The 57,671-nt window shown below is 66.6% G+C and carries 33 protein-coding genes (2 of these 33 cut by a window edge); 20 read left to right on the top strand and 13 right to left on the bottom strand.

Going from position 1 to position 57,671, the window contains the following annotated elements; translation table 11 throughout:
- From GJV26_RS23695 to GJV26_RS23705, 3 genes are all read right to left on the bottom strand, one after another.
- A protein-coding gene (locus tag GJV26_RS23695; RefSeq protein ID WP_155711132.1) for a hypothetical protein crosses the window boundary here: on the bottom strand, window positions 1-977 show its 5' portion. Its footprint begins 334 nt before the window's first position; 977 of the gene's 1,311 nt are visible here — the first part of the coding sequence; its start codon is at window positions 975-977; its stop codon lies beyond the left edge, outside the window.
- Between the two features lie 52 nt (window positions 978-1,029).
- On the bottom strand, window positions 1,030-1,461 hold the full coding sequence (locus GJV26_RS23700; RefSeq protein WP_173346258.1) for a nuclear transport factor 2 family protein: 432 nt from the start codon (window positions 1,459-1,461) through the stop codon (window positions 1,030-1,032).
- A gap of 214 nt (window positions 1,462-1,675) precedes the next feature.
- Window positions 1,676-4,546, bottom strand: a complete 2,871-nt coding sequence (locus GJV26_RS23705) for a TonB-dependent receptor plug domain-containing protein (RefSeq protein ID WP_155711134.1) — start codon at window positions 4,544-4,546, stop codon at window positions 1,676-1,678.
- A gap of 559 nt (window positions 4,547-5,105) precedes the next feature.
- Between GJV26_RS23705 and GJV26_RS23710 the strand changes: the two genes are divergently transcribed.
- From GJV26_RS23710 to GJV26_RS23725, 4 genes are all read left to right on the top strand, one after another.
- A complete protein-coding gene (locus GJV26_RS23710; protein WP_155711135.1) occupies window positions 5,106-8,045 on the top strand; it encodes a TonB-dependent receptor domain-containing protein in 2,940 nt (979 codons plus the stop codon).
- A gap of 97 nt (window positions 8,046-8,142) precedes the next feature.
- Window positions 8,143-10,362: a carboxylesterase family protein gene (locus GJV26_RS23715; protein ID WP_216643157.1), complete on the top strand. Its 2,220-nt coding sequence runs from the start codon at window positions 8,143-8,145 to the stop codon at window positions 10,360-10,362.
- Between the two features lie 497 nt (window positions 10,363-10,859).
- A complete protein-coding gene (locus GJV26_RS23720) occupies window positions 10,860-11,174 on the top strand; it encodes a hypothetical protein (RefSeq protein WP_155711136.1) in 315 nt (104 codons plus the stop codon).
- Window positions 11,175-11,307: 133 nt separating this feature from the next.
- The gene (locus tag GJV26_RS23725) at window positions 11,308-13,182 is read left to right on the top strand and encodes a hypothetical protein (RefSeq protein ID WP_155711137.1); all 1,875 of its coding nucleotides are present in this window, start codon (window positions 11,308-11,310) and stop codon (window positions 13,180-13,182) included.
- Between the two features lie 105 nt (window positions 13,183-13,287).
- Here the strand turns inward: GJV26_RS23725 and GJV26_RS23730 are convergent, their stop codons facing one another.
- The gene (locus GJV26_RS23730; RefSeq protein WP_155711138.1) at window positions 13,288-14,526 is read right to left on the bottom strand and encodes an MFS transporter; all 1,239 of its coding nucleotides are present in this window, start codon (window positions 14,524-14,526) and stop codon (window positions 13,288-13,290) included.
- 78 nt (window positions 14,527-14,604) lie between these two features.
- Complete coding sequence (locus GJV26_RS23735) at window positions 14,605-17,490, bottom strand: TonB-dependent receptor plug domain-containing protein (RefSeq protein ID WP_155711139.1); 2,886 nt, start codon at window positions 17,488-17,490, stop codon at window positions 14,605-14,607.
- Window positions 17,491-17,801: 311 nt separating this feature from the next.
- Here GJV26_RS23735 and GJV26_RS23740 point away from each other — a divergent pair, with 311 nt between their 5' ends.
- Genes GJV26_RS23740 through GJV26_RS23755 form a run of 4 tightly spaced genes read left to right on the top strand, consistent with a single transcriptional unit; the run spans window position 17,802 to window position 24,386 of the window.
- Complete coding sequence (locus GJV26_RS23740) at window positions 17,802-19,412, top strand: DUF1302 domain-containing protein (protein ID WP_155711140.1); 1,611 nt, start codon at window positions 17,802-17,804, stop codon at window positions 19,410-19,412.
- Window positions 19,413-19,435: 23 nt separating this feature from the next.
- Complete coding sequence (locus GJV26_RS23745; RefSeq protein WP_155711141.1) at window positions 19,436-20,800, top strand: DUF1329 domain-containing protein; 1,365 nt, start codon at window positions 19,436-19,438, stop codon at window positions 20,798-20,800.
- Window positions 20,800-21,975 (top strand): WD40/YVTN/BNR-like repeat-containing protein, encoded by a 1,176-nt coding sequence (locus GJV26_RS23750; protein WP_229419412.1) that lies wholly within the window; start codon window positions 20,800-20,802, stop codon window positions 21,973-21,975. Before GJV26_RS23745 ends, GJV26_RS23750 begins: the two co-directional genes overlap by 1 nt.
- A complete protein-coding gene (locus GJV26_RS23755) occupies window positions 21,972-24,386 on the top strand; it encodes an efflux RND transporter permease subunit (protein WP_155711142.1) in 2,415 nt (804 codons plus the stop codon). Before GJV26_RS23750 ends, GJV26_RS23755 begins: the two co-directional genes overlap by 4 nt.
- A 17-nt stretch (window positions 24,387-24,403) precedes the next feature.
- Here GJV26_RS23755 and GJV26_RS23760 read toward each other — a convergent pair whose 3' ends face one another.
- From GJV26_RS23760 to GJV26_RS23770, 3 genes are all read right to left on the bottom strand, one after another.
- A complete protein-coding gene (locus tag GJV26_RS23760) occupies window positions 24,404-25,219 on the bottom strand; it encodes an arylamine N-acetyltransferase family protein (RefSeq protein WP_173346259.1) in 816 nt (271 codons plus the stop codon).
- Between the two features lie 47 nt (window positions 25,220-25,266).
- Window positions 25,267-26,688 carry a glycoside hydrolase family 28 protein gene (locus GJV26_RS23765; RefSeq protein ID WP_155711144.1) on the bottom strand — a complete coding sequence of 474 codons (1,422 nt, stop codon included), beginning with the start codon at window positions 26,686-26,688 and terminating at the stop codon, window positions 25,267-25,269.
- Between the two features lie 148 nt (window positions 26,689-26,836).
- Complete coding sequence (locus GJV26_RS23770) at window positions 26,837-27,937, bottom strand: NADH:flavin oxidoreductase/NADH oxidase (RefSeq protein ID WP_155711145.1); 1,101 nt, start codon at window positions 27,935-27,937, stop codon at window positions 26,837-26,839.
- A gap of 128 nt (window positions 27,938-28,065) precedes the next feature.
- On the opposite strand from GJV26_RS23770, the gene GJV26_RS23775 reads away from it, so the two are divergent.
- The 11 genes from GJV26_RS23775 (at window position 28,066) to GJV26_RS23825 (ending at window position 48,942) form a co-directional block, all read left to right on the top strand.
- Window positions 28,066-28,950 carry a LysR family transcriptional regulator gene (locus tag GJV26_RS23775; protein ID WP_155711146.1) on the top strand — a complete coding sequence of 295 codons (885 nt, stop codon included), beginning with the start codon at window positions 28,066-28,068 and terminating at the stop codon, window positions 28,948-28,950.
- A complete protein-coding gene (gene hisN / locus GJV26_RS23780; protein ID WP_155711147.1) occupies window positions 28,947-29,720 on the top strand; it encodes a histidinol-phosphatase in 774 nt (257 codons plus the stop codon). The genes GJV26_RS23775 and hisN overlap by 4 nt, the downstream gene beginning before the upstream one ends.
- 349 nt (window positions 29,721-30,069) lie before the next feature.
- Window positions 30,070-31,266 carry a XylR family transcriptional regulator gene (locus GJV26_RS23785; protein ID WP_155711148.1) on the top strand — a complete coding sequence of 399 codons (1,197 nt, stop codon included), beginning with the start codon at window positions 30,070-30,072 and terminating at the stop codon, window positions 31,264-31,266.
- Window positions 31,263-32,315 (top strand): aldose epimerase family protein, encoded by a 1,053-nt coding sequence (locus GJV26_RS23790; RefSeq protein WP_155711149.1) that lies wholly within the window; start codon window positions 31,263-31,265, stop codon window positions 32,313-32,315. The genes GJV26_RS23785 and GJV26_RS23790 overlap by 4 nt, the downstream gene beginning before the upstream one ends.
- 91 nt (window positions 32,316-32,406) lie before the next feature.
- Window positions 32,407-35,787, top strand: coding sequence for a GDSL-type esterase/lipase family protein (locus GJV26_RS23795; protein ID WP_155711150.1), 3,381 nt, complete (start codon window positions 32,407-32,409; stop codon window positions 35,785-35,787).
- On the top strand, window positions 35,784-38,147 hold the full coding sequence (locus tag GJV26_RS23800) for a glycoside hydrolase family 95 protein (protein WP_155711151.1): 2,364 nt from the start codon (window positions 35,784-35,786) through the stop codon (window positions 38,145-38,147). Before GJV26_RS23795 ends, GJV26_RS23800 begins: the two co-directional genes overlap by 4 nt.
- Before the next feature lie 68 nt (window positions 38,148-38,215).
- Window positions 38,216-41,233, top strand: coding sequence for a TonB-dependent receptor (locus tag GJV26_RS23805; RefSeq protein ID WP_189441674.1), 3,018 nt, complete (start codon window positions 38,216-38,218; stop codon window positions 41,231-41,233).
- A gap of 10 nt (window positions 41,234-41,243) precedes the next feature.
- The gene (locus GJV26_RS23810) at window positions 41,244-42,920 is read left to right on the top strand and encodes a DUF5597 domain-containing protein (RefSeq protein WP_229419413.1); all 1,677 of its coding nucleotides are present in this window, start codon (window positions 41,244-41,246) and stop codon (window positions 42,918-42,920) included.
- 11 nt (window positions 42,921-42,931) lie between these two features.
- Window positions 42,932-45,796 carry a glycoside hydrolase family 31 protein gene (locus GJV26_RS23815; RefSeq protein WP_155711153.1) on the top strand — a complete coding sequence of 955 codons (2,865 nt, stop codon included), beginning with the start codon at window positions 42,932-42,934 and terminating at the stop codon, window positions 45,794-45,796.
- An 8-nt stretch (window positions 45,797-45,804) separates the two neighbouring features.
- Window positions 45,805-47,976: a beta-glucosidase family protein gene (locus tag GJV26_RS23820; RefSeq protein ID WP_155711154.1), complete on the top strand. Its 2,172-nt coding sequence runs from the start codon at window positions 45,805-45,807 to the stop codon at window positions 47,974-47,976.
- Between the two features lie 210 nt (window positions 47,977-48,186).
- Entirely contained in the window at window positions 48,187-48,942 is a 756-nt protein-coding gene (locus GJV26_RS23825; RefSeq protein ID WP_155711155.1) for a ThuA domain-containing protein, read from the top strand.
- 34 nt (window positions 48,943-48,976) lie between these two features.
- Here the strand turns inward: GJV26_RS23825 and GJV26_RS23830 are convergent, their stop codons facing one another.
- From GJV26_RS23830 to GJV26_RS23850, 5 genes are all read right to left on the bottom strand, one after another.
- The gene (locus tag GJV26_RS23830) at window positions 48,977-50,065 is read right to left on the bottom strand and encodes a DUF4214 domain-containing protein (RefSeq protein WP_155711156.1); all 1,089 of its coding nucleotides are present in this window, start codon (window positions 50,063-50,065) and stop codon (window positions 48,977-48,979) included.
- A 162-nt stretch (window positions 50,066-50,227) separates the two neighbouring features.
- Window positions 50,228-51,352: a reprolysin-like metallopeptidase gene (locus GJV26_RS30340; RefSeq protein WP_155711157.1), complete on the bottom strand. Its 1,125-nt coding sequence runs from the start codon at window positions 51,350-51,352 to the stop codon at window positions 50,228-50,230.
- Between the two features lie 130 nt (window positions 51,353-51,482).
- A complete protein-coding gene (locus tag GJV26_RS23840; RefSeq protein WP_155711158.1) occupies window positions 51,483-53,891 on the bottom strand; it encodes a beta-galactosidase in 2,409 nt (802 codons plus the stop codon).
- Window positions 53,888-55,231: an MFS transporter gene (locus GJV26_RS23845; RefSeq protein ID WP_155711159.1), complete on the bottom strand. Its 1,344-nt coding sequence runs from the start codon at window positions 55,229-55,231 to the stop codon at window positions 53,888-53,890. Before GJV26_RS23845 ends, GJV26_RS23840 begins: the two co-directional genes overlap by 4 nt.
- Entirely contained in the window at window positions 55,228-56,259 is a 1,032-nt protein-coding gene (locus GJV26_RS23850) for a LacI family DNA-binding transcriptional regulator (protein WP_155711160.1), read from the bottom strand. Before GJV26_RS23850 ends, GJV26_RS23845 begins: the two co-directional genes overlap by 4 nt.
- Before the next feature lie 236 nt (window positions 56,260-56,495).
- On the opposite strand from GJV26_RS23850, the gene GJV26_RS23855 reads away from it, so the two are divergent.
- A protein-coding gene (locus tag GJV26_RS23855) for a TonB-dependent receptor (RefSeq protein WP_155711161.1) crosses the window boundary here: on the top strand, window positions 56,496-57,671 show its 5' end (the start). It continues 1,761 nt past the right edge of the window; the window shows 1,176 of its 2,937 coding nt (coding positions 1-1,176); it begins with the start codon at window positions 56,496-56,498; the stop codon falls past the right edge of the window.

The raw sequence follows: 57,671 nt of genomic DNA on the forward strand, positions 1-57,671 counted from the left end.
GAGCATTCGCGCTTCAGGTTTTGCGGGGTCGTGATCTTGCCCGGGCATTGCAGCGTCCTCAGTCCCCCGCCGATGCGCATTTGCGTCACGGTGCGGCTGATATGACGCGCTGTCGCCAGTGCTTCCTCGCCCAGCACCGTGCCCATGGCCGCCATGATGCGGTGCGCCCGTGCCGCGTCGGCATCGGGGCCGGCCCATACGCGGTAGGCCGGGCTGCCAGCCGGGGCGATGGTAAACAGGGCGACAGCCTTGCCGCCGGCTGCCTCCTCGACATAGCGTGCTGCGCTACCCGGCACGTCGCCACTGATTTCGGTTCCCTGTGCTTCGTTGACCACCGGTTCGATGCCGTAATTCAGCACCAGTGCCACGAGGTCGCCGGACAAGCTCTCGACCTTGAAGACACCAAGCGACGGGTCGACGAACTGCGTGCCGGTTCGGTCGATGCCATCGATGTAGCGCCGTTCCGGCGCGGACCATTCGTTGCGGTTCGCCACCAGACTGCTTTGTCCCACGCCATAGCCGGCACGCACCGGCTGCAGGCCGGCGGCGGCCTGGCGCACGGCTTCCAGCGTCGCCGCGATCACGCGCCGGGTGAATGCGTCGGACCCGGCGATGATGCCGCCCGACTTGCTGGTATCGACGCGAATAGAATTGTGCGTGTGGCTGGAACCTAGCAGGATGTTCTCCGGCGGTATGCCGGCCTGCGCGGCGACTCGCCGGATGAGATCGGCATGAATGCCAGCCTGTATGGCGGGAACATCGGCGACGATCACGGCGGCACGGGTCGCGCCATTGTCGAGCAGGAGTGCCCGTACGTAGATGGGATCGTAGATCGACTTGTAGGGTTTGGGCAGTTCATCGATGGGCGGGGTAATGTCGACGCGCGCGGCGGCGGCTCTCAGCGCGCCCTCGGTACCCGCGGCACTCTGGGTTACTGCGATGGACAAGGCCAGTATCAGGCCGGTGCGAAGTTTCATGCTGTCTCCTTTGGATTTTGTCGGGCCGCCACGCGGCGTGCACGGATCTCCGTCAATCCGGCAAGCGGGTCGACTGGTATGCCGCCAGCCGCCACTCGCCATTCCGGCGAACGAAGACGTGGATCAGGCGTGACGGCAATGTCACGGTGTTGACCTTGATGATGGCGCGGGACGTGACAATTACCGTGTCACCGTAGCTTTGCACCTTGACGTCGCTCCGGTCGACCGAAATGTATTTCGCCTTGCCGGCCTTGATCGCATCGAGAAACTCCGTCTTGGTGTTGACCGTGCCGTTGGTGTGGGTGTAGACGATGTCGTCGGCGTAAAGCCGGTCGAGGAACGCTGTATCCGCCTTGACCAGCGCTTCCGACCATTGATCTTCGAGTTTCAGGATATTTTGCTCGACCGATTCCTGGGCGCTGGCCGCCAGTGTCAATGACGACGACAGCGACAGCAGAACGATATGCTTGAACAGTTTTTTCATGGCGTTGCTCCTTTGGGAAATGGACGTGGACTCCGTCCGGTTGGGATTCATCGCGACCGGGCCGGCAACTGCCGCACGCCGGCCATCAAGGGCGATCCCCCGCAACCCTGTCCTGCACGGTGCGGGGTGGTCTGGCAGCCATCGAGCGGGGGAGCGCCGGCGTTGACCCGTATCGGAACGGGCCGGCGCCGTCGGTCCGTCCACGATCGCCGGGTCAGAACTTCAAGCGCACACCGGCCGCGAAATAGCGCCCGACCGGATCGTCACCCATCGCGAAGCCGCCGAAATTGCCGACGTTTTGTTGGGTACCGCTGAAATTGGCGCCTGGCGGAATCTTGTCGAACAGGTTCTGCACATTCAAATACAGGCTGATGGTCCCCACGTCGCGCTTGATCCGGTAGTCGATGTTCAGGTTGGTCGTGTAGAACGATGCCACGCGCCCCGTGGTGACCTGCGTGGGATCGGCGCTCAGGCCCAGGGTGCTGCGCCACCGCGCCATCAAGTCCACGTCCAGGTCCTTGGCCGGGCTGTAACGGATGAATGCGGTTGCGCGCCAGGCCGGGCTGGCCTGCAGGCCGGTCGCACCGTAGGCGACACCCCCCATGTCCAGCGTCGGCAAGCCCGGCGTCATGTACTTGATGTGCGGCTGCCACGTGACGAGGCCGCGCAGGGTCAGAGCATGACCCTGGATAGCCGTCGCATAATTCGCCTCGATATCGGCCCCCCAGGTATGGACCTTGGCGAAGTTGATCGGGAAGCTGTACCACTGGGTCACGACGTTGCCTGGCGCACTGGTGTAGTTGCCCAAGGCGCGGACCTGCGTTGCACACAGTGGCGACGTACCGCCACTGGCATAGCAGGCGGCCTGGTAACTGAAGTTCGTTCCCTGGACCTGCGTGATGGCGTCGCTGACGTTGATGTCGAAGGCATCCAGGGCCAGGCTCAATCCGCGGATCCGGCGTGAACTGTAGACGATGCCGATGGTGGTCGTATCGCCTTTTTCCGCTTTCAGGTCGGGATTCGACGTCGTGGTGTTGGGCGCGATCGACTGGATGCCCAGCAGACTGTCGGTGGAATTCGAGCCAGAGATCGTCGTGGCGGGGGCAAACAGGTCATCGAGGGTAGGGGCGCGGATGTCGCGTGAACGCGTGGACCGGAGGCGGACCTCGTCGCTGATGTGCCAGTCGGCCCCGATCTTCCAGGTCACATACCTGCCGCTCGTGTCGTAATCCGTGTAGCGCACGGCGCCGTTCAGGTTGAGCGATTTCGCCAGGGGTGCGTCCTTCAGCAACGGGGCGTCGAATTCCAGCGCCCCTTCCTTCACCGTCTGGGCCACGCGCGAGCGGTTTTCATAGGGCTGCAGCCATTCCGTAGTGGAGGAAACGCAGTTGTAACGCAGCCCTAGCGCACCGCAGTTCGACGCATTCGCCGAGCTGGCATCGCTGTTCGCCCGGTATGCCTGCCGGCGCCAGTTGCCCGACGCGGCGACCGTGACCGGTCCCGCCCAGGTGCTGAACGGTGCGCCACTGATGCTGCCGGACACGTCATCCTGCACGGTGCGGGCGTTGAAATGCGTGTTACTCAGGATGTAGGAAATCGCTTCGGCGCTCTCCGAGGCGGGACCGAACACATTCATCGGAACGCATCCCGGGAAGCTTCCAGGATTCGTCAGCGTTGTCCTGCAGACGGTCGTGCCGTCCGGACCCGTAACCGCATCGAGGGCGGCCGCAAGGCGCAGCTGGTTGATGTTGTTATTGTTGGTGACCTTCATCGACGAGCTGCTGTGGACGTAGCCGACATCCCACTTGTAGCCGGTGCCGATCTCGCCTTCGATGCCGGCATTGAGAAAGACCTGGTGCTCGTCGATGACCGGATTCAGGCGCGCTGCGGTCTGGATGATTTTTCCCAGGGAAAAGGTGGCCTGGTTGGCGGCAGTGAGCTGGCCGCGGTAAGCCGAGGCCAGGAAGGCATTGTCCCGGCTCAGGGTGACGCCGTTCAGCACCGGCCAGTTGGCGTAAAACTCATTGCGCTTGAGATTGCCGGCTACCTCGATGTAACCACGGGTGGTGTCGGTAAAGTCATAGTCGAGCCGGCCGAACAGCTGGTGGCTGCGCAATGGTGACTTGAGCGAGGCGTCCTGGTAGGCGCCGTCGCCGCCGCTCTGTGTCGGCACTGTCGGGTTGAAACCGGTGCGCGATCCCGCGTCGAAGGTACCGAGCACGCCGTTGGCGGCAAACTGCTGCCCCGCCAGCACGCTGTTCCGGATATAGCCGCCGAAAGTCGTGGTGGCCAGCCGGGTGTCGCTTTCCACGAAGTACGGCAGCGCCGCCGTGCCGGCACCCTGGACGGTCGTGCGTGCCGTTGCCGGGCGCGACGAGCGGTAGAGGATGCCTTTGTCGTCGCGAAATTCATAGCTGCCCTCGATGTGGGCCTTATCGCCCAGGCGCGTGCCGTAAGCCACGCCGAATTGCGATTGGCGACCATCCCCCTTGTCCGAGATGCCGGTCTGGATGTTGGTCTTGATACCATTGAAGCCTTTGTCGGTGATGAAGTTGACCACGCCGGAGATGGCGTCGGACCCGTACACCGCGGAGGCGCCGCCGGTGACGACGTCGACCCGCTGCAGCAGCATTTGCGGAATCATGTCCACGTCGACCGTGCCGTTCGCCGTGGTGGGCGCAACGCGATGGCCATCGAAGAGGACAAGGGTCCGCACGGCGCCCAGGTTGCGCAGGTTCAGCTGATTGGCGGCCGGGTTGCCGCCGCCCGACACGCCACCGGCTCCGCCACTGGGATTCGAAGTCTGGTTGCGTGGGCTGGAAAAGACCGGGAGGGTGTTCAATGCGTCCGCGATCGTCGACGGCTGCAACGACAGCAGATCTTGCGCGCGCACGGCTGTAACGGGCGTCGGACTGTTGTCGCCATTGATGATCACCCGCGATCCCGTCACGACCACGGCTTCGATTTTCTGTCCCGATTCCGGCGCCTGTTCCGTGGCCGGCGCGGTCTGGGCATTGCTGGCCAGGGGGAATGCAACCGCGAGCGCGGCGGCAAGCAGATTGCGGGGGAAGTCATGCAAGGTCATGGTGTTTGTCTCCTCTTGGTTTTCGTATCGCCGTTCGTCCTGCCGGAACAACGTGATGTGCCGTCCTATTCACACCGAGGCGGCATGTAGTTTTCATACAGCTCTTTTGACGTGAGCATATCGGCCCGCCTTGCACGCGGCTTTGCACGAAATGCAGAATCGCTGGCACTTTTCGATACGACGAAGGTGTCGCAAGATGAAAACGATTTCTCTGTTTCGGAGGCGCGCCGCGCATCGTGCCGATCGCCGATGCAGCCGCGAAACGGCAGCGGTTGCCTCCAGCCGTGTAGTGCAACTACGGGCCTCGTTGCATGTTCATGACCCGGGCCCTGATGTCGTACCGGCGCCTTGCCGCCGGCACGCGCCTGGTGACCCGAAGGCCGGGCGCCTGCCCAAAAAGTGTCAGTGAAACTCACTTTCGTCTAAATACTCACCCGCGAGACGCGCCGTAGTATCGGTACGCCAACGCAGGAGCACGAAGCCACCGCCTGTGCTGGTCGTACAAGCAAAAAACAATAGCGGGTTCGCGCAGGCGATCCGTATCAAAGGAGATCTTGTCATGCAAAACGTTGAAAATCGCCGCGCCGCCGAGGGCATGCGGACAGGCCGCCCGGCCATCACACGCAATCGCATCGCGCTGGCCTTGTCGAGGACGGGCCCGTGCGACTGGCGCAGGTCGCTCGGCCTGGTGTCCACGCTGGCGGGCGTTGGCACGCTCGCCATCGGCACCGCGGCCCATGCGCAGTCCACGGAGCCGGCTGCGGCCCAGCCGATGAGTGAAGTCGTCGTAACCGGGTCGCGCGTCAGTGCCGGCAGCCAGAGCCCCACGCCGCTGACGTCAGTGGGCGTGGACGAGCTGCTGACAGCGAAGCCCGGCAGCATTTCGGATGCGATCAACGAGCTGCCGATTTTCGCCGGTTCTCGCGGCCAGAACCAGAATTCCGGCAACGGCACCACCAACAACTCCGGCAATGTGCAGAACCTGCGCGGCCTGGGATTTCCGCGCACGCTGGTCCTGTGGGACGGCCACCGGCTGCCCGCTACCACGCAGGACCAGCTGGTCGACACGGACATGGTCCCGCAGATGCTGCTGCGCCGCGTCGATATCGTCACCGGCGGTGCATCGGCGGTGTATGGCTCCGACGCAGTCTCCGGCGTCGTCAACTTCGTTACCGATACCCGTTTCACGGGCGTCAAGGCGCAAGTGAGCGGCGGCAGTTCGACCTACGGCGATGGCAAGACCAGGGATATCGGATTCGCCGGCGGCACCGACCTGTGGGGCGGCCGCGGGCATGTGATCGCCAGCTACCAGTTTCGCGACGACCCGGGCGTGCTGTACCGTACCGATCGCCCATGGGGCACGCACCAGTGGACCGCGCAGGGCGCCGGCACGGCGGCCAATCCCTATCACCTCGTCGACAATACGCGCATCGCCACGGCGACGTTCGGCGGCCTGGTGCGCAACGGGCCGCTCGCCGGCCTCGACTTCGCGCAGGACGGCGTATTGAGTCCGCTCGTGCACGGTGCGGCAACCGGCAACGCCGCTTATGAAAGCGGCGGCGGCGGCGCCTACTACAACGGCTCGATCCGCGGCGCGATGCGGTCGAACCAGGCGTTCGTGCGCACCGACTATGACTTCGCCGACACCATGCACGGCTATGTGGAAGGCAGCTACACGGACAACCGGACGGAAAACTTCGGCGCCTATAACGTACTGCTCAACGGCGCCACGATCGGCGCCAGCAATCCCTTCCTCGCGCAGACGTACCGCAACCAGCTGGCGGCGGCGAATGTCGCAAGCTTCAACGTCGCGCGGGTGTTCGCCGACGCGCCGCGGATCAATACCGCCGGCAAGAGCCGGCAGTACTTCCTCAACGGTGGTCTCGATGGCGAACTGGGCAACGGCTGGAAATGGGACTTGTCCGGCACCACGTCGAAGGCGAAGCTCACCACGCGTAACGACAACAACTGGAACAACCAGCGGCTGGCCGCGGCGCTCGACGCGGTCGTCAATCCCGCTACCGGCCAGGTCGTCTGCCGCGCCTCGCTCGCATCCAGCGCATATGCGAACTGCGTGCCGCTCAATATCCTCGGCCCGACCGCGGTGAGCCGGGAAGCGCTTGCCTACATCACGCAAGCCACGTCGTTCGCGGTGGAAAACACGCTCGATGACGTGGAGGCCACCGTATCGGGTTCGCCATTCTCGACCTGGGCAGGGCCGGTCGATGTCGCCGTGACGGGGCAGTGGCGCCGCCAGACCTATGCCGTGACCAGCACCGCCATGCCGACCGACAGGGCCGACTGTACGGGCATTACCTACAACTGCAACGCTGCTACGTTCCTGTATGCGGATGCGACGATCGCGCCGCGATCGAAAGTGTCGCAGACCGTGAAGGAAGCGGCCGGCGAAATGGATGTGCCCCTGCTGAAAAACGCGGCCTTCGCCAGGGACCTCCACCTGAATCTTGCGGGACGGTTCACCAACTACGACACCAGCGGCAGCGCCTGGACCTACAAGGCCGGCCTCGATTGGGACATCGGCGATGAAGTCAAGCTGCGCACCAGCTATTCGCGCGACATCCGCGCGCCGAACCTGAACGACCTGTTCCAGTCCGGCACCACCAGTGCGGGGTCGTACACGGACCTGCTGACGGGGCTCAGCCCAACCGTGCCGGTCACCATCGGCGGCAATCCCGACCTGAAGCCCGAGGTCGGCAAGACCTTCGCGTTCGGTTTCGTATTCAAGCCGAAGCTGATTCCCGGCGTCAGCGTCTCGATCGATTACTTCAATATCAAGGTGCTCGATGCGATCACCAACATCCAGGGTACCAATCCATCGATCCAGGCCGCGTGCTACGCCAGCGGCGGATCCTCGCCTTACTGCGCGCTGCAAACGCGCCCGCTCGGGTTTGCCAACACGAGTGCCGCCAACGCCGTCACGTCCTACACCAACACCGTCATCAACATCGGCAGCATGAAGACGAGGGGCTTCGATTTCGAGGCCGGCTACCGCACGAAGATGCTCGGCAACCCGCTCGGCCTGCGCCTGTTGACGACCTGGCAGCCGCACATCATCTATGAGACGCCGGGTGTGCAGACCATCGACATGGGCGGCGTGGCCTACGGCGCGAACGCACTCCAGGCCAGCGCGAAGCTGCGCGGCACGTTCTTCGTCAACTACAAGGTGCGCGACCTGTCGGTCGATCTCAGCGAGCGGTGGCGCAGCCGGTTGCGTTACTCGGGCGATCCGACGCAAGTCGTCTCGGCGCCGGATGCATCGTCGGTCGCTTACACCAACCTCAACCTGGGCTGGGATGTCCGTTTCGGTGCCGGGCACGCCGGCCAGGTCTACTTCAACGTGCAGAACCTGTTCAACCGCCAGCCGCCCACGGCGGCCTTCATCGCCGGCAATGGCGCGGTTGGCACGTTCGGCGGTTTCGCCCAGGGCGACGATCCGATCGGCCGCTACTTCACGGTCGGGCTTCGAATGAAGCTCTGATGGATGAAGTGTGGCAATCGGCGGTTCCGCGGTGGCTGGCGCCGGCGCGGAACCTTCTCCGGGCCAGGCCCGGATGATTCACTGCAAGGAAACAAAAATGGGCAGCAAAAGGCTGACATGCACGCCGGCGATCCTGCTGGCCGCGACCTTCGCGTTTACCGCCATGGCGCACGGTGCGCCCGACGTCGGGCATGTGCCCGAACTTGCCATCACGGTGGCCAAGGCCAGTGGGAAACCGGCTGTAACGCTCGCCGTGACGAGTCCCGCTTTCAAGGACGGCGACAGCATTCCGCTCGACCATACACAATATGGCGCCAACCGTTTCCCCGGCTTGCGCTGGTCGCCCGGGCCACGCGGGACGGTATCGTATGTAGTGATCGTGCAGGGCGATCCCCGTGCCGGCGGGCGCACCGCCGCCACGTCGATCCATTTCACCGCGATCAACCTGCCTGCCGATGCCACGTCTCTGCCCGCCGGGATCGGCGTTCTACCGGCCGGTGCGAGCTACGGGCCAAACGTGCACGGCCCGGGGCAAGGTTATGCCGGGCCGCATACGCACACCGCTGCGCCACAACCCTACCATTTCCAGGTCTTCGCGCTCGATACCAGGCTCGCTGCCAATCCTTCGACATTGGACGCGGCCGTCGCGCAAATGCAGGGCCATGTCCTCGCCAGTGGGGATCTCGTCGGCATCTCCAGCAAGCCGGCGGGGGAGACATACGCCAAGGCTGTACCGACGGAGACAGGCCTGGTGACCGGTATGCCTGGCCGCGACCCGGCGGTGATGGTTTATCGAGGCATTCCCTATGCGGCGCCGCCGGTGGGGGCGCTGCGGTGGCGACCGCCGGCACCGGCGGTCGCTTGGCAAGGCGTGCGCAAGGCCGACCGGTTCGGGCATGCCTGTCCACAGCCCGCCGATGCCGATGCCGGGGCCGCGGCGCAAGGGATGAACGAGGACTGCCTGACGCTCAATATCTGGAGCGCGGCCGAATCCGGGGGCGAGCCCCGGCCCGTGCTGGTGTGGATCTACCCGGGTGGTTTCCTTACCGGCAGCGGATCGAGCGCCCTGTTCGATGGCGAGGGCCTGGCGCGCAAGGGCGTCGTCGTGGTCACGTTCAACTATCGCCTGGGCGTCCTCGGCTTCCTTTCGACACCGGAACTGAGTGCCGAAGGCGGCCGCGAGTCGGGCCACCGCGCCTCGGGAAACTATGGCCTGCTCGACGACATCGCGGTGCTGCAATGGGTGCGGCGCAATATCGCCGCCTTTGGCGGCGACCCGCAGCGCGTCACGATCGCCGGGGAATCGGCGGGCGCGGGATCGGTCGGATTCCTGGCGGTGTCGCCGCTTGCTACGGGACTGTTCCGGCATGCCGTCGCGGAAAGCCATGCGCGCGATCCGCGCGACCCCGAGTTGCGCTATCTCTCGGTGTCGTACCGGCGATTGAAACAGGCCGAGGAAGCCGGCGCGCGCTTCGTCGAAGCCAGGGGAACCCGCGACCTGGCGGCGCTGCGCGCGATGCCCTGGCAGCAAGTGATCGACGGCAGCAACACGGTCGACCAGGGCGTCGACACGCTGAGCACCGCGAAACCGCCGCTGTTCAGGCCGGTGCTCGACGGCTGGGTGCTTCCCCGAACCTATGGCGAGACGCTCGCGGCGGGCACGCAGAACAAGGTGGTGTTCGTCGCCGGCAGCAATCGCGACGAAACCGGAGCCGTTCCAGATACCGCGTTCGCGGCCCTGCGCGCTCGAACCGGGCCGCCGCGTGCCGGGTCGCCTCAGGTGAACGTCACGCTCGAGGCTTTCCGGCAAGGCGCGCACGCGAAATTCGGCGCCCTCGCCAACGAGTTCCTGCGGCTCTATCCGGCGGGTAACGACGACGAGGCCGCGCTGGCGAGCAGCGAGGCGGCACGCGACAATTCCCGCATTTCGACGTGGTCGTGGGGGCGTGAATGGGCGAAAGGCTCCGGGCAACCGGTCTACACCTATTTCTGGAATCATGCGCCGCCAGGCCCGGACGCGCCGGCGCGGGGGGCTTACCACGGGTCGGAGATCAATTATGTGCTGGGCAACCTGTATGCGACCGATCGTCCCTGGACCGACGAGGACCGTCGTATCGCGGACACGATGTCGTCGTACTGGGCAAACATCGTCAAGACCGGGAACCCTAACGGGGCAGGCCTGCCACGGTGGCCCGCCCATGATGCCGGCACGCCGTCGGTGATGCGCCTGGGGGAAGGGTGGGGGATGATGCCGGTCGCCACGCCGGAGCGCACCGACTTCTGGCTGCGCTTCTTTGCGACCCAGGTGCCGTGGTGATTCCGGAAGGTTCCTGGAACCGGTCTTTCAACAGCCATAACGCTGCACTCAAGGCCAGGAAGACAGCTCCATGGTGACCCGGCGCGCCGCGGCGCTGCGTCCGGCCATACTCCTGGCACTGGATCGGGTAGATCCCGATCAGGGGTGGCTGTCGAGCTCTGCGCACGCCACGGTGCGCGCCTCGCGACACCCGCCGAAGCATGCTGCAGGCTGGGCTGCCGCCGGGTTGATGGCTGCCGAGCGGCGCGGCCGCCGCCGTGCTCAAAAGTGCCAGCGAAAATCGCTTTTATCCAGAAATAAATAGCTCGGCTTTCAATAAGCTCCGTACCCAGCCCTGCATGGCGCACAACCATGCATTTCCCGGGTATCGATGATGCCGCGACGCGGGGGCCTGCCGCCTGGCGGTCTGCGCCGCGCGGCACGCGGCTGCGCGCAACCTCCGTCGGCGTACTCACCCGCACGCATTTCGCGTGGACGATCAGGATACTGGAGACTGGATGAAGAAGCGGATCAATGTGCTGGCTTCGGTGGCGGGAGCATGCATGGCCGGTTCGGCCTGTGGCCACGATGGTTTCGCCATCGTGGCCGGGACCGAGCACCAGGTCGCCCACCTTGTAGTCCCGCACCGCCTGGCGGCGCTGCTCCGGGGTCAGCGTGGCGAGCAGGGCGAAGGCCTTGTCGTTTTCCTGTACCAGCACACCGCTGCGCGCGTCTGCACGACCGCGTCGGCCGGGATACTGGCGGCGGCAGCCCGCACTCTACAGTCGCCGGCCAACGCCTTGCTGACACGAATATTGCAAATCTGTCAATGAGCGAAAAAGTGCCAGCGAATCGATTTTCTGTCCATGGCCGGACTGGACGCATCGTCAGACCATACGGTGACGCCTCCGGATTGGCTGGCACGCCAGGACATGGAGGAGACTTATACCTAAACAAGGAGACACAATGCACAATGCATCGGACCTGAAGAAATCCACATCGAGCGTGGGCACCTGCGCGATCCTCGGACTGGGACTGGGACTGGGACTTGCCGGCTGCGGCGGGGGCGGCGGCAACATTGCTGCCGAGCCTGCCGCTACGTCCATCACGACCACGCCCGCCACCGCCGCCGTGACGGAATCCAAGACCGCCGACAATGTCGTGACTGGCATCTTCACGACCGGTATCGTGGAAGTGGACGGTGCACGGACACAGGCCGTCGCCGTCAAGTACAACATCGAGCTCAAGGGCGCCAATATCGATGCGAACACGTTCGAGCTGTGGGATTATGCATTGAACAAAGCTGTCGAGATCGGTTCGAATCCCGGGGCTTTCAAGGCGGCCTATATCGACGACGAGCCGTACGATACCGACGGCAAGACCGGCACGGGCAACTACGTCGTCATCACCGTCAATACCGATTACCAGCTCGCCGCCGTGCCGAAATACCAGGCGGCCATGGCGGCCGGCGTCAAGCAGCTTGCAGCGTTCAAGACCGCGGGCGGTACGCAAGTGACCGCAAGCCCGACCGAATTCACCAACTACACCGTGGTCACGACGGTCAATAACCAGGGGGTGACCACCTATACCAACACGGCCAGGGCCAACACGTTCAACATCACCAACATCAGGAATTTCAAGCGCTTCACGAACGACACGGCCGACGTGCTGGGCTATACGCCCGACGGCGCGGCGTTCCATGCCACCAACTGCTTCGATGAGATCGACGGCCTGCTGCATGACGTCGACCTGCCTTATGCGCTCTTCGTGCCCGCCGATTATGACGCGACAAAAAAATACATGCTCGTGGTGCACGTGGAAGACGCCGGCGCGCTCGGCAGCGACCCGACCATTACCCTGACCGAGGCCAAGGCCAATGTCAACTATGCGTCCGCCGAGGTCCAGCAGCTGGCAAGGGACCAGGGGTATGCCGGCTTGATCGTGGTCGCGCCGCAGATTCCCGCCGCGCTGCGCAGCACCCGCGACAACTATTCGACGAGCGCGGCCGTGCCGGCGACATGGCAGCTGCTGGACAAGATTACCGCCGCCTACAACATCGATGCCGACCGCATCTATGCTTCCGGCCAGTCCATGGGCGGCATGCAGGTGGTGGCGATGGCGGCCCAGCGGGACAATTACTTCGCCGCCGTCTGGCCGGTCGCCTCCCAGTGGGGCAGCAACAACAGCCTGGAAGTGCCGTATGGGGGCGTCAAATACTACCCGTCGAATGACGCGACGATCTGGAAACAGGACGCCCATGGTAACGCCGTCGACCACCGCAACTGGTACTACATGATTTCCGACGACAACATCCTCATCGACAACTGCATTGGCGACGGCTTCTCCTCGTCGATATGGGGTGAGGCTGCCGCCCTGTACAAGGACCTCACGGGCAATGCAATCGACATCAAGGGCAGCCGGTATGCCAAGTTCAATCCGGTGACCAGCCCGCTCGATGCCCAGAATGCGGCGGTGCGGGCCCTGGTCGCTTCCGCCGATTTCAGCAATCCCGACTTCGGCATGATCTGGGAGGCCTACGAAGGCGGCAGCCACAGTATCACCTGGGTCTACGCACACCGCATCGTTGCCAACTACCAGTGGCTCCTGAGCCAGAGCCGGCAGTCGGAGATGAATCGCAAGAAGCTGGACCTGAACAAGCCCTTTGTTGCCGCCACGGTGCAGAAAACCGATGCCGCCCACCTGATCTTCACCGACAAGGCCTACTACTACAAGACGCCCGCGGCAGGTTCCGGCACCGCCGGCTACAACACCATGTTCGAGGACCCGAACGGCAACGTCTTGCGCGCGCCCGGCTGGACCGCTGCGGAACTGGGGTATTGATCCGGACGATTGACCCACGGGGCGCGGCCGCCAGGCCGCGCTTCTTTCACACCTCGCAGCACGCATCGAGCCCGTAGCCGAATCGTCCAGCACGCCCCCGCAACTTCATGCGTCCGCCAGCATTTGCCGGTTCGCCAGCGATGGAAACAGCCGCATCCAGCACGCCACGATGGCGATGGTGCCGATGCCGCCGAGGAGCACCGAGGGTACCGCCCCAAGCCAGCCGGCGGTCAGGCCGGATTCGAATTCGCCCAGCTGGTTCGAGGCGCCGATGAAGATGGAATTGACGGCGCTGACCCGACCGCGCATCTCGTCCGGCGTTTCGAGCTGCACCAGCGACTGCCGGATCACGACGCTCACCATGTCGAAGGCGCCGCTGCAGGCCAGCGCCGCCATCGACAGCGCGAATGACGTGGACAGGGCGAACACGATCGTGGCGACGCCGTACAGCGCCACCGATGCGAACATCAGCCTGCCCACGTTGGCCCGGATCGGATGCCGTGCCAGGTACAGCGAGACGAGCAGCGCGCCCACGGCGGGGGCCGAGCGCAACAGCCCGAGGCCCCACGGGCCGGCATGCAGGATGTCGCGGGCGAAGATGGGCAGCAGGGCCGTCGCGCCGCCCAGCAGCACCGCAAACAGGTCGAGCGAGATGGCGCCGAGCACTTCCTTGCGCCGCCAGATGAAGCCGACGCCGGCAAACAGGGTTCCCAGCGTGACCGGCGCGCGGCCGCCCGGCACCCAGTCGACACGGACCAGGGAAATCATCGCGATGGCCAGCAAGAACAGCGCGCCGCACACCGCATGCACCGCCAGCGCACCGGCCACGTAGATGAAGCCGCCGATGGCCGGGCCGAGGATGATGGCGAACTGCGAACCGGCGGAATTGACGGCCAGCGCGCGCGGCAGCTCGATGGCCGGCACCAGCCGCGGCAGGATCGCCTGCTGGGCCGGCATCTGGAATGCCTTGGCGATGCCCAGGCCGACGGACGCGAGCAGGATGACTTCGCGGCCGATCCAGTGGTTCAGCGTGCCGATGGCCAGGAGCACGGCGATGGCGACCTGGCCGGCCAGGCAGTATTGCAGGATGCGCCGGCGATCGTAGCGGTCGACGATCTGGCCGGTCACCAGCGCGAACGCGAGCGCCGGGAAAAACTGCGCCAGCCCCACCAGCCCCAGGTCGTAGGCACTGTGCGTGAGGTCGTACATTTGCCAGGCAACGACGACCATCAGCATCTGGATCGCCATCGTCGAGGCCATGCGGCTGAAAAAGAAATGGCGGAACGCCGGGAAGGCGGACAGGGGATTGCCGGCGTTCCCGGCCGGATTGCTGGTGACGGACATGCATTACCTCGAACAATGAAAAAAACCGGCGGCGCCATTGCAGCGCCGCCGGGCAGGTGGAAACGAGCATCGCGACCGTCAGAACAGCGTCCTCACCCCCACCGTGAAGTAGCGCCCGCGCGGATCGTCGGCCAGCGCGAAGCCATCCCGCAGGCCGGCCCTGGTGCCGTTGCCCGAGAACGCGCCCACGGGCGGCTCCGCGTCGAACAGGTTTTCCATGTTGAAGTAGAGCTGCGCGTCGCCCCCGCCGATGTCGAACTTGTACGCCAGGTTCAGGCCGGTGGTGGCGAACGAGCGGATGTGGTTGTTTGCCCATACCTCGGCCGGGTCGCCGGAGAGCTTCATCTTGCTGCGCCAGCGCTGCGTGATGTCCACGGTCAGGTCGCTGACCGGCCGGAAGCGCAGGAAGCCCGACAGGCGCACGGCCGGCGTGGCCGCCATGCCGCCCGGGCCGAACGCCACGCCGCCCTGGTCGACGGTGGCCAGGCCCGGCTGGCGGTAATACACGTGCGGCTGCCACGCGGTCAGGAAGCGAAACGATGCAGGGCGGTCGAACACCCTGGCCGTGTAGTTGGCTTCGAAGTCGAGGCCGGTGGTCTCGACTTCGGCAATGTTGACGCTGCGGTTGATCCAGGCGGTGACGGCGTTTGCCGCCGAGGTGTCGGAAAACCCGTTGGGGCGCCGTTGCAGCGCGCAGTACGGCGACGTGCCGCCGCTGGCGTAGCAGGCGGCCTGGAACGCCGTCGTCGAACCGCTGACCGTGGTGATCGCGTCGGAAATCCTGATCCGGTAGGCATCGATGGCAAAGCTGAGCTTCGGCAGCGGCTTCCACACCAGGCCCACCGTCGTCGTGTTGCCGATTTCGGCGGTCAGGTCCGGGTTCGATTCGTCGATCTGGCCCACGGTCGGGCTGGTGCCCGTCAGCAGGTCGGTCGGCCGCACCTGCACCATCGACGTCGGCGCGAACAGGTCATACAGCGTGGGGGCGCGGATATCGCGCGAACGGGCGGCGCGCAGGCGCAGCGTGTCGGCGATGCTCCAGTCGATGCCGGCCTTCCATGTCACGTAGTTGCCGCTGGTGTTGTACGACGTGTAGCGCGCGGCGCCATTGAAGTTCAGGCTCTTCGCCCATGCGGCATCCTTGAGGAGCGGCACGTCCACTTCGCCGGCCACCTCCCAGACGCGCTGGCTCACGCCTTGCGGGCTTTCGCCGAACACGTATTCGGTCAGCGCCGCGCCGCGCGTGCAGTTCAGCGTCAGCCCGGTGCAGTCGACCAGGTCGGTCGGGCGCGAGCTGCTGTCCGACTTGAACGACACCTCGCGCCATTCGGCCGACAGCGCCGTGTTGACGGGGCCCGCCCAGCTGTCGAACGGCGTGCCGGTGACCGAGCCGGAGACATCGTTCATCTTCGTGGTGGAGCCGAAGCGCACGGTGTCGGTCACGTAGCCGATCGCCTCGGCCGAAGCCGCATCGGGCCCGAACACGTTCAGCGGCACGCAGCCGCTGGCCAGGCCCGGATTGGTGACCGTGATGTTGCAGACGGTTTGCCCGCCGTTGCTGACCGCGTCGAGCGCGGCGGACAGCTTCTGGCGATTGAGCACGTTGGACAGGTCGGTATCGAGCTTCGACGTGCCATGTGTGTAGTCGAGCTCCCAGCGAGCGCCGCCGAGCCTGCCTTCCAATCCCGTGGTGAAGACCCATTGCTTCGAATCGGAATCGGCCGTGATGCGCGGGATCTCGCCGAGGAACTTGGAGAACGTGAACGTGGGCTGCGCGGCGGGGATCAGCGCGGCGTACTGGGCCGGCAGGAAGGCATTGGTGCGGCGCAGCGAAACGCCGTTCAGCTGGTTCGTCTCGGCAAAGCTGGTATTGGTCTTGAGGTTGCCCGACACCTGCGCATAGGCCCGCACGCCGTCGGCCAGCTGGTAGTCCGCGCGGCCGAACAGCTGCGTGCCTTCCAGCCGTGCCAGCAGGCCGGAATCCCAGTAGCCGCCGTCGCCGCCCACCTCGATGGCCGAGGTGCCGGTGGCCGTGCCGGCCACGAAGGGGCCGAGCACGCCGTTCTGCTTGAAGACCTGGCCGGCCAGCGCGCCACTGGTGACCAGGCCGCCGAACGGAAAGCTCTTCTGCCGCAGGTTCGTTTGCAGCGTGTACGGGTTTGCGGCCGTGCCGGCGCCCGTCACGCCCACCTGGTTCAGCCAGTCGCGATCCGAGCGGCGGTCGATGCCGTCTTCCTTGCGATATTCCACGCCGGCTTCGAGGTGCAGGCCGCGCGCTGGCGTGCCGCCCCAGGCCAGGCCCATGTTGCGGCGGGCGGCGTCGCCCCGTTCCGACAGGCCGTAGCTGGCGTCGACCTTGAAGCCGTTGAACTTGCGATCGATGACGTAGTTCACCACGCCCGTCATGGCATCGGACCCGTACACCGCCGAGACGCCGCCGGTGACGATATCGACCCGCTCGACGAACATCTGCGGGATCAGGTCCACGTCCACCGCGCCGTTGTACAGCGTGGGCGGCACGCGCTTGCCGTCCATCAGCACGAGCGTGCGGGTGGCGCCGATATTGCGCAGATTGAGCTGGTTGGCCGAGCCGTTGCCGCCCGCCGCGCTGCCGGACGTGGTGGGATTGCTGCTGGCGCCGCGCGAGCCGGCGAACACCGGCAGGGTGTTCAGTGCTTCGGCCAGCGTGGCGCCAGGCTTCGAGGTCAGCAGGTCATCGGTGCTGACGACGGTGGTCGGCGAGGGGCTGCTGTCGCCGTTCCTGATCACGCGCGAGCCGGTCACGGTGACGGTCGTGAGCGCCGGTTCCGCCGGGGAACCGGCCACCGGCGCGCCGTCGGCAACCGGGGCCGCTGCCGGGGCCGGCGCCTGTGCAGAACCGGCGGCCGCGGACTGCGCGGCAGCCGTGCCGCAGATCGACAGCGCACTGACGCCGCAGACCACGAGGTCTTGAAGTTTGCTCATATGTCTCCTTGTTGGTTTTTTCTGGAGCGGAACGGTCGCCTGCTGAAAAAGCAGGCGGCGCCGGATGGAGCGTAACGAGATGTGGCGGGCAAGGCTTTACACAAAATTCAGGTTTGCTTGCACCTTTGCGGCGGCGATTTTCTGCCGAAGGGGCAGGGCGCGCCGTGGCGAAAAACACCGAACCTAAAGTGCCAGTGAATCTGAGTTTTGTGCAACGACGCGCATTCGCGCCTCCCATATTCTTGAAGCACTCAAATCAATTGGCGAGTAGCGGGACACCGCCACATCGCCAGGAAAAACCAGGAGACACGATGAAAAAGCACTCTGGCGCAACCGCGTTCCGACACAGGCGCAGGACAGTGGCCGGGCTTGCCGCGCTGGCCGGAACGCTGGCCGTCTGCGGCACCGGCCATGCCGCCGACCTGAACCCCGGGGGCGCGTGGCAGATCCGCTGGGACAACACCATCAAGTACAGCGCGGGTTATCGGCTCGATAATCCGGACAGCGCACTGGTGGCCGGCGCGGCCAAGGTCAACAACGATGACGGCGACCGCAACTTCGACAAGGGCCTGATCTCGAACCGCGCCGACCTGCTGACCGAGTTCGATATCCAGAAGGATGGCTTCGGCCTGCGGCTTTCCGCCGCGGCCTGGTACGACACGGTCTACAACAACCCGACGTCGAACACCTCGGCAGCTACAAGCAACAACGTCCGCGCGCCCTATGACCGGTTCGCGGACGAGACGCGCCGTATCGCCGGCCGGAACGCCGAGATGCTCGACTGGTTCGTGTTCGGCACCAACCGGATCGGCGATTCCACACTGTCATACCGGCTCGGGCAGCATTCACTGATCTGGGGCACGTCGCTGTTCTTCGGCATGAACGGCCTGGCCAAGGGCATGGCGCCGATCGACCTGTACAAGCTGTCGATCCCGGGCGCGCAGGCCAAGGAAACCACGATCCCCGTGCCGCAGCTGTCCGGCACCCTGCAACTGACCGACGATACCAGCGTCGAGGCCTACTACCAGTTCAAGTACCGGCCCACCCGCCTGCATCCGGCCGGCAGCTACCTGAGCGCGACGGACATGCTCGGCGCCGGCGCCGAATCGATTTTCGCCGGCCCGCTGAAGCTCGATTTCGCCGGCATGGTGAAGGGCGACCTGCCCAACAACTTCGGCGTGGCGCTCAACACCCGCAGCGGCACGCTCGATGCGGACCTGGGCCTGTATGCGATCCGCTACAACGATGCGTCGACCCAGGTGGTGACGCAGGCATCGACCCGCAGCTACTATCTGGCGGTGCCGAACAACGTGCGCGCCGTCGGCGCCAGTATCTCGCGCCTGGTCGGCATCGCCAACGTGGGGCTGGAGGCGTCGATGCGCTTCGGCCAGCCTCTGGTCGCACGCTCGGGCACCGTGGTGATCCCGGCCGGTTCCACCAGCAGCTGGCTCACCGACAACGTGCCGTTCCCCACCGGCCGCACGACGCACCTGAACCTGTCGAGCACGATGGTGACGGGCGCTTCGGGCCTGTGGGACGGCGCGAGCCTGGTCGGCGAGCTGTCGGCCAACCACCTCAACAGCGTGCAGCGCAATGGCGCCAAGGTCGACGCCACGCTGAACAAGACCAGCTTCGGTACCCGCGTGATCCTCACGCCGACCTGGTACCAGGTGGCGCCGGGCGTGGACCTGAGCCTGCCGCTGAACGTGGGCTGGTCGTTCAAGGGCCGCTCGGTGATCGATACCGCGTTTCCGTTCTCGGGCAGCCCGGACCACGGTGGCGAAATCATCGTCGGCGTGAGCGGCGTCTACCTGAACCGCTGGAACGCCAACCTGTCGTTCATCAACTACAAGGGCAAGGTGAGTTCCCAGCCATTGCTGGACCGCGACTACCTGCGCTTCAGCCTGCAGGCCAGCTTCTGATCCACAAGAACCAAGGAGACAACATGATCGCCCCCTACCTGAAATCCGCCGGCGCGCTGCTGGTTCTCGGCCTGGCAACGGGCATGGCCACCGACCTGGTGGTCGGTGCCGCCCTGGCGCAGGACCTGAAGTCCGGTACCCTGACACCCATCGGCGCCGAGCGCGCCGCCAACAAGGACGGCACGATTCCCGCCTGGGACGGCAAGCCGGTCAATACGCCGCCCGGCGCCGGCAACAAGCGGCCCGACCCGTTCGCCGCCGAAAAGCCGGTGCTGTCCATCACGGCCGCCAACATGGCGCAGCACGCGGAAAAGCTCACCGACGGCACGAAGGCGCTGCTGGCGAAATGGCCGGGCATGCGCGTCGATGTCTATCCGACGCACCGCAGCGCGGTCTTCGCCCAGGCGATCTACGACGCCGTGGCGCAGAACGCCACGCGCGCGAAGCTGACCAACAACGGCCTGACAGTGGAAGGTGCGTATGGCGGTATTCCCTTCCCGGTGCCGAAGAACGGCCACGAGGCACTGTGGAACCACATGCTGAGCTATCGTGGCCAGCTGACCACGTTCACGGCCGACAAGTATGTAATGACGTCGGGCGGCGACCGCGTTCTGACCAACCGCCAGCGTACCAGCCTCGCGTATCCGTACTATGACCCGAAAGGCAAGCCGGATGCCTTCAGCGGCGAATGGGCACGCGCCCGCCTGGATGTCACCGAGCCGCCCGCCAACGCCGGCCAGGCCATGATGACGATCGATTATGTCGACAACTACGCGCGGCCGAAGGATGGCTGGCAGTACGTGCCGGGGCAGCGCCGCGTGCGCAAGTCGCCGTCGCTGGTGTACGACACGCCGGATCCGTCCGCCGCCGGCGTGGCCAACTTCGACGACGTCAACCTGTTCATCGGCGCGCAGGACCGCTACAACGTGAAGCTGGTGGGCAAGCGCGAGATCTATGTCCCGTACAACAATAACGGCCTGTTCCGCAAGCCCGTCAATGACGTGATCGGCAGGGGCACGCTCAATCCCGACGCGGTGCGCTGGGAACTGCACCGCGTATGGGTGCTGGAAGCCACGCTGCGCGAGGGCAAGCGCAACGTGGCCGCGAAGCGCCGCCTGTACCTCGATGAAGACACCTGGCAGGCCGTGCTGGCCGACAGCTGGGATGCGCAGGGCAAGCTGTGGAAGACGGGCCAGGCCTTCACGCTGCTGGCCGGCGATGAGCCGTCCGCCAGCACCTTGAGTTACACATGGCACGACCTGCTGTCCGGCGGCTGGGTGTATGCCGGCGCGATCAACGAAACGGGCGGCGTGGCCTACCAGGACTTCGACAGCAAGCAATTGAACCGCTTCACGTCGAGCGCGCTGGCCAGCGGCGGCGTGCGCTGATGATGCAGCCGTTCATTCGCAGCGGCAAGCACGCTGCCGCGCTAGCCGCAACCCTGGTGCTGGTGGTGGACTCCGGCGTACTCGCAGCCGTCCCCGAAGCCGGAAGGCCGCCTGCGGCACTGCAACGGCCGGCGCTGGCGGTGGCCCGGCCGGCCGCCGCCAACCTGCAGGCGATCGCTCGCACGGGCAACCGGCTGGTAGCCGCCGGCGAACGCGGACTGATCATTTATTCCGACGATTCCGGCCGGCACTGGACGCAGGCACGCGTGCCGGTCAGCGTGACCGTGACCGCGCTGCGCTTCGCTGCCACGGCCGGTGGCAATGCGCGCGAAGGCTGGGCGGTGGGGAACATGGGCGTGGTGCTGCGCACCACGGACGGCGGCGCCAGCTGGATACGCGTGTTCGACGGTGCCGCCGCCGCGGGGCTGGCCGTACAGGCGGCGCGGCAGGCGTGGGACAGTGTAAAGCCCGATCCGTCGGAAACGGAACACCCGCTGAACCGGCTGCTCGACGATGCGCGGCGCCTGGCCGACGAAGGCGCCGACAAGCCTTTCCTGGACATCGCGCAGCGCGCCGATGGCTCGGTATGGGTGGTGGGCGCCTACGGCCTGGCGTTTTCCACCGCCGACGGGGGCCGCACCTGGCACGCGCGGATGAAGGACCTGCCCAATCCCGAGGGTGTCACCTGGTACGGGATTGCCTCGCGAGGACAGGAGCGTTACCTGTTCGGTGAACAGGGCGCGCTGCTGCGCGCCGCGGCGCAGGACGGCGCCTTCGCCGCGCAGGCTTCGCCCGCCGCGGGCAGCCTGTTCGGCTCGCTGGCGCTGGACGACGGCTCGCTGCTGCTGTTCGGCCTGCGCGGCAAGGTGTACCGGAGCGGGCAGCCGGGCGCGCCATGGAGCACCGTGCAGACCCCGGTCGACGCGTCGCTGGTCTCGGGCGTGCAACTGCCCGACGGGACGGCGTTGCTGCTGGGCTCGGCCGGCCAGATCGTGGCCAGCCGTGATGGCGGCCGCAGCTTCAACGTTCTTCCTCTTCAACCCCGGTTTCCATTCGCCGGCGCCGCCGTGGCACCGGATGGAACGCTGGTGATCGTCGGCGCGCGCGGCCTGCTGCGCATGGCGCCGCCCGGCCGCGCCGCCGGGATTTCGACCATGAGGGCAGCCAGACCATGAACACGCATCATCATGACGACGCGGGGCCCGCCGGAGCGGCATCCTTCGATCCCGCCTCCGGCAACCGCATCGAACGCTTCGTGTTCGGCCACCGCCGCTGGCTGCTCGGGCTATGCCTGCTGGCGACATTGCTGCTGGGCTGGCAGACCACCCGCATCGTGCCGAACGCCAGCTTCGACGGCATGCTGCCGATGACCCATCCGTACCTGCAGAACTACGTGGCCGAACGCAGGAACCTGGTATCGCAGGCGAACAGCCTGCGCATCGTCGTCGAGCACAAGGGGGGCGGAAGCGTGCTCGACGCGGCCTACCTGGACACGCTGCGCCACATCAACGACGACGTGTTCCTGCTGCCCGGCGTGGTGCGCGGACAGCTGAAATCGCTGTGGACGCCGTCGACGCGCTGGACCGCCGTCACCGAACGCGGGTTCGAAGGCGGCACCGTGATCCCTGATGACTTCGACGGCAGCCCCACCGCCTTGCAGCGCGTGCGCCTGAACATCGAGCGCTCCGGCGAAGTGGGGCAGCTGGTGGCGCGCGACTTCCAGTCCAGTGCGCTGATCGTGCCGCTGGCCGAGCGCGACGAGGCCGGCCGCGAACTGGACTACGCCGCCCTGTCGCGGCAGCTGGAAGGCCTGCGCGCGAAGTACGGCAACGAGCGCATCGCCCTGCACATCACCGGCTTCGCCAAGGTGGCTGGCGACCTGCTCGAAGGGTTGGTGCAGGTGCTGGCCTTCTTTGCAATCGCCGCACTGATCGTGACGGCCATCGTGTTCTGGTACACGCGCTGCCTGCGCAGCACGCTGCTGGTGGTGGCCTGTTCGCTGGTCGCCGTGGTGTGGCAGCTGGGCATGCTGCCGCTGCTGGGCTATGCGCTCGATCCGTATGCGGTGCTGGTGCCGTTCCTGGTGTTCGCCATCGGCATGAGCCACGGCGCGCAAAAAATGAACGGCATCATGCACGATATCGGGCGCGGCATGTCGCGCCTGGCCGCGGCGCGTTTCACGTTCCGCCGCCTGTTCCTGGCCGGGTTCACGGCGCTGGCCTGCGATGCGGTGGGCTTTGCCGTGCTGATGATGCTCGACATCGCCTCGATCCGCCGGCTGGCCATCACCGCCAGCCTGGGCGTGGCGATCCTCGTGTTCACCAACCTGATCGTGCTGCCGGTGCTGCTCAGCTACACCGGCGTGAACCCGGGCGCCGCCCGCCGTGCCGCGCATGCCGACGTGGACACCGGCCGCTCTTTGTGGACCTGGCTATGCCGGTTCACCGAGACCCGCTGGGCCGTGGGCGCCATCGTGACCGCGGTGGTGCTCGGCGGCGTCAGCCTGCATGCCAGCCGCCTACTGCAGGTCGGCGACCTGGATGCCGGCGCGCCCGAGTTGCGGCCGCAGTCGCGCTACAACCTCGATAACGCCTACCTGACCGGGCATTACAGCACCAGCAGCGATGTGCTGGTGGTGATGGTGCGCACGCCGGTGCAGGGCGCGATGAAGCATGCCGCGCTGGAAAAGGTCGACGAGCTGGAATGGCGGCTGCGCCAGGTGGCCGGCGTGGAAACCACGCAATCGGTAGCGTCGCTGGCGCGGCAGACGGCGGTGGCCATGAACGAGGGCAATCCGCGCTGGTACGAGCTGCAGCCGAACCAGGGCGCGCTCAACGCGGCCAGCGCGAAGGCGCCACGCAGCCTGGTCAACGCCGACTTCTCGCTGCTGCAGGTTCAGGTCTACCTGGCCGACCACAAGGCGCAGACGCTGCGCCGCGTGACGGCCGCGGTGGAAGCCTTCGCCAGGGACAACGACAGCGCCGACGCGAAGTTCCTGCTGGCGGCCGGCAATGCGGGCTTCGAGGCCGCCACCAATGCCGTGGTGGAGAAGGCCAATCATGAAATGCTGCTGCTGGTGTATGCGGCCGTGGTGCTGCTGGCCTGGGTCACGTTCCGCTCGTGGCGCGCGGTGGCCTGCGCCATCATCCCCCTGGCGCTGACGTCCGTGATGGCCGAGGCGCTGATGGTGTGGCTGGGCATCGGCCTGAAGGTGGCCACGCTGCCGGTGGTGGCGCTGGGCGTGGGCATCGGCGTCGACTACGCGCTGTATGTGCTGAGCATCATGCTCGCCCAGTTGCGCGAGGGCCGCACGCTGGCCCAGGCCTACCACCGCGCGCTGCTGTTCACCGGCAAGGTGGTGATGCTGACGGGCGTGACGCTGGCGCTGGCCGTGGCGACCTGGGCGTTCTCGCCCATCAAGTTCCAGGCCGACATGGGCATCCTGCTGGCGTTCATGTTCGTCGTCAACATGATCGGCGCGCTGGTATTGCTACCGTCGCTGGCGCGCTTCCTTCTGAAGCCAGCGACGACGGCAGCAGCGAGGACGGAGGAGGCGGCAGAACGTCCGGCCGGCTGTGCCGCCTGAGCCAGCGGCATCGCAAATCAGGCCGCTGCCTGCCGCCGCGCGATGGCATCGAGCTTCGCGGCCAGCCCCGGAACCCGCCCGGCGGCGAGGTCGAACGTGGTTTCCAGGACCTGCGCGATCTCGTCGCCCGAGGCCAGGTCGCGCCGGATGCCGGGCCTCCCCGGGCCCTGGAACGAATAGCGCGCGTTGTGCAGCACGTGCCGGCCGTCGTCTACGGTGCGCACGGCGATCAGGTCGCGGGTGAAGTGGGAGACCGGATTGGTCGACACGTACCAGTTCGACATGTCGAAATCGGCCGGATACGCCGGCCGCGGGTCGAACACGTACAGGTGCAGCCATTCGCCGCCGGCTTCCGCTTCGAGCCGCCATTCGTCGCCGAGCCGCACCAGGCGATACCGGCCATGCGGGGTGTCCTGCACCAGGTCCGGAACGAGGCGCAGCGGCGCCGTCGGCGTCATCTTGCCGAAGCCGGTGTCGGACATCATCCGCTCGCCTTCCACGTCGACCAGCAGCAGCATGTGCGTGCGGGGCGTGACCGCGTCCGGCGCGGCTGTCATGCGCACGCGCGCCAGGAGCGCCGTCGTTTCGAAACCCAGCAAGGCGAGGGCATGGCGGTACAGGGTGTTGTGCTCGAAGCAGTAGCCGCCGCGGCGCGCGGCGAATTTCTCCAGCAGTGCCGGGATTTCCAGCGAAACGTTCAGGCCGGCGAGCGGGTTCAGGTTTTCGAACGGGATCGCCTGGATGTGGGCCCGCTGCAGGCGGGCGAGGGCATCGAGCGACGGCGCCGCGCCGGGGCGCACGCCGAGCAGGTCGAGATAGGCATCGATGGACACTGCATTCTCCGCAAACGTTAACGGAAACAGTGTAAATCAACCCGGCATCATGCCCGGATAAACCCTTCGACGTTCTCAGTCGTCACCACCGTGCCGGTCACTCTCGCCACGCGCACGCCGCGCATCGACACGTTGCGCACCGGCGCCTCCCGCTCGGCCTTGATCAGGCAAAGGAACTTCGCTTCGCCCACGATGATGTTGCTGACATGGAGACCCTCGATAGGCGTGAGCCGCCGTTCGTACGTGGGCAGCAGGGTCTTCCACTGGTACAGCACGTCCGTTTCGACGGCCAGCACGCCGCCCTTGATGCTGGTGGCCGTCACGTTCGACACGTGGATGTTCTTCACGAAACCGCCGCGCCGCTCGTTGGTCTTCACGTACAGGATGTTGTTGATCGTGCTGGCCGCGCCCGAACCGGTATTGTCGAAGTGGCAGTTGTCCACGAAGACATTCTCGACGCCGCCGGAAAGCTCGCTGCCGATCGCGCACAGCTGGTGGCCGTTCCTGATGCGGCAGTTGCGCATCACGATGTTGCGCGCCGGCGTGGCCAGGCGCCAGGCGTCCCGGTCGCGGCCCGATTTCACCGAGATGGCGTCGTCGCCCTGGTCGAACACGCAATCCTCGATCAGCACGTTCTGGCTCATTTCCGGGTCCACGCCGTCGTTGTTGTGGCCTTGGGCCGTGATCTTCACGCGGCGGATCACCACGTCGTTCGTCAGGTAGGGGTGCAGCATCCAGAACGGGCTGTCCTGGATCGTGATGTCTTCCACCAGCACGTGGCGGCAGCGGTTGAACTGCACGAACTGCGGGCGCAGGTTCGCTTCGCCCTTCGTCATCACGCGCTGTTCCACCGGCACCGGGGTACCGCCTTGGGCCGACACCTTCGCCGACATGTCGTACAGCGCCACCAGCGCATCCATGTGCGGCTTCGGCCGCTTGTACCAGATGCTCCACACGTCCAGCTTCGCGCGCAGCGTGCCTTCGCCGGTCAGCGCCACGTTCTCGCATTCATATGCGTAGACGAGCGGCGAGTAGTTGTAGCACTCCAGCCCCTCCCACGTGGTGTGCACGGCGGGCAGGTAGTCGGCCGGGTTTTCCGAGAACAGCAGCGTGGCGCCTTTCGCCACGTGCAGGTTGACGTTGCTCCTCAGGTGGATCTTCGCGGTCGGCCACACGCCTTGCGGCACCACCACGATGCCGCCGCCGGCCGCGTGGGCGGCGTCGATCGCGCGGGCGAGGGCATCGGAAGTCCTGCGCTGGTCGGCCTGGTCGGCGCCGAAGTCGGTGATGGGGAAGCGCGGCGCGCCGGTGAAATCCGGGATGCGGATGGCCGGCATGTCGAACGGCGCCGTCACGTTCACTTGCTGGCGTGCCATGCCCCCCGGCTGCAAGACCGAGCAGCCGGCCAGCAGGGGCGCGGCGAAACCGGCCAACATCACCTTGCGGCGCCCGCGGTCAATGGGCGACATGCCGATGACCGGCGTACCGGTGAATATTTTGCTGGTGGACGGCACGATGCGATTCTCCCTGGCTGCAGATGACGCATGGTACGTCGCGCAGGCGCCCCGCGGGAGCGGGGCCGGAGAATCGATCAGGATGTTGACTTGAGGAAGGTAATCAGGACGCCATCGCGTACCGTTCCAGCCAGTGCGCATACGGCGCCGGCAGCACCCACGACGGGCGCGCCAGCCCCAGCTCCTTGGCGGCGCGGTACGGGTAGTGCGGGTCGGCCAGCAGTGCGCGGCCCACCATCACCAGGTCCATCTGCCCATCCGCGATCACGCGATCGGCATTGGCCGGCGAGTCGATGCCCCACGAGGCGGCGACCGGCAGGCCGGCTTCGCGGCGCACGCGCTGCGCGATCGGCGCCAGGAACGCCGGACCCCATGGAATCGCGGTCTTGGGGATCGAGAAGCCCACCGATACGTTCAGAAGGTCCAGCCCGCCCTCGCGCATCTTCGCCGCCAGGGCGATGGATTCGTCCAGCGTTTCCTCGTCGCGGCCGTCGTATTCGATCACGCCGAAACGGGCCGTCAGCGGCAGGTTCTCCGGCCACACCTCGCGCACCGCGGCCAGCGTTTCGAGCAGGAAGCGGGTGCGGTTCTCGAAGCTGCCGCCGTAGATGTCGTCGCGCTGGTTGGCGTGCACCGAGAAGAAGGTCTGCGCCAGGTAGCCGTGCGCGAAGTGGAGCTCGAGGTACTTGAAGCCGGCATCGCGGGCACGGCGCGCGGCCTGCACGAAATCGGCCTTGACGCGTTCGATGTCGGCGATCGTCATCGCCTGCGGCACTTTCGGCAGGTTGGCGCCGAACGCGATCGCGGACGGGGCGATGGTCTGCCAGCCGCGCGGGTCGGTGTCGGGGATGTGGTCGTCGCCTTCCCACGGCCGGTTGGCGCTGGCCTTGCGGCCCGCGTGGGCGATCTGGATGCCGGGTACCGCGCCGCCGGCCTCGATCGCCGCGGCGATGCGCGCCATGCCCTCGGCCTGGGCGTCGTTCCACAAGCCGGTGCAACCCGGGGTGATGCGGCCTTCCGGCGACACGGCGGTCGCTTCGACGATCACCAGGCCGGCGCCGCCGCGCGCGATGCTCGTGTAGTGGGCCAGGTGCCACTCCTTGGTGAAGCCGTCGACGGCGCTGTACTGGCACATCGGCGGTACCGCGATGCGGTTGCGCAGCGTGACATCCTTGAGTTTGAATTCGGTGAAGAGTGCGGTCATGGTTTGGCTTTGGTTGCGTGGCTGTCATGGCGCCGGCTGGTCTGGCCAGCTGGCAGGACCGTGAACTGTATGCGAACGCCGGGATCATGTAAACTAATGGGAGCTTATCCCCACCATTAGAATTACTTATGCATCCTCCGCAATGGCTGCAATCGTTCACCGCCCTGGCCCATACCGGCAGCTTCACGCGCGCCGCGGAGAGCCTGGGGCTCACCCAAGCCGCCGTCAGCCAGCACGTGCGGCAGCTGGAAGACCGCCTGGGGCCGTTGCTGATCCGCCGCCCGCGCGCGATCGAGCTGACGCCGGCCGGGGCGGCGCTGCTGCGTTACTGCGGCGAAATCGAGGAAGCGGACCGCCGCCTGGCCGCCCGGCTGGCCGACGAGGATGCCTGCTGCGGCGACGTGGGGCTGATCACGCCGGGCAGCCTGGGCCTGTTCATCTATCCGCTGCTGCTGGAATTCCAGCTTGCGCATCCCGGCCTGGCGATCCGCCACAAGTTCGCGCCCGACCGGGAAACGCTGGAGCAGGTGCTGGACAAGCGGTATGACCTGGGTATCGTCGCGCTGAAGCCGGACGATCCGCGCCTCGCCGCTTCCCGGTTCGCGGAAGAGGCGCTGGAGCTGGTGGTGCCCGCCGGCGCTCCCGTGAACAGCTGGGCCGACCTGCAGGTGCTCGGATTCATCGACCACCCGGAAGGGCACGCGATGGCCACCCGGCTGCTGAGCCGCGTGTTCCCCGGCAACCCGGGCATCGCCAGCGTGCCATCGCGCGGCTTTTCGAACCAGGTCGGCCTGTTCCTCGAGCCGGTCGCGCGCGGGCTCGGCTTCACCGTCATTCCCACCCATGCGCGGCGCGCCTTCGCCCGGCCGGACGCCATCCGGGTCATCGACACCGCCACGCCGGTGGTCGATACGCTGTGGCTGATCCACCGCGCCGAATGGCCGCTGCCGGCGCGCGCCCGGCGCGTGGCCGATCACCTGCGCGAACACATATCCGAGAGGACCATCCGATGATCGACGAATATCTGGACTTCGCCCGCCAACTGGCCGACGCGGCCGCCGCCGCCGCGCTGCCGTACTTCCGCACGCGGCTCGATGTCGCCAACAAGGAACCGGGCGCCTACGACCCCGTCACCGTGGCCGACAAGGCCGCCGAGCGGGCGATGCGCGAGCTGATCCGGGCACGCTACCCGGAGCACGGCATCGTCGGCGAAGAAGAGGACAACCACCAGGGCAGCAGTCCGTATCACTGGGTGCTCGATCCGATCGACGGCACGCGCTCGTTCATCTGCGGCCTGCCGCTGTGGGGCACGCTGATCGCGCTGAACGACGGCAAGCGGCCGGTCGTGGGCGCGATGTACCAGCCGTTCACACAGGAGTTCTATGCCGGTTCGCCGGAAGGCGCATGGCTCAACTGCGAACCGCTGCGCACGCGCCCCTGCGCCGGCCTGGGCACGGCGCGCCTGATGACCACCGGGCCGGATTTCTTCCGCATGCCCGCCCAGCGCGCCGCCTTCGACGCGATCGCCGCGGACGCGCAGCTGGTGCGCTACGGCGCCGACTGCTATGCGTACTGCCTGCTGGCGGGCGGCCATATCGACGCCGTGATCGAGGCGGGCCTGAAGCCGTTCGACATCCAGGCGCTGATCCCGATCATCGAAGGCGCCGGCGGCATCGTCACCACGTGGGACGGCGGCGACGCGCAGCACGGCGGCACGATCGTCGCCTGCGGCGATCGGGCGCTGCATGCGCAGCTGGTCGACCGGCTGCACTCCGCCGCCTGACACCGGGGTCAGACCCCAGTTTTCGGAAATATTTCCTGGAACCGGGGTCAGACCCCCATTTTCGGAAACATTTCCCGGAATCGGGGTCTGACCCCGGTTTTTGGCAACACGCATGGTGTTGTAAAAAATCGGGGATTGTCCCTGTTGTAAGAATGCGCCGGATAGCCCGGGCGCCGGTTATCGCGATTCGTTCACCGGGCTTGCAAACGTTGTCAAGAAACGCAATACTGCCCGGTGATTTTCACAATTGCAGCTGGCACACGCTGTGATCAAAATGCTACGATTCGCTCGCTGCGCCTCGACCACAACAATAATGGCGTCCACAACCGAGCACGGGGAGACAGACAACATGCTGAGAACGCATCGCATCGCGCTGCTTTTCAACGCCAACAAGATTTTCGACCGTGAAGTCATCACCGGCATCGCCGGCTACCTGGCCAGCACCCGCACCGCGTGGGACCTGTTCCTGGAAGAGGACTTCCGGCTGCGCCTGTCCGGCATCGACGGCTGGCAGGGCGACGGCATCATCGCCGACTTCGACGATCCGCACGTTGCCAGCGCGCTCGCCTCGGCGCGCGTGCCGCTGGTGGCCGTCGGCGGATCGTACGAGAACCAGGCCGACTACCCGGCCGGCGTGCCGTACGTGGCGACCGACAATTTCAAGCTGATCAAGCTCGCCTACGACCACCTGATCGAGGCCGGCCTGCGCAACATCGCCTGTTTCAGCCTGCCCGAGGCGCAGGAAAACCGCTGGGCCCAGGAGCGAGAAAAGGCGTACAGCAGGCTGCTGCTGCGCGACAAGCTGCAGCCCGAGATCTACCGCGGCCGCGCCACCAGCGCGCAGCACTGGAGCGAAGCGGTGGAGCAGCAGATCGCCTGGCTGCACAGCCTGCCCAAGCCGGTCGGCATCATCGCCGTGACGGATGCGCGGGCGCGCCAGCTGATGCAGGCCTGCGCGCTGGCCGGCATCGAAGTGCCCGAGCAGGTGGCCGTGATCGGCATCGACAACGATCCGCTGGCGCGCATGCTCACGCGCATTCCGATGAGTTCCGTGATCCAGGGCGCGCAGGAGATGGGCCGCACCGCGGCGCACCTGCTGGACCAGATGCTGCATGGCGTGCGCCTGCCCGATACACGCATCCTGGTGCCGCCATCGGGCATCAACGTGCTCGCCTCCAGCAAACACGAAGCGGGCAAGCACCCGCACGTGATGCGCGCGCGCCATTTCATCCGCCAGTACGCGTGCCAGGGCATCAAGACCGACCAGGTGGCCGAATACGTGGGCATTTCGCGCTCGTCGCTGGAGGCGCACTTCCGCGCGGAGCTGGGCCGCAGCGTGCATGACGAGATCCTCCGGCTGCGCCTGGAAGCGGCCACCGGCTACCTGGCGCGCGGCGGCTGCAACCTGACGGACGTGGCGATCCGCTGCGGCTTCACGTCCAGCCAGTACATGCACTCCGTGTTCAAGCGGGAGCTCGGCTGCACGCCGCGCGCCTGGCAGGAACGCCAGCGCGGCGCCGAGGCGGCCGGCGACCTGCAGGGATGAAGATCATGCCCATGATCGCCGCCTCCAGCGCCACGGCCCGGCAATTCACGCTGACGAACGCGTTCGGCATGCGCGTGACGATCAGCGAGCGCGGCGCGGCGCTGGTTTCCTGGCTGGCGCCGGACCGCTACGGCCGCATGGCCGACATCCTGCTCGGCTACCCGGACCACGAGCAGCTGCGCCTGAACGGCAAGCTGCATAACGCCTGGTTCGGCGCGATCATCGGCCGCTGGGCCAACCGCATCGCGCACGGCCGCTTCATGCTCGACGGCCGGGTGGTGCAGGCCGACGTCAACGATCGCGGCAACCTGCTGCATGGCGGCGAAGCCGGCTTCCATGCGGCGCACTGGGAGGGCGAGCTGGCGCACGGCGGGCTGGCGCTGTCGTATGTCTCGCCGGACGGGCAGGGCGGCTTTCCCGGCACGCTGGCCGTGCAGGTGTTCTACCAGCTCGACGACGACGGCAGCCTGTCGATCGAATACCAGGCCACGTGCGACGCGCCCACGCCGGTCAACCTCACGTCGCATCCGTGCTTCAACCTGAACGGCGGCAGCGCCGACGTGGGCGACCACATGCTGCGCATCGACGCCGACGATTACCTCGTCACCGACGCGGTCGGCATCCCGGTGCGCCGCGCCAGCGTGGCCGGCACGCCGTTCGACTTCCGCCAGCCGGCCGCGATCGGACCGCGCATGCGCTGGCCCGAACCGCAGATCGGCATGGCCGGCGGCTTCGATCACTGCTATTGCCTGCCATCGGACCCCCGCGAGCCGCGGCGCCTGCGCAATGTGGCGTGCGTCGTCGATCCCGGTTCCGGGCGCCAGCTGGACGTGTCGACCACCGAGGCGGGCCTGCAGTTTTACAGCGGCAATGGCCTGACAGGCATCCGCGGCCGCAACGATGTGACATATTCGCGACACGACGGCTTTTGCCTGGAAGCCGGCGCCTACCCCGACCAGCTGAACCATAAAAGCGCGGCTGCCGTGATTCTGCGCCCCGGGCAGGTGTACCGGCAAACCACGGTCTACCGGGTATCGCTGCAAACGTGAAATTTCGTTCACCACGCTGGTGAATTTCGTAATTGATGTGTGTTACCGTCCACGTCCAGAATCGCTGCAATAACCATAACGACGAGACGACATGCGCCAATCCCTTCAGCCGCTGTTGCTGGCATCACTGCTGGCGGGCGCTTCCGCATACGCGGCGGCGGCCGGCGCGGCCGCGCCCGGCCAGCTCTCGCTCTTCAAGAACGGTCCGGGCGCCGGCTGGCAGGTGCTGGTCGCCGATCCGGACAGCGCGGTGCCGCTGGCCGGCGCCGGCACGGTCGTGCCGAAGAACGCCAAGCTGCCGAACGCCTTCGTGCGCGGCAGCAACGGCAAGGTCGCGGGCCGCGATGCCGTCACGCTCGCATGGCGCGACACCTGGTATGCCAGCCTGCGTTTCCAGGGCGCGAAGCAGGACCTGCGCCCGTACCTGGCCAGCGGCGTCGTCGCGTTCGACCTGAACGTGCGCGAACTGGGCAAGGGCGGCATCGACTTCAAGCTCGATTGCGGCGAAGGCTGCGAGCGCAAGGTGCCGTACGTGCTGGCCGGCCGCGCCGCTGCGGGGCAGGGCTGGAAGCCGGTTTCGATCGCCCTGGCGTGTTTCTACCGCGACGGCGATTTTTTTGAAACGGTCATGAAACCGTTTTCAGTGGAAGCGACGGGGCAGGGCGAGGTGGCTGTCGCCAACGTGCGCATCCTGAAATCGGGCACGCCGAACACGGCCTGCCCGGACTACAGAACGCAGTCCGTCACGCCCGAACCGCTGAACGAATCGTGGGCCATCGACTGGTGGATGGCGCGGCACGAACAGAAGGTGAAGGACAACGCGGAACGCCGCGCCGCCGGTACGCCGCCCCAGCTGGTGTTCCTCGGCGATTCGATCACCGAGGGCTGGGCGAAGGACGGCAAGGACGAATTCGCGCGGCGCTATGCCCGCTACAACCCCATCAACCTGGGCTTCGGCGGCGACCGCACCGAGAACATCCTGTACCGCCTGCAGCACGGCGAAGTCGACGGCATCGACCCGAAGGTGGTGGTGCTGATGGCCGGCACCAACAACACCGGCAGCCGGCAGGAAGACCCGGCCACCACGGCGGCCGGGCTGCGCCGCGTCATCGACGAGCTGCAGGGGCGCGTGCCGCGCGCGAAGATCCTGCTGCTGGGCGTGTTCCCGCGCGACGCGGCGGACAGCCGGTCGCGCCGCATCAACACCGCGATCAACGAACGCATCGCGAAGTTCGCCGACAACCGCCGCGTGTTCTTCGCCGACATCGGCAGCGCCTTCCTCGACGAGGCGGGCACGCTGTCGAAGGACATCATGCCGGACCTGCTGCACCCGAACGCGCGCGGCTACGAAATCTGGGGCAAGGCGATGGACCCGATCCTGCAGCCGCTGCTGACCGGCTACACGTGGGACAGCGTGGCGATCGGCGGCGGCGGCTTCGTGTCGGCGGTGCTGCCGAGCGCGGCCGAGCAGGGCATGGTGTATGCCCGCACCGATGTCGGCGGCGCCTATCGATGGACAGGCGACAGGTGGGTGCCGTTGCTGGACTGGGTGTCCGAAGACCAGACCGGCCTGCTGGGCGTGGACTCGCTGGCCAGCGACCCGCGCGACGCGTCGAAGGTCTACCTGCTGGCCGGCATCGCCTACCACAACGGCGGCCGCACGGCGGTCCTGCGCTCGCACGACTACGGCAAGACGTTCGCGGTGACCGACGTGACCGCGCAATTCAAGACCCACGGCAATGGCGCGGGCCGCAACAACGGCGAACGGCTGGCCGTCGACCCCGGTGCCGGCAACGTGCTGTACGTGGGCACGCGCGCCGATGGCCTGTTCCGCAGCGACGACTTCGGCGCCACGTGGAAACGCCTGCCGGGACTGGACGTGACAAGCACGCCGAACGGCGCCGGCATCGCCTTCGTGGTGCCCGATCCGGCCAGCGTGAAAGAGGGCGCCGCCGGCACCGCGCAGCGCCTGTTCGTCGGCGTGTCGCGTCCCGGCACGAATTTGTTCCGCAGCGACGACGGCGGCGCGACCTTCACGCCGATGGATGCCACGCCGGACGGCCTGATGCCGCAGCGCGCCGCGCTCGACGGCGCCGGCCACCTGTACGTGACGTTCGCCAACGGCGCCGGCCCGCACCCGCGCGGCGCCGAGCCGATGGACAAGGGCGCCGTGCGCAAGTACGGCATCGCCGCCCGCTCCGGCCAGGACGTGACGCCGAAGCCGGGCATGCCGGCCGCGTACTCGGGCATCAGCATCGACCGCAACGATCCGCGCCGCCTGCTCGCTTCCACGATCAGCCTTTATGCGCCGCAGGGGAAGAACAAAGGGGACGCCAAGGGCGACCGCCTGTTCCTGTCCACCGACGGCGGCGCCACGTGGACGGACCTGGTCGCGCGCGGCTTCGGGATGGACCGCGCCGGCGTGGCATGGGTCAAGGGCCATGCGATCCACTGGGCCAGCACCATCGCCTTCGATCCTTTCGACGCGCGCACCGCGTGGGTCACGTCCGGCAACGGCGTCTTCAAGTCGTCGAACCTGGATGCCGTGCCGACGGTCTGGCGCTTCGATGTCAGGGGCATCGAGGAAACGGTGCCGCTGGGCCTCGTCAGCCGCGCCGGCGCGCCGCTGGTGTCGACCATCGGCGACTACGACGGGTTCGTGCACACGGATCTGAAGCAGTATGGCCGCATCCACGAGCCGCAGATGGGCACCACGTTCGGCCTGGCCTCCGCCGGCGCGCAGCCCCAGGTGCTGGCACGGGCGGGAAAATCGATCTACGTGACGCGCGACGGCGGCGCCACGTGGCGCAAGGCGCGCGGCATGAACGGCACCAAGGGCCAGCTGGCGCTGTCGGCGGACGGCAAGGTGTTGCTGCACAGCCCCGAGCTCGGCAAGGGTGAGTCGCGCGTGACTTTCATTTCGATGGACGACGGCGACACCTGGTCGCCCGCGAAAGGCATCGAAGGCGCGCGCCCGGTGGCCGACACGGTCGATGCGAAGCGCTTCTATGCCTACCAGGGCGGCGCCTTCCTCGTCAGCACCGATGCCGGCCGCACGTTCGGCACCACGGCGCAACTGCCCAGGGATGGTTCGGACGTCGTGCGCGCCGTGCCGGGCCGTGCCGGCGACGTGTGGGTCGCGCTGAAGGACGGCGGACTGGCCCGCTCGACGGATGCGGGCGCCACCTTCGCGATATCGAAGGACGTGACGTATGCCGGCGCGGTCGGCTTCGGCAAGGCCGAAAGGGAAGGCGGCTATCCCGCGGTCTACCTGTGGGGCACGGTGGACGGCCTGCGCGGCATCTGGCGTTCGACGGACGAGGGCCGCGGCTGGGTGCGCATCAACGACGACGCGCACCAGTACGGCGGCCCGGGCGACGGGCGTTTCATCAGCGGCGACATGAACGTGTACGGCCGCGTCTACATGAGCACTGCCGGCCGCGGCATCGTCTACGGGGAGATCGCGCAATGATCCGGACAGTCTTCACGGCGGTGCTGTGGGCGGCATCGGCGGCCCAGGCCGCGCCCGACCTGGTGCTGCGCTACGACCGCCCGGCCGCCGACACGGCGGACGGCTGGGAACGCGAGGCGCTGCCGGTCGGCAATGGCCGCATCGGCGCGATGGTGTTCGGCCAGCCCGGCCGCGAGCACCTGCAGTTCAACGACATCACCTTGTGGACGGGCGATGCGAAATCGATGGGCGCGTTCCAGCCGTTCGGCGACCTGTTCGTCGACCTGCCGGGCCACGCCGCCGCCACGGACTACGCGCGCACGCTCGACCTGTCGCGCGGCCTGCACAAGGTGACCTACGTGCACAACGGCGTGCGCTACCAGCGCGAAACGATCGCCAGCCACCCGGCGGACGTGATCGTGGTGCGCCTCACCGCGGACCGGCCCGGCGCCTATAGCGGCGTGGTGCGGCTGACCGACCAGCATGGCGCGCACGTCAACGCCTACGGCAACCGCATCCGCGCCACCGGCTCGCTGGCAGGCTTCGTGGTACCGCGCGAGCGGGGCAATCAGTGGACGCCGGCGCAGCAGCCGCTGACATCGAACGCGATGGACTACGCCGCGCAGGTGCAGGTCGTCAACGAAGGCGGCAAGGTGACGATGGAAGGCGATGCCGTGCGCTTCGAGAACGCCGATGCGATCACGCTCGTCCTCGGCGCCGGCACCAGCTACGCGCGCGATGGTGCCGCCGCTTTCCAGGGCACACACCCGCTGGCCCGCGTGTCCGGCCAGGTGACACGCTCGGCGGCACGGCCGTGGAGCGTTTTGCAGGGCGAACACGAAAACGATTTCATAAGCCTGTTCGGCCGGTTGAAACTCGACGTCGACACGGGATGGGACGGCAAGGTCGCGGAGGAGCGCCGGGCATTGACGACAGACCGCCGCCTGGTGGTCTACACGAAAGAGGGCAACGATCCGGAACTGGAAGCGCAGGTGTTCCAGTACGGCCGCTACCTGCTGATCGGCAGCTCGCGCGGCCCGCTGCCGGCCAACCTGCAGGGCCTGTGGAACAACAGCCTCACGCCGCCTTGGAATGCGGATTACCACACCAACATCAATATCCAGATGAACTACTGGCCGGCGGAAACGGCCAACCTGTCCGAGCTGGCGGAACCGCTGTTCGGCTTCGTCGAATCGATGGTGCCGTCGTACCGCCGGCTGGTGGCCGAGAGCGCGGCGAACCCGTCGCGCGACGCCGAGGATGGGCAGGTCGTCGAAACCTTCCTGCGCAAGGACGGCAAGCCGGTGCGCGGCTGGACGGTTCGTACCGAAACGAACCCGTTCGGCTACATGCAGTGGAAGTGGAACAAGACGGCCAACGCCTGGTATGCGCAGCACTTCTGGGAACACTACGCGTTCACGCGCAACAGGGCTTTCCTGAAAAAGACCGCCTACCCGCTGCTGAAGGAAGTGAGCCAGTTCTGGCTCGACTACCTGAAGGAGCTGCCAGATGGAAAGCTCGTGGCGCCGAACGGCTGGTCGCCGGAACACGGCCCGGTCGAGGATGGCGTGTCGTACGACCAGCAGATCGTGTGGGACCTGTTCCAGAATACCGTCGACGCCGCGCGCGAGCTGGGCACCGACGCGGCATTTGCCCGCCAGGTCGCGGCTGCGCGCGACCGCCTGGCCGCGCCGAAAGTCGGCAGCTGGGGCCAGCTGCTCGAATGGATGGAAGAGAAAAAGGACCCGGTGCTCGATACGCCGTCTGATAATCACCGCCACGTGTCGCACCTGTTCGGCGTGTTCCCGGGCCGCCAGATCACGCCGCAGCGTTCGCCGAAGCTGGCCGAAGCGGCGCGCGTGTCGCTGGCCGCGCGTGGCGACGCCGGCACCGGCTGGTCGATGGCCTGGAAGGCCGCGTTCTGGGCCCGGCTGGGCGACGGCGACAGGGCCCATGCGATGCTGCGCGGCGTGATCGCGACGCCGGGCGCACGGGCCGTCGAGCACAAGCCCGGCACCGAGGAAAACACGGCCGGCGGCATGTATCCGAACCTGCTGGACGCGCACCCGCCGTTCCAGATCGACGGCAATTTCGGCACCACCGCGGCGATCTGCGAGATGCTGCTGCAATCGCACGACGGCGCGCTGCACCTGCTGCCGGCCCTGCCGGCCGCGTGGCGCAGCGGAAAAGTGGCGGGCCTGCGCGCGCGGGGCGGCTATGAAGTGGACATCGCGTGGCGCGACGGGCAGCTGACGTCGGCCACCATCAGGGCAAGACCGGGCAACGGGGCCGGCACCGTGCAAGTGCGCGCGGGTGCGAAGACCGTAATGCTGAAACTGAACCAGGGTGAGGCAAGGGAACTGGGCGCGGACCTGCGCTGAGCTGCCATGTTGCCGGCCCCCCCGGCCGGACCCGAAGCCCAAAGATTTTATTTTTCAAGGAGACGCAGGTGAACCAACTCAAACTCACGGCGATCGCGCTGGCAGCAGCACAGATCGCGTTCCTGGCCGGCGCGGCGCACGCGCAGACGGCCGATAGCGCCACCCCCGCCACGGTCGTGGTGACGGGCCAGCGCGCGTCGCTGGAAAACGCCCAGAAGATCAAGCAGAACTCGGACGAGATCGTCGATTCGATCGTGGCCGCCGATATCGGCAAGCTGCCCGACAAATCCGTCACCGAGGTGCTGCAGCGCGTGGTCGGCGTGACGATCGACCGCACGATGTCGCGCAGCGATCCGGAACACTACTCCGTCGAAGGCTCCGGCGTATCGATCCGCGGCCTGTCGTGGGTGCGCTCGGAACTGAACGGCCGCGACTCGTTCTCGGCCAACGGCGGCCGCTCGCTGAACTTCGAGGACGTGCCGCCCGAGCTGATGGCCGGCGTGGACATCTACAAGAACCCGTCCGCCGAGCAGATCGAAGGCGGCATCGGCGGCCTGGTGAACCTGCGCACCGCGCTGCCGTTCGACTTCAAGGGCCGCAAGGTCGCGCTGTCGGCCTCCACCACGTACTCGGAACTGAAGGGCGGCAAATGGTCGCCTTCCGCATCGCTCCTGCTGTCGGACCGCTGGAAGACGGGGATCGGCGAAGTGGGCCTGCTGATCGACCTGGCGCACTCCGAGAGCGGCACCCGCACCGACGGGTTCCAGGTCGAGCCGTACTACCCGCGCGACAATATCGTCGATGGCAGGACCGTCTGGATCCCGAAAGGCGCGCAGTGGCGCACGCTGAACTTCAACCGCGAACGCCAGGGCCTGTACGGCGCGCTGCAGTGGAAGAAGGATGCCAACCTGCGCTCCCACCTGACGTTCTTCAAGTCGAAGTACGAGATGCAATGGGATGAAAACGCGATCTTCGCCGCATCCAATCCCTACAACTTCCAGGTCAGCCGGGATGCCACGTACGGCGCCAACGGCCAGTTCCTGACCGGCACCTTCACGTCGCCGCAGGATGGCGGCATCGACTTCGGCGCCGATACCCGTATCGCCAACCGCAAGTCCGACACAACCGACATCTCGTGGAACGTGGAATGGCGCCCGACCGACAGCTGGACGCTGACCGGCGACCTGCAGCGCATCAAGGCGAAGAGCAACGGCTTCGACTCTACCGTGGCGACCGCGATCAAGATGCAGAGCGAGACGCTCGATCTGACCGGCAGCCGGCCGAACCTGATCTTCAACGATGCCCAGCGCGCCTACCTGGCCGACCCTAGCAAATACTACTGGAACTTCACGCAGGAACACCTGGACCGGAGCGAATCCGAGTCGAAGGCGCTGAAGCTCGATGCCAAGTACACGTTCGACAACCCGGTGCTGCGCGACGTGCGCTTCGGCGTGCGCTTCACGAAGCGCGACGCCACCACCGAGCTGTCCAATCCCGATTACCACTGGGCCGCCGTCACGGCCCCATGGATGGGCACGTCGATCAGCAGCCTGGCCTACCTGTCGGATCCGCGCTTCTCCGGCAACACCCACCTGCACACGTTCGACAACTTCTACAATGGCAATGCCAGCGTGCCCAGCCTGGTGTTCCCGGACGTGTCGGTGGCCACCGGCTTCCCGCAGAGCTACGCGGCGCTGCACCAGTACTACCAGATCCTGTGCCGGGAAGCGGCGGCGAGCGCGGGTACCGCGCCGAACTGCAATGCATGGACGCCTGCCGCCTTCGGCAACAACCCGTCCGGCATCAACGAACAGTCGGAAAAGACCAAGGCGTTCTATACGCAGCTGCGCTTCGGCTGGGATGACCTGAAGATGCCGATCGACGGCAACGTGGGCGTGCGCTACGTGAAGACGGAAATGGATGCCAACGGCTACACGGTGTTCAACAATACCAGCGCCATCGTCAATCCGCCACAGACGCTGAGCGGCGTGCCGATCCCGAACATCCCGGCCTACTCGGCCGCGCGGAGCTACGACAATTCGTACAGCAACGTGCTGCCGAGCCTGAACCTGCGCCTGAAGGCCCGCGACGACCTGCAGTTCCGCTTCGCACTGGCCCGCGCCATATCCCGTCCGGACTTTTCGCAGCTGCAGGGCTACACGACGCTGTCGCAGTCGACGGATACGACGACGACCATCTTCCCGAACCGGCCGTCCAACACCAACGTCAACGCCGTGAACCAGACCGGCGAAGGCAAGGGCAATCCGATGCTGCGGCCGATCAAATCGGACCAGCTGGACCTCACGGGCGAGTGGTACTTCGGCAAATCGAGCTCGATCACGATGGCGATGTTCCACAAGCGCCTGAAGGACATCATCGTCAACCAGACGTACCAGTACCCGATCCCGGACGTGAACGGCCAGATGTACAACTTCAACGTCACGGCACCGGTGAACGGCGCCACCGGCCGGGCCACCGGCTTCGAGGTCGCCTACCAGCAGTACTTCGACAAGCTGCCGGGCGCCTGGGCCGGCCTCGGCGTGCAGGCCAACTACACGTACGTGGACAGCAACACGAAACTGTCCAACAGCACGTTCACCGCTTACTGCAGCGGTGGCAACGACGCCGCCAACGTCAACCTGAACCAGAACGGTTGCGACACCAACGGCCAGTCGTTCGGCAACCTGCCGCTGCAATACCTGTCGAAGAACGCCTACAACCTGGCGCTGCTGTACGACTACGGCAAGTGGTCGGCACGCGCGGCATGGAGCTGGCGCTCGAAGAACCTGCAGGGCGTGAACGTGAACGGCACGCGCGGCGGCGACGGCACGGACACCAATCCGAACAGCGCCACGCGCGGCGCCACCAACATCGGCTGGGCACTGCCGACGTGGGCGGACGACTACGGCCAGCTGGACGCTTCCGTGTCGTACCAGTTCAACGAGCGCGTGCAGGTTGTCGTCGACGGCTCGAACCTGACCGACTCGACGTACAAGCAGCTGATGCAGCAGGGCATCGGCATGATGGGGCGCGCCTGGTTCAAATCGGGCCCGCGCTACTCCGCGAAGCTGAACTACTCGTTCTGACAAGGAACCCATGAAAGCAACCGCTCTCCCGATGTTCAAAAAAACATGGATGGCCGGTGCGTGCATGGTGGCGATGGCGATGGCGGCAGGGGTTTCGACCCGCGCCATCGCCGGCGAGCTGCCGCGCGTCGTGTCGAAGGATGGCCGCCACGCCCTGATGGTCGACGGCGCGCCGTACCTGATCCTGGGCGCGCAGGCGCACAATTCCAGCAATTACCCGAAGGCGCTGCCGAAGGTGTGGGCCGCCGTTGCCGACGCGCAGGCCAACACGCTCGAAATCCCGATCGCGTGGGAACAGGTCGAGCCGGTCGAAGGGCGTTTCGACTTCAGCTTCGTCGACACGCTCGTGAAGGAGGCGCGCGAGAAGGACGTGCGCCTGGTGCTGCTGTGGTTCGGTACGTGGAAGAACACCGCACCGGCCTACCTGCCGGAGTGGGTCAAGTTCGACAACAGGCGCTTCCCGCGCATGGTCGACAAGGATGGCAAGGACAGCTACAGCCATTCGCCGCACGCCACCGCCACGCTCGCCGCGGACAAGCGCGCGTTCGTGGAGCTCATGAAGCACCTGAAAGCCATCGATGGCGACAGGCAGACCGTCATCATGGTGCAGGTGCAGAACGAAGTGGGCACCTACGGCCTGGTGCGCGACCACAGCCCGGCCGCACAGAAGGCGTTCAGCGGCCCGGTACCGGCCGCAGTGCTGGCGAAGCAGAAATCACCTGTCAAAGGGAAGGCCAGCGGCACGTGGAAGGAAGTCTACGGCGACTACGCCGACCAGTACTTCCATACGTGGGCGGTGGCCAACTACATCGAGCAGATCGCCAGGGCCGGCCGCGCCGTCTACGACCTGCCGATGTTCGTCAACAACGCGCTGCGCGATCCGGTGGAGCCGCTGGCGCCATGGAAGGGCAATTTCGCCAGCGGCGGCCCGACATACGATGTTCTCGGCATCTACGAGGCGGCCGCGCCGCACATCGACGTGGCCGGGCCGGACATCTACCTGCACGAATCCGACAAGGTGGCGAAGACGCTGGAGCAGTTCCTGACGAAGGACAACCCGCTGTTCGTGCCGGAAATCGGCAATTCGGAAGACTTCGCCCGCGTGGCGTTCGCCGTGTTCGGCAAGGGCGGCATCGGCTTCGCGCCGTTCGGCCTCGACTACTTCGACTTCAGCAACTATCCGCTGGGCGCGAAGGCGACGGACAAGACGATGACGGCGCCGTTCGGCCAGGTGTACGGCGCATTCCGGCCGATGATGCGCGAATGGGCGAAATGGGGCTTCGAAGGCCGCACCCACGGCGTGTTCGAGCACGACGACCGCAAGCCGCAGGAAATCGCGCTGAACGGATGGAAGGCCACCGTCAGCTTCCGCCAGCGCCAGTTCGGCGATTCGATGGCGAAGAACGATCCGATCGAAGGCACGGAAAAGCCGAATGGCGGCCTGGCCATCGCGCAGGTGGCGGACAATGAATTCATCGTCGTTGCGCAGAACGCGCGCATCAAGTTCGACCCGAGCGGCCGCAATGACGGCAAGCCGTCGATGTATGCGCGTGTCGAAGAAGGGCAGTACGATGGCAAGGGCAAATGGGTGATGGAACGCGTGTGGAACGGCGACCAGACCGACTACGGTCTGAATTTCGGCGCCAAACCATTCGTACTCAAAATAAAACTCGGGACATATCAATGATCAAGACGCAAATGAAAGCAGTCAGCCTGGCATGCCTGATGGTGGCGGCCGGCGCCCCGGCATGGGCCGGCACGTTCCAGCAAACCGCCACCGGCGTGACGATCGCACCCGACAACGGCGCGGCGAAGGAAATCCGGCTCGAAGTCATGGCCGACAATATCGTCCACGTGGTGAAAGTGGACCAGGCCGGCAAGCAATTGACGCCGTCGCTGATGACGATCGCCAAGCCGTGCGCGTGCACGTTCGACGTGAAGAAGAGCGGCGACAGCGTTTCGCTCACGACGAAGAAGATCGTGGCCACCGTATCGCTGAAGGATGGCCGCGTGCAGTTCGCCGACAAGGGCGGCGCCGTGTTCCTGAAGCAGGATGCGGAAGACCTGAAACCGGTCACGGTCGGCGGCAAGCCATACCTGGCCGTGAAGCAGGGCTTCAACTTCGGCACGAAGGATGCGTTCTACGGCACCGGCCAGCACCAGAACAACCAGATGAACCTGAACGGCGAAGACGTCGATCTCCTGCAGCACAACATGGATATCGCGATTCCGCTGGTCGTCTCGGACAAGAACTACGGCATCCTGTGGGACAACAACGGCATCACCCGCTTCGGCGATGCGCGTCCCTACGGCCCGATCGGCCGCGACCTGAAGCTGACGGATGCGGCCGGCAAGGAAGGCGCGCTGACCGCCCGCTACTACATCGGCGGCAAGCTGGCGCTCGAGCGCCGCGAAGACAACATCAATTACCAGTACCTGAAGGACGTGGCCGAATTCTGGCCGAAGGAACTCAAGCCGCTGAAGGAACTGAAGGACGTCAAGGTCGTCTGGGAGGGCAAGCTGGCCAGCGACAAGCCGGGCATGCACAAGATGAAGCTTTACTCGTCCGACTACGCCACGCTGACGGTCGACGGCAAGCAGGTGATGGACGTGTGGCGCCAGGGCTGGAACCCGTGGTACCACAACTTCGAAGTGAACTTCGCGGCGAACAAGCCGGTGGACTTCAAGCTGGAATGGAAGCCGGAAGGCGGCATGGTCTACGTGGCGCACAACAACCCGCTGCCCAAGCCCGAGCGCCATTCGCTGCAGTTCTCGTCGGAGATCGCCGAAGGCCTGAACTACTACGTGGTGCGCGGCACCAGCATCGACAACGTGATCGGCGGCTACCGCGTGCTGACCGGTGCGCAGCCGCTGATGCCGAAGTGGGCCTATGGCTTCTGGCAATCGCGCCAGCGCTACGAAACGCAGGACCAGCTGCTCGACACCGTGAAGACCTACCGCCAGAACGGCTGGCCGCTGGACAACATCGTGCAGGACTGGTTCTACTGGCCGGAAAACGGCTGGGGTTCGCACGACTGGGATCCGAAGCGCTTCCCGAACCCGAAGGGCATGGTCGACGAGGTTCATAAGATGAACGCGCGCATCATGCTGTCGGTATGGGGCAAGTTCTACGAGAACACCGACAACTACCGGGAACTGAAGGCCAAGGGCCACATGTGGACCAAGAACGTCGAGGATGGCGCGCTGGACTGGGTCGGCCCCGGCTACAAGAACAGCCACTATTCGCCGTACGCGCAGGAAGCGCGCGACATCTACTACCGCCAGATGAAGACCAAGCTGGTGGACCTGGGCTTCGACGCGTGGTGGCTCGACAATACCGAGCCGGACGTGCTGTCGAACACGCGCCTGGAAGACTTCAAGAAGCTGATCGGCCCGACCGTCTACGGCCCCGGCGAAATCACGTTCAACTCGTACAGCCTGGTGCAGACGCAGGCGCTGTATGACGGGCTGAAGCGCGACCAGCCGAACAAGCGGCAGTTCATCCTGTCGCGTTCCGGCTTTGCCGGCGCGCAGCGCAACTACGTGGCCACCTGGAGCGGCGACACGGTGGGCCGCTGGAACAACCTGTACGACCAGATCTCGGCCGGCGTGAGCTCGTCGATGTCCGGCATGCCGAACTGGACGCACGACATCGGCGGCTATGCGCAGGAAACCCGCTTCCAGAGCGGCGAGCTGGGTTCGGCGCAGGAAAACCGCGGCATCGGCGGGGTGGAAATCAAGCCGGAGGACCTGAAGGAATGGCGCGAGCTGAACCTGCGCTGGTGGCAGTTCGGCGCGTTCACGCCGCTGTTCCGCTCGCACGGCGAGGTGGTCAAGCGCGAGATCCAGAACATCGCGCCGGAAGGCTCGCCGATGCGCGACTCGATGGTGTGGTACCTGAAGCTGCGTTACCGCCTGATGCCGTACATCTACGCGACCGCGTCGAGCACGTATTTCAACGAAGGCTCGATCATGCGCGGCCTGGTGATGGACTTCCCGGCCGACGCGGGCTCGAAGGACGTGAAGGATGAATTCCTGTTCGGCCATGCGTTCCTGGTCGCGCCGGTGTCCGAGTACGGCGCCCGCGAGCGCAAGGTGTACCTGCCGAAGGGCGCGCAGTGGTACGACTACCATACCGGCGAGCGCCTGCAGGGCGGCCGCACGGTGACCGCGCAGGCGCCGGAAACGCGCATGCCGCTGTTCGTGAAGGCCGGCTCGATCGTGCCGATGGGCCCGGTCACGCAATACGTGGACGAGAAGCCGGATGCGCCGGTCACGCTGAAGGTGTACACCGGGGCGGACGGCCAGTTCAGCTTCTACGAGGACGATGGGGTGAGCGAGGATTACCAGCGCGGCAAGTACTCGCGCATTCCGCTGTCGTGGAACGAGAAGAGCGGCACGCTGACGATCGGCCAGCGCGGCGGCGACGGCTACCAGGGCATGATCGCCAGGCGCACCTTCCGCGTGCACTTCGTGAAGCCGGGCGTCTCCAGCGCGGATTCGTTCGACGCCTCCGACAAGGAAATCGTGTATGAAGGCAAACCAGTGACGGTGAAACTGTAATGGCGGTGATGAAGAAAGTACTGGCTGTCGCCCTGGCGGCGGCCTTTGCCGGCGCGCATGCCGCGCCAGGTGTGGCCGATGCCGACAAGCGCGCGCAGGACACCGTGGCGCAGATGACGCAGGCGGAAAAGCTGCTGCTGGTGTTCGGCTACTTCGGCGCCGAATTCGCCGGCGTCAAGCCGCCGAAGGACGCGATTCCGTACACGGCCGGGTACGTGCCGGGCATCCCGCGGCTGAACATCCCGCCGCAGTGGCAGACCGATGCCGGCCTGGGCGTGGCCACGCAGCCGTCGCCGGCGCCGCGCGAACGCACGGCGCTGCCTTCAGGGATGGCCACCGCGTCGAGCTGGAACACGAAGCTGGCGTACGAGGCGGGCGCGATGATCGGCCGCGAGGCGCGGCTGTCCGGCCACAACGTGATCCTGGGCGGCGCCGTGAACCTGATGCGCGATCCGCGCAATGGCCGCAACTTCGAGTACGCGGGCGAGGATCCGCTGCTGGCCGGCGTGATCACCGGCGAGCAGATCCGCGGCAACCAGTCGAACGACATCGTCGGCACGATCAAGCACTTCGCGTTCAACGACCAGGAAACCAACCGCAACACGATCGACGTGAAGATCGACGAGCAGGCCGGGCAGATGTCCGACCTGCTGGCCATGCACATCGCGATCGAGCGGGGCGATCCGGGGTCGGTGATGTGCTCGTACAACCTGGTCAACGGCGTGTACGCGTGCGAGAGCGACTGGCTGCTCAACCAGGTGCTGAAGAAGGACTGGGGCTATAAAGGCTTCGTGATGTCCGACTGGGGCGCCACGCACTCGACCACGCAGGCCGCCAACGGCGGTCTCGACCAGCAGTCCGGCTGGCCGTTCGACAAGTCGATGTACTTCGGCCCCGCGCTGAAGGAAGCGGTCGACAACGGCCACGTGCCGAAAGAGCGGCTGGACGACATGGCGCGCCGCATCCTGCGCGCGATGTATGCCAACAACCTGATGGATGCGCCGCAGCCGAAGGTCGAGCCGGAAAGGATCGACTTCGCGGCGCATGCGAAGGTGACGCGGCAGGTGGCGGAAGAGGGCAGCGTGCTGCTGAAGAACGCCGGCGACCTGCTGCCGCTGGCTGCCGATGTGAAGTCGATCGTCATCATCGGCGGGCATGCCGACAAGGCCGTGATCTCCGGCGGCGGCGCGGCGCAGGTGCATCCGCATGGCGGCAGCGCCGTCAAGGGCGAAGGGCCGAAGGGCTTCCCGGGGCCGATCATCTGGCTGCCGTCGTCGCCGATGAAGGCGCTTGCTTCCCGCACGAAGGCGCGCGTGACCTATGTCGACGGCAAGGATGCCGCCGCCGCCGCGAAGGCCGCTGCGTCGGCCGACGTGGCGATCGTGTTCGCCACGCAGTGGGCCGCCGAGAGCCTCGATGCGCCGTCGATGGCGCTGCCGGACAACCAGGATGCGCTGATCGCCGCCGTTGCCGGTGCCAACAAGCGCACCGTCGTCGTGCTGGAGACGGGCAACCCCGTCACGATGCCGTGGCTGAATGACGTGGGCGCCGTACTGGCCGCGTGGTTCCCGGGATCGGCGGGCGGCGAGGCGATCGCGCGGCTGCTGACCGGCGAGGTCAATCCATCGGGCCGCCTGGCCTTCACGTTCCCCGCCTCGGAAGCCCAGCTGCCGCGGCCGAAGATCGATGGCGACCCGACCAGCCGCGACGGCCGCTTCACCACCAACTACAACATCGAAGGCGCCGCCGTCGGCTACAAGTGGTTCGAGAAGACCGGCAAGAAACCGCTGTTCGCGTTCGGCCACGGCCTGTCGTACACCACGTACGAGTACCGCGACCTGAAGGCGCGCAACGATGGCGGCAAGGTGGTGCTGTCGTTCACCGTCGCCAACACCGGCAAGCGCGCCGGGCAGGCGGTGGCGCAGGTGTATGCCGGCCCCGCTGCGGCTTCCGCCAGGGCCGCCGGCTGGGAAGCTCCGCGCCGCCTGGCCGCGTGGGACAAGGTGGCCCTGCAGCCCGGCGAAAGCCGCGCCGTCAACGTGACCGTCGACCCGCGCATCCTGTCCGTGTGGAACCCGAAAACCCGCAAGTGGCAGCGCACCGCCGGCAACGTCGAGTTCACCCTCGGCGGCGCCTCCGACGCCATCACCGCGCGCACCACGCTGGCCTTGCCGAAGTAAAATCTTTCTCAAAACCGGGGCGGTACGGCGATCCGGCAGACCCCGGTTTCAGGAAATTAGTTGCCAAAAACCGGGGTCTGACCCCGGTTTTTGGCAATTTTGTTAACTGCGCTGTATTTGCCATGCGCTGATATTTATAGATTTTTCCAATAACCGGGGTCTGCCAGATCGCTGCGCCGCCCCGGTTTCGAGAAACTAACTGGGGGAGACATGAAGCTTGCTGCAGCAGTGCTGGTTGCAATGGGTTCTGTAGCGTCCGCGCCGGTGCTGGCGGCGCAGTTCGATGTGCTGGTGTTCTCGCGCACGGCGGGGTGGCACCACGAGTCGATCCACGAGGGCGTGGCGGCGGTGCGCGAGCTGGGGCGCCTGCACGATTTCAATGTGTTCTGGACCGAGGATGCAAAGCGCGTCTTCAACGACCGGGAGCTGGCGAAATACAAGGCCGTCGTCTTCCTGTCCACGACCGGCGACGTGCTGGACGACGAACAGCAGCGCGCGTTCGAGCGCTACGTCCGCGCCGGCGGCGGCTACGTGGGCGTGCACGCGGCGGCCGATACCGAGCATGGCTGGCCGTGGTACCGCCGGCTGGTCGGCCACATGTTCGTCACCCATCCGGCCGTGCAGTCGGCGGTGCTGAAGGTGGAGGATGCCAACTTTCCCGGCATGGAGCGCTTCGCGCCCCGCGCGCTGGTGACAGAGGAATGGTACGAGTACGGCACAGCGGAATCGAAAGGCCTGCGCTACCTGTTGTCCGTCGACGAATCGACATACCGCCCGGAGACGGCAAAGGGAAATGGCATGGGCGCGTTCCACCCGGTCAGCTGGTACCAGCAATTCGACGGCGGCCGCGCGTTCTACACGGCGCTCGGCCACCTGCCGGCCACGTACGGCGACCCCGTGTTCCGCCACCACCTGTATGGCGGCATCTACTGGGCCGCCACCGGTGCCGGCTTCAGGGCCCGCTAGGCAGCAACCGGCGGCAAGAGGCGGACCACCGCGGCTAGCCCCACACCTGGTACGCCATCCCGTCCTGCATCACCCCGATCAGCTGGTCGTAGTTCTCCTGGCTTTCGCTGAAGCCGGTCAGCACACCGGCGAGGGTATCCTGGCCGGTATTGAGCACATTGAGCCACCACGACAGGCCTTCGGCATCGGGCGCACGGTGCAGCACGTGTTCGTAGAGGCCGGCCAGCACGGTCGCGTTGTCCGGGTTGTTGCCATAGAGGTTGCGGAATTCGGGGGACGTGACGAAGCCTTCCGCCACGTTGCGCAGGGTCGTGCCGGCATCGAGATGGGCGATCCAGAAGCCCAGCCCTTCCTCGTCGGGAGCGCGGTCGAACGCCGCCTGGTACAGCCGGTAGGCTTCGCCGGCGGTGCCGTCCACGTCGAACGCCAGCGCCACGTCGGCGAAGTCGAGCCGCTCCACGTTCACCAGCGTGTCGTTGCCATCCAGCCCGACGGTGTCGGTGACGAACAGGCGGTGGCCCGAGACGATCACGTCGTAGTCCGACAGGATGCCTTCGTACCACGCGGTATCGGTGCCGCTGCCGCCGTCGAGCAGGTCGTTGCCGCCGGCGCCTTCGAGCAGGTCCCAGCCGCCGTTACCGTACAGGGCGTCGTTGGTGGCGGTGCCGGTGATGTCGTCGTCGTTCGGCGTGCCCTGGCCCAGCTGCACGGGCACCGTGTCCAGCTCTTCCAGGATCGCCAGTTCCACGTGGCCGTTCGGCGCCGCGGCCTGGCTCCACGACGCGTCGACGTAATAGGTGCCCGAATACGGCGCGACGAAGCTCAGGCCGTCCTCGCCGACGGGGCCGAAGCCGTCGTCCTGGGCGATCGGATAGCCTTCGGCGTCGTACACGACCAGGTGGCGCGGATCGAACCAGCTGTCGGAGGTGACGGTGTACAGCGCGCCTTCGACGGCGGTGAAGCTGAACACGGGAAAGCGGCCCGCATTCGGGTCGAAGCTGGAGAACAATGCCTGGTTGTCATAGCCGTCATCGGCCAGGCGCGGCCCGAACGTGAGATGCGCGGCGTCTTCCATGTCCGCCACGCCGAGCAGCGGAAGATAGGGAATCGAATCGTAGGCCACTGTCGTGCTCCTTGTGTTTAGTCCGCATTAGTCCGCATTAGTCCGCATTGGTCCGCATCGGCGGTGCCCTGCCTATCCGGATAGCATAATCCCGCCGTGCGCGGGGCGGGCGGCGGGATTACACTTTGTTGCAAAGAACCCAAGTGATCGGGCTGGCGCGGGTCAGGCGATGTCGAGCTCCGCCGCCTTGTGGTGGCCGATCAGCTGCACGCCGATGTCGTCGGCCGCCGGCGATACCTGCGCGTCGGCACGGGCCAGCATGGCGCTCTTCTCCTGCGTGACCGGCAGCGCGAAGGCGGCCGTGGGGGCGGGCGCGCTCATCGTGACGACGCCCGTGGCCAGCGTGACCGTCGCGTCCGTGAAGCGCAACAGCTCGATGTTCGACAGCGTGTCGCTGCCTTCCGCGCCCGACACGTTCCACGAGCTGGTGCCGGTGCGCGTGAACGTGTACGCGCCGCGGGCGCCGTTGTAGAACGCCGTATCGGTGCCGGCGCCGCCGTTGAGGATGTCGTTGCCGCCGTTGCCTTCGATGATGTCGTTGGCCGCGCCGCCGGTCAGCGTATTGGCCGCGGCCGTGCCGGCCAGCCAGCGTCCGCCGGTGGTGGAATTGACGCCGAGGTTGCCGGCCAGGCCGTCGCCGCCGTACAGCCATTTCAGCGCGGCGATGTCGTTTTCGCTGAACGTCGAATGGTTGCCGCCCGTATGCGTGTACGACATCAGCGTATGCGACGTGTTGTTGTCGACCGTGGGCAGCTTGATCGCGCCTTCGAACGGGTGCTTCAGGCCCAGCATGTGCCCCAGTTCGTGCAGCAGCGTTTCATACCCCTGCGTGCCGGGCGCGAGGTTGGCGTTCATGCCGGCCCATTCGGCGTTGTCGAGATAGACATATGACGAGGCGACGAACTTGGTCACCACGTTGCTGCCGTTGTACGAATAGCCGATGCGGTTGCTGTCCAGCCCCGTGGTGCCGGAGCCGGCCAGGTTGGCGTTGGCGAAGTGCACCTGCGCCAGGCCGGCATCGGCCGTTTCCACGAACTTGATGCCGGTGAGCTTGGCGATATACGACATGGCGCCGCGCGTGAAGGCCGCCTGCGATGCCGTGAAGGCCTGCGGCGCGCTCAGCAGCGAGGTACTGCCGGTTTCGAGGTTGCCCGCCACCGAGAACGAGTAGTACAGCGTGTTCGTGCCGGGGGTGACGTAGTTCCAGTTCGGCAGGTTGCCGAGCAGCGAGTCGATGTGGTTGTAACCGGAGAGGGGAGTGCTGGTAGCTTGTGCAACGGTTGCCATGGATGCCGAAAACCTTTTGAAACGTGGGGGAGGCCTCCAGTATTGCCAGCGCGCACGGCCGGGTCAACCGTGCGCGCGGTGAGTGTGCACTCCTTGGAAAAACGTCAATCGGCAGCGTTTGTCGAAGTCATCATGCCTGTTCGACAACGAGCTTGTCGCCGACATAAACCCGGTAGCGCCGGATCCGGCCCGTGACGCCGTCCGGCCCCTGCCGGGGCGTGTAGCGCAGCCCGGCCACGTCGCACGGCGCGCCCAGGTCGAGCACCAGCCGGTGCGGCGGCTGGGCCACCGCCTTGCTGTAGCCCGAATGCCAGAAGTCGGTGTTCTGGCCGTTGATCGCGTTCAGTGCCGTGCCGTCCTCCTTCGATGCTTCCTCGCTGCTGGCGAAGGCGATCGTCCACAGCGTCTGGTTCAGCGTCTTGCCGTCCTTGCCGAGCAGGGCCAGTTCGGCGATCGCGGCGAACGGCTTGCCGTCGAACGCGTCCAGCGCCTCGATGCACAGCTGGCGCCCGGTCGCCGGCCGGGCGAACGGCACGTCCTGCGTGGCGCCGCCGGCCTGGAAGCGGCCTTCGTGCACCGGTTTCACCCCCTGCAGCGCGAGGCGCGCCGTGCTGGGCGGGCGGGCCAGGTCGCGCTCGGGGCGCAGCTGGTCGAGGATCGGCCTGGCCAGGCCGGCGATGCGGTTGTCCCGCGGTCCGGTCAGGTCCAGCACCACCACCTCGTTGCGGCCCTGCCTGATCCACGGGCCGGGCAGGTACATCGTCTGCGTCGGGCCGATGCTCCAGTAGCGGCCCAGGCAGCGGCCGTTGATCCACACGATGCCCTGGCCCCAGGAGGACATGTCGAGGAAGGTGTCGCCGCCGCCGGTGGCGTCGAAACCGCCGCGCCAGAACGCCGGGCCCTTCGACTTCGTTTCCTTCCAGGCCAGCGGGGGCAGCACGCCGTCGGCATCGAAGTCGATCGCCCTGATTTCCCAGTTCTCCAGCGCCGTCGGCTGTTTTTCCTTCGCATCCTTGCCCTTCTCGCGCAGCGTCACCGGCCCGTGCAGGCCCTTGCGGTCGTGGATTTCCACGCCGAAGTTCACCCGCGCGATCGTGTACAGCAGGATTTCCAGCGTGGTGGTGTTCGCGCGGGCCGGCAGGTCGACGCGGAAGCGGCGGTAGCGGGTATCGAGCGTGCCCACCTGCTTGCCGTCGATGTAGACCCAGGCCAGGTCGCGCACCTTGGCCGCCTCCAGCACCGCGGCCGGCCCGGCCGGCAGCGTGACGCGGTAGGCGATCACGCCGCGGCTGATGTCGTACTGCTCGATCGGCCTGGGCGTCACGTCCCGGATCACCCGCGGCGGCAGGTTGGCGAACACCGGCGCGCTCTCGGCCAGCGTGAAGGCGTCGATCGTCGTCACCGGCATCTGCGCGGGCGGCGCCGGCAGCGTTTCACCGGCCCGCAGGTGGCGGCCGATGCCGGCCCGGTAGGCATCGAACTTCTTGCCGATCCAGCCCGCCTCGCCGATCGGCGCGTCGTAGTCGTAGCTGGTGGTGTCGGGCCGGAACGGGCGGTCGCAGCCGCCCCACAGCCCGAACGACGTGCCGCCGTGCGCCATGTACAGGCTGAACGAGCCGTTCGCCGCCAGCATCGTCTCGATGTCGGCCACGGCCTTCGTGGCGTCGCCGGTGCGGTGCGGCGCGCCCCACGTGTCGAACCAGCCGGAGTAGTATTCGCCGCACATCAGCGGGCCCTTCTGCACCTTGGCCAGTTCCTTGAAGCCCCGCTCCGGATCGCTGCCGAAGTTCGCCACCGAGAACAGCTCGGGGATGTGCGTCTTCGCCACCGCGTTGGTCGGATTGCACTGGAACAGCGGCACGTCGAAGCCGCCGTCGAGCAGCGCCTGGCGCATCACGCGCATGTATTCCAGGTCTTCGCCGAAGAAACCGTATTCGTTCTCCACCTGCACCATCAGGATGGGGCCGCCCTGCGTGACCTGCAGCGGGCCGAGCACGCGGCCCACTTCCTTCATCCAGCGGCGTGCCGGCTGCACGAAGGCGTCGTCGCGGGTGCGCAGGAATGCGTCCGGCTTGCCGACGTCGGGGCTTTTCAGCAACCACCACGGCAGGCCGCCCATTTCCCATTCGGCGCACGCATACGGGCCGGGGCGCAGGATCACCCACAGGCCCTCGGCCTGGGCCATCCGGCAGAATTCAAAGGCGTCGCGCTGGGCGTTCCAGTCGTACCTGCCTTCGCGCCACTCGTGGTAGTTCCAGAACAGGTAGGCGCACACGGCGTTCAGGCCCATCGCCTTGATCGCCTTCAGCCGGTGGCCCCAGTATTCGCGCGGCACGCGGGCGAAGTGCACTTCGCCGCAGCGGATCTGCAGCGGCTTGCCGTCCAGCAGGAAGTCGTTGTCGCCGATGGCGAACCGGCCGGCGCTCGGTGCCACCGGCGCGGCGGTACCGAGCGCCGGGAGCAGGGTGCCGCCGACGGCGGCGGCGGTGCCGAGCAGTACGCGCCGGCGGGATGGCTGGTTGGTCAGCTGTTTCGTCATGTCGTTCGTGTCGAGGATGGATGCAGGGATGGATGAAGGGCGCGCAGGCGCGCCATGCAGGCCAGGCACAGCGCCGAAAAGACGGCGCCGCAGCCCAGGGTGAGACGGTAGTCGTGGCCGGACAGGTCCAGCACCGGCCCCTGCACGAGCCCGAGCAGGATGGCCCCGGTGACGACCACGAAATCCTTGGCGGCGTTGAACTGCAGGAAGCGCTCGCGAGGAAACAGTGCCATCGGCATCGATGCCGCGGCGGTCCACCATGCGCCGGAGACGATCACGTGGCACAGGTAAACAGCCTGGAAGCTGGCCGCGTCGTCGACGAACAGCGCGCCCAGCGCGGCCACGGCGCAGTACAGGGCCATGACGATGGCGGAAATGCGCATCGCGCCGCAGCGGTCGACCAGCCAGCCGATGGCGAATGCCGAGCCGATCGACACCGCGTAGCCGGCGGCGGTCAGCATGCCGAGCGTGGCTTTCGGTACCGCGCTGGCATGCGCGAAGAACTGGTAGAACGTGTTGAACGGATTGAACGTGATGCTGGCGCAGACGAACATCGCGATGGCCCACAGGATCGGGGGCGTCGTGAATCCCGCGGGCAGGACGCGGCCCCGCGCAGCCTGCGTGGCCGGCGCCGGGGCCGGCGGCTCGCGCACCGCCAGGCACATCGCCAGGATGCAGGCGCCGAAGACCGCGCCGGTTCCGACCAGGATCGCGGTCAGGTGGTGATCGGTGAGGGCGAAGATCCACGAGTGGAACGCGATGCCGGCGCCCAGGCCGACGATGCGGAACAGCGCATAGAAACGCCCCAGCCAGCCGAACGGCACCACGTCGTTCACCAGCCCGGTGAACAGCGACAGCGCGCACAGCGCGGCGCAGTCGAAAACGGTCCAGAACAGGCCGAACGCGGCCAGCCGGCAGGCCCGGGCGCCGGGCGACCAGTCGCCCAGCATCGCATCGGCCGCCGCACCCAGCGCGGGAGAGAACGCCAGGCCGATCAATGCGGCGCAGCCGACGGGTGCGGCCACCATCAGGAACGGCCGGCGCCGGCCCCGGCGGCTCGTGTGCCGGTCGGAACGCCAGCCCACCAGCGGTACCACGAACATCGACAGCAACGCCGGCACCGTGGACAGCAGCAGCGACGTGGCCGTGTCCGTCGCGCCGGCCACGCGCAGCAGTTCCAGGCCGGACGGCAGCGCCGCGCGGTCGCGCATCGCGATGCCCAGGTCGCCCAGCAGCAGCCAGCCCAGCATGCCGGCCAGCGTGGCCGCGCCGGCGGCCGTGCGCAGTCCTGCCGGGCCGGCAGCGCCGCCAGGGCCGGCTGCGGCGGCCTTGGCTGTCATTTTTCGCCGGCGGTGCGGGCGAGGACCGGTCCGGTCGATTGCCGGATCACCAGTTCCATCGGAAAGGCGGTCTTGACCGGCGCCACCGTGCCGCCCTGGGCCAGCGTGACCACGTCGCCCACGGCACGCGCCGCCAGCTCGGCCAGCGGCTGGCGCATCGTCGTCAGCGGCGGGAACACGTGGCTCGACAGGGGAATGTCGTCGAAGCCGATGACGGAAATGTCCGCCGGCACCTTCAGGCCGCGGCTGTGGATCGCATCGATCGCGCCGTATGCCATCTCGTCGTTGGCGGCGAAGATCGCCGTCGGCGGCCGGCGCAGTTCGAGCAGCTGGCGCGCCGCGGCGTTGCCGGCCGCCTGGTTGAACGCGCCGCCCACGACCAGCGAAGCGTCGGCGCGGATGCCGGCGGCGCGCAGCGCATCCTTGTAGCCTTTTTCCCGCTCGTCGCTCTGGCCCGTGTGCGACGTGCCGGCCATGAAGGCGATGCGCCGATGGCCCAGCGCGAGCAGGTGTTCCACCGCCAGGCGCGCGCCGTTGCGGTTTTCCAGTGCCACCACGGGCAGCTGCACGGTGCGCGCGTCGTAGTGCACGAGCACGCACGGCATGCCGTGCTGTTCCAGCACGTCCAGGTAGCCGTCCGCGCCGTTCGGCATCACCAGCAGCAGGCCGTCGCACAGCTTGCTGAGCATGTCCACGGTGCCGGCGCGGGCCGGGCTGTCGAAGCGCTCGGCGTTGAACAGCAGGATGTCGTAGCCGCGGGCACGCGCCTCGGCGCTGATCGCCCGAGTCACCTCGTGCAGCACCAGCGAGCCGTAATTGTTGACGAACACGCCGATCAGGTTGCTCTTGTCGCCGCGCATGCGGCGCGCCAGCATGTCCGGCGTGTAGTTCAGCTGGGCCGCCGCTTCCATGATGCGGGCCCGCGCCGATTCGGACACGTAACCGACGCCGCGGATCGCCCGCGATGCCGTGATCGGCGAGACGCCGGCGATTTTTGCCACTTCACTGAGCTTGCTGGTCTTGCGCATGGAGGTTTCGGTGTGCTGATCTGGAGCCCGACTCTACCAGAGCGTCCGGCATTCGGGCGGAAATGTGGTCACGTTACCACAGGCCCGGATTTGCACCAAACGACTTTGTTCAATGAAGTCAATGGCTTATGTGCGGCGTTGAAAACCGCTCAATTTCGTGAGCGATTTTTTCAAAAGCCCTTGTGGTAACGTGACCATCATTCGTGGCACAACAAATAATCAAATCGGAGACAGAGATGAACAAGACGATTCTTGCCACCCTGCTGCCGCTGGCACTGGCCGCCGCCTACGGCACGGCCCATGCGCAGGCGAGTGTGGCACAGGACAGTGTGGCACAGGGCAGCACCCCGCAGGCCGCCACGACCGTCGGTGTTGCCGATGCCGCTGGCGCCGTCGCCCAGGCCGAACCGGCTGCGGCGCCGGCCGCCCCCGGTGCGGACCCGGTCAGCACCGTGGTCGTCACGGGCTTTCGTTCCAGCCTGCAGAAGGCGCTGAACCTGAAGCAGCAGGCCATCGGCGTGCGCGACTCGATCGTGGCCGAGGACATCGGCAAGTTCCCCGAGGCGAACGTGGCCGAATCGCTGCAGCGCGTGCCGGGCGTGATCCTGAACCGCGACGAAAGCTCGGGCGAAGGCCAGCGCATCTCGATCCGCGGCCTGCCCACCGAATATTCGGTGACCACGCTGAACGGCGCGCCGGTCAACACCACGTCGACCAGCACGATCGGCAGCGCCGCGCGCGGCTTCAACTACGACGTGTTCGCCTCCGAGCTGTTCGGCCGCATCGACTTCTACAAGTCGCCGCTGGCCGAACTGACCGAGGGCGGCCTGGGCGGCATCGTCGACCTGCAGACGCCACGGCCGTTCGACAATCCGAAGCGCGCCGTGCGCTACGGCGTCACGGCCGGCTACAACACGATGTCCGAGCACACCAACCCGGCCGCCTTCGCGCTGTATTCGAACACCTGGGGCAACTGGGGCTTCCTGGTCGGCGCCTCGCATTCGGGCAGCATGAACAACCGTTCCGGCTTCGAAGCCACGGGCGGCTACAACAGCTCGGCCAACGGCAGCCGGAACCCCGTGCGCGGCAACTTCGCCGTGGCGCTCGACTACGATTCGCCGCTGGCGAACCTGGGCGGCTACACGCGCCAGCAGATCGACAACGCGCTGCTGCCGCGCATCTACCGCTTCTACGGCTCGCAGAACGACCGCACGCGCGACGGCCTGGTCTCGTCGCTGCAGTACAAGAACGGCGGCCTGAACGTCAGCTTCGACACGCTGTATTCGAAGCTGAAGAACGAGCGCGACGAAATGTACTTCGGCATCCTGGTGCGCAACAGCCGCACCACGAACCGCAACGCGCCGGCCGGCCAGACCGGCAACAACGGCCTGATCCCGCTGAACGTCAGCATC

It is taken from the genome of Pseudoduganella dura (assembly GCF_009727155.1).
Taxonomy (GTDB): domain Bacteria; phylum Pseudomonadota; class Gammaproteobacteria; order Burkholderiales; family Burkholderiaceae_D; genus Rugamonas; species Rugamonas dura.

Bases quoted from the DNA above. Each gene is read 5' to 3' on its own strand.
- GJV26_RS23700 (WP_173346258.1), bottom strand. From the start codon at position 1,461: ATGAAAAAACTGTTCAAGCATATCGTTCTGCTGTCGCTGTCGTCGTCA.
- GJV26_RS23705 (WP_155711134.1), bottom strand. From the start codon at position 4,546: ATGACCTTGCATGACTTCCCCCGCAATCTGCTTGCCGCCGCGCTCGCG.
- GJV26_RS23710 (WP_155711135.1), top strand. From the start codon at position 5,106: ATGCAAAACGTTGAAAATCGCCGCGCCGCCGAGGGCATGCGGACAGGC.
- GJV26_RS23715 (WP_216643157.1), top strand. From the start codon at position 8,143: ATGGGCAGCAAAAGGCTGACATGCACGCCGGCGATCCTGCTGGCCGCG.
- GJV26_RS23720 (WP_155711136.1), top strand. From the start codon at position 10,860: ATGAAGAAGCGGATCAATGTGCTGGCTTCGGTGGCGGGAGCATGCATG.
- GJV26_RS23725 (WP_155711137.1), top strand. From the start codon at position 11,308: ATGCACAATGCATCGGACCTGAAGAAATCCACATCGAGCGTGGGCACC.
- GJV26_RS23730 (WP_155711138.1), bottom strand. From the start codon at position 14,526: ATGTCCGTCACCAGCAATCCGGCCGGGAACGCCGGCAATCCCCTGTCC.
- GJV26_RS23735 (WP_155711139.1), bottom strand. From the start codon at position 17,490: ATGAGCAAACTTCAAGACCTCGTGGTCTGCGGCGTCAGTGCGCTGTCG.
- GJV26_RS23740 (WP_155711140.1), top strand. From the start codon at position 17,802: ATGAAAAAGCACTCTGGCGCAACCGCGTTCCGACACAGGCGCAGGACA.
- GJV26_RS23745 (WP_155711141.1), top strand. From the start codon at position 19,436: ATGATCGCCCCCTACCTGAAATCCGCCGGCGCGCTGCTGGTTCTCGGC.
- GJV26_RS23750 (WP_229419412.1), top strand. From the start codon at position 20,800: ATGATGCAGCCGTTCATTCGCAGCGGCAAGCACGCTGCCGCGCTAGCC.
- GJV26_RS23755 (WP_155711142.1), top strand. From the start codon at position 21,972: ATGAACACGCATCATCATGACGACGCGGGGCCCGCCGGAGCGGCATCC.
- GJV26_RS23765 (WP_155711144.1), bottom strand. From the start codon at position 26,688: ATGTCGCCCATTGACCGCGGGCGCCGCAAGGTGATGTTGGCCGGTTTC.
- GJV26_RS23770 (WP_155711145.1), bottom strand. From the start codon at position 27,937: ATGACCGCACTCTTCACCGAATTCAAACTCAAGGATGTCACGCTGCGC.
- GJV26_RS23775 (WP_155711146.1), top strand. From the start codon at position 28,066: ATGCATCCTCCGCAATGGCTGCAATCGTTCACCGCCCTGGCCCATACC.
- hisN (WP_155711147.1), top strand. From the start codon at position 28,947: ATGATCGACGAATATCTGGACTTCGCCCGCCAACTGGCCGACGCGGCC.
- GJV26_RS23785 (WP_155711148.1), top strand. From the start codon at position 30,070: ATGCTGAGAACGCATCGCATCGCGCTGCTTTTCAACGCCAACAAGATT.
- GJV26_RS23790 (WP_155711149.1), top strand. From the start codon at position 31,263: ATGAAGATCATGCCCATGATCGCCGCCTCCAGCGCCACGGCCCGGCAA.
- GJV26_RS23795 (WP_155711150.1), top strand. From the start codon at position 32,407: ATGCGCCAATCCCTTCAGCCGCTGTTGCTGGCATCACTGCTGGCGGGC.
- GJV26_RS23800 (WP_155711151.1), top strand. From the start codon at position 35,784: ATGATCCGGACAGTCTTCACGGCGGTGCTGTGGGCGGCATCGGCGGCC.
- GJV26_RS23810 (WP_229419413.1), top strand. From the start codon at position 41,244: ATGAAAGCAACCGCTCTCCCGATGTTCAAAAAAACATGGATGGCCGGT.
- GJV26_RS23815 (WP_155711153.1), top strand. From the start codon at position 42,932: ATGAAAGCAGTCAGCCTGGCATGCCTGATGGTGGCGGCCGGCGCCCCG.
- GJV26_RS23820 (WP_155711154.1), top strand. From the start codon at position 45,805: ATGAAGAAAGTACTGGCTGTCGCCCTGGCGGCGGCCTTTGCCGGCGCG.
- GJV26_RS23825 (WP_155711155.1), top strand. From the start codon at position 48,187: ATGAAGCTTGCTGCAGCAGTGCTGGTTGCAATGGGTTCTGTAGCGTCC.
- GJV26_RS30340 (WP_155711157.1), bottom strand. From the start codon at position 51,352: ATGGCAACCGTTGCACAAGCTACCAGCACTCCCCTCTCCGGTTACAAC.
- GJV26_RS23840 (WP_155711158.1), bottom strand. From the start codon at position 53,891: ATGACGAAACAGCTGACCAACCAGCCATCCCGCCGGCGCGTACTGCTC.
- GJV26_RS23845 (WP_155711159.1), bottom strand. From the start codon at position 55,231: ATGACAGCCAAGGCCGCCGCAGCCGGCCCTGGCGGCGCTGCCGGCCCG.
- GJV26_RS23850 (WP_155711160.1), bottom strand. From the start codon at position 56,259: ATGCGCAAGACCAGCAAGCTCAGTGAAGTGGCAAAAATCGCCGGCGTC.